Raw genomic sequence first — 57,671 nt, 5'->3', positions numbered from 1 at the left:
CAGGGGTAATTATTGAAACCAATCCTGAAATGTTAGCAGATAATTGTGATGCCTTAGTCTTAGTCACAGACTGGCAACAATTCCTCACTCTTGATTATGGCAAAATGGCTAAAGTAATGCTCAATCCTGTGATTATTGATGGTCGAAATTTCTTAGATCGTTCTAAACTGGAGCAAGCGGGTTTCAATTATGTTGGCATTGGCCGCTAGATTGTTCATAATCTCTAACAAACTCAATCCTTAAGATTACGGTTGTGAGCGTATCTTGTCGAACAAAGGGCGTATGCTATACGCCCCTACAAAAACGAAATTCATCCCACGGTAGGGGCGCAAGCCTTGCGCCCACAATGTAACATATTAAACAAAATTATTGGACTGAAGGAGGAAGGGTTTCAGTCCCCTTCCTTTAGGGTGTATCGTGTCGTCTTGCGATAAACTAGAAAAGTCTCAATATGTATTTAAGAGGACTCCTCTCTATTCATATTCCGGGTAATTTAGATCCAGTCTGCGCTGGTCATGAAGGCAACGCCGCCCCCCTTGTGGTACCACTTAAATTAAAAGTGAGTGCTAATCATTTGTCAAACCTAACTCTAAATAGCTCCTATGAAAAAAGACCTGACGCGTTATCGTAATATTGGCATCTTCGCCCATGTAGATGCGGGCAAGACAACCACCACCGAAAGAATTTTAAAACTAACAGGTAAGATTCATAAAATCGGTGAGGTGCATGAAGGTGCGGCCACAACAGATTTCATGGAACAAGAGCAGGAACGGGGGATCACCATTCAATCTGCTGCCACTAGCTGCTTCTGGAAAGACCACCAATTTAACATTATTGACACACCAGGCCACGTTGATTTTACCATTGAGGTCTATCGTTCTCTCAAGGTTTTAGACGGTGGGATTGGGGTTTTCTGTGGCTCAGGGGGCGTAGAACCCCAATCCGAAACCAACTGGCGTTATGCTAATGATTCTGAGGTAGCTCGGATTATCTATGTCAATAAAATGGATCGCACGGGAGCCGATTTCTTTAGCGTTGTCAAGCAAGTTAAAGATATTCTCGCGGCTAAACCCTTAGTCATGGTGTTGCCTATTGGCCTTGAAACGGAGTTTCGTGGGGTTGTGGACTTGCTTACCCGTAAAGCTTGGATTTGGGATGATTCTGGCGATCCCATGAACTACACAATTCAGGAAGTCCCCGCTGATATGGTGGATGATATGGAGTCCTATCGTGAGCAGTTAATTGAAACGGCGATCGAGCAAGATGACGAGATCATGGAAAAATATCTCGAAGGGGAAGAGCTAGAAATTGAGGAAATTCAGCGATGTATCCGTAAAGGAACCCGCGATCTCGCCTTTTTCCCTACCTATTGCGGTTCATCCTTCAAAAACAAAGGGGTGCAATTGGTACTCGATGCGGTTGTGGATTACTTGCCTAACCCCACAGAGGTTAAACCCCAACCAGAAGTCGATCTCGAAGGCAATGAGACGGGAACATTTGCCATTGTAGACCCAGAAAAACCCTTACGGGCCTTAGCCTTTAAGATCATGGATGATCGCTTTGGGGCCTTAACCTTCACCCGTTTGTATTCAGGAACCATCTCTAAAGGGGATACGATCCTGAACACCGCTACTGGCAAAACTGAGCGGATCAGTCGTTTAGTGGAAATGCACGCTAATTCCCGCGAAGAAATTGAGTCGGCCCAAGCAGGGGACATTATAGCCATTGTTGGCATGAAAAATGTCCAAACTGGTCATACTCTCTGTGATCCCAAGTTTCCCGCAACCCTAGAACCCATGGTCTTTCCTGACCCTGTGATCTCCATGTCGGTCTTTCCCAAGAAGAAAGGGGAAAATGAAAAGATGGGCATGGCTTTAAGTAAAATGGTTCAAGAAGATCCCTCTTTTTATGTAGAAACGGATCAAGAAAGTGGCGAAACCATTATTAAAGGGATGGGAGAATTACACCTAGATATTAAGGTTGACATTCTCAAACGTACCCACGGGGTTGAAGTAGAAGTAGGTAAACCCCAAGTTGCTTACCGTGAATCTATTACCAAAACTATCGCAGATAGTTACGTCCACAAGAAACAATCTGGGGGATCGGGTCAATTTGGTAAGATTGATTATATTGTTGAGCCTGGTGAACTCGGTAGTGGCTTCACCTTCGAGTCTAAGGTGACAGGGGGTAACGTTCCCAGAGAATACTGGCCCGCAGTTCAGAAAGGCTTTCAAGCAAGCATTGATAAGGGTGTTTTAGCTGGATTCCCTTGTGTAGATTTGAAGGTGACATTGACAGATGGGGGTTTTCACCCTGTTGACTCCTCGGCGATCGCCTTTGAAATTGCTGCGAGAGCGGGTTATCGTCAATCGATCCCCAAGGCGGGGCCTCAATTATTAGAACCGATCATGAATGTGGATGTGTTCACCCCTGAAGATTATATGGGGGATGTAATTGGGGATCTTAACCGTCGTCGTGGCATGATTAAGTCTCAGAATTCAACCCCAATGGGGGCGCGGATTAAGGCTGATGTGCCTTTGAGTGAGATGTTTGGCTATATTGGTGATTTACGGACGATGACCTCGGGCCGTGGTCAATTCTCTATGGAATTTTCTCACTACGCCCCTTGTCCTTCTAATGTGGCAGAAGAAGTGATTAAGGAAGCGAAAGAGCGTCAAGCGGCTTCTTAGGCTTGTTTCTGATGATAATTCTTTAAGGATTCCTGGCTGATTATAATTCGGCCAGGAATTTTTGTATACTGTCTAGATTGTTATTTTGATTAGTTATTTGGGCAATCTAAAAGTAGCCATCCTTTCAAAATGGAAATCCTCTGACAATGACTCAATGCTTGACCCCTAATTGTCTTGATTATAATCCTACCAGTCATTTTTTCTGTCAAAAGTGTGGCGCAACCCTTAGATTAGGAGATCGCTATCGTCCCATTAGTTTGATAGGAGAAGGTGCTTTTGGTCGCACATTTAAGGCGGTAGATGAACACCGTCTCAACACTCCTTGTGTCATCAAACAGTTTATTTTTACAGATCCTAATCCTAAAACCCTAGAAAAAGCAGTAGTATTATTCAAGCAAGAGGCACAAAGGCTTTTTGAATTGGGAAAACACCCACAGATTCCTGATTTATTCGCTTATTTTGAACAGGAAGGAAAATCTTATCTCATCCAAGAATTAGTTGATGGGGAAGATTTACTCAAAGTATTACAACAACAAACCTTATCAGAAACAGAAGTTAAACAATTTCTGCTTGATTTGCTCCCTGTATTGCAGTTTATCCACGAAAGAAATGTTATTCATCGAGATATTAAGCCAGATAATATAATTCGTGCTAAAGATGGCAAATTAGTCTTAATTGATTTTGGGGTATCTAAACAAATCAACGCCATAACAACAGTAGGAACAACCACCGGAACCCCTGGATATGCTTCACCGGAGCAAATGCGAGGAATGGTGTATCCTGCGAGTGATTTATATGGGTTAGGGGTAACAGCCATACGCTTATTAACTGGATGTATCCCCCAACAGCGCAATAATTCTCTGATAGACGAAATTTATAATCCCTTAGAGATGAAATGGGTGTGGCGAGACTATTTACAGCAACAGGGCAAAACCGTTAGTCCCACATTGGGCGAAATATTAGACAAATTAATCCAAGAGAAGGTTAAAAACCGATTTCAGTCAGCAGAGGAGGCTTTAAACGCTTTAAAAACAAACTCAATATCCGTAAACATTGGTTATCGATTTCTACAAAACATCTTTACAAAATTACAACAAACAACGGTTATTTCTCCTAATTCTGCTCCCAAGGAAAGCCAAACTGTTCAAAATCCTCTATATCAACCTCCTTCAAAACCTCAACCAACGATTATTGTTGGAAACTCTCCTCAACCAGTAACCACTCAACCTCAACGGAGCAATTTGGGATTTTCTGCCAAAAATTCGGATTATCCCACTCAAACATTTTCCTATGAAACAGTAACAGTTAAGGTCACTGCATCAGGGATAGACTATGAACAAAAACAAGGAAAAGCCAACTATTTCACCGTCCACTTAGGTAATAGCGAAACACTGGACATGGTGGCAATTCCCCCAGGTAAATTTCTGATGGGTGCGCCAGAAAGCGAAGAAGAAAGTAAAAATTATGAACGTCCTCAACATTGGGTTACGCTTCAATCTTTTTATATGAGCAAATTCCCTATAACTCAGGGACAATATCAAGGGATTATGGGGGAAAATCCCTCACGTTTTAACGGACAAAATCAACCTGTTGAACGAGTCTCTTGGGATAATGCAATCAAATTTTGCGAGAAACTTAGTCAGAAGACTAGATTAAAGTTTAGTTTACCCAGTGAATCTCAATGGGAATATGCTTGTCGTGCAGGGACAACGACCCCTTTTTACTATGGAGAAACCATAACAACCGACCTCACTAACTATAATGGCAATTATGTTTATGGCAACGGGTTAAAAGGGGGTTATCGTAAAAAAACAACCGATGTACGAAGTTTTCCCCTTAATGCTTTTGGTTTATATGATATGCACGGGAATGTCTGGGAATGGTGTACAGATACTTGGCATGATGATTATCATAATGCCGTAAATAATGGCAGTGCATGGGTTAACCAAGAAAGTAGTAGATGTGTCATACGCGGAGGTAGCTGGGTCGATAATCCGAAAAATTGTCGTTCAGCAAGTCGAAACTACTTTGAACGGGAAAACTATTCTCACCACATCGGCTTTCGGGTGATCTGTCCCCTGAATATAACTAAAATTAGAACTTGATAGTGTTAGAGCAGGTTAAATATGCTAGATCAACGTGATTATACTCTGATCATCGACAAAAGCGGGAGTATGTCTACAGTAGACCCAGGTAAACAGCGAAGCCGATGGGATTTAATTCAAGAGTCTACCCTAGCCCTCGCTAGAAAGTGTGACTCACTAGACTCTGATGGTATTACTGTTTATGTATTTTCTGGAAAATTTCGCTGTTATGAAAACGTTAATGTTTCTAAAGTAGAGCAAATTTTCAAAGAGAATGAACCTGTAGGCGGTACAAATCTTACCTCTGTCTTGCAAGATGCCCTTAATAAATTTTTTCAGCGTAAACAAAATGGTCAAGCTAAAGCAGGAGAAACTATTTTAGTTGTTACTGATGGAGAACCAGATAATCGTTCCTCAGTAACTGAAATAATCATTGATGCAAGCAAGCGAATTGATGCTGATGAAGAGTTGGGAATTTCTTTTATTCAGATAGGAAATAACCTTGATGCTACCAAGTTTTTAAAGACCCTAGATGATCAACTTATGGATGTAGGAGCAAAATTCGATATTGTCGATACATTAACTTTTGATGAGATGGAAGATTTGACCCTAACGGAAGTGTTACTTAATGCTATTTACGATTAAACTGAATTACTGATATAGCAACCGCCAGGTTGCTTAGGACATCATCAACTATGATTTTAAGGGAATAGAGAACAGAAAAATGTCCTAACAGTCTTGGCGACTGCTATAAGTATCATTGGGTTAGCCACAGCCAGGGTTTAAGGTGTGGAAAAACCCAGGTTAAATGCGTCTAAGCTTAACTGTTAGAAAACCCACCTTCCGCTTTTAGCAAGGTGGGGTTCTTCGATCAACAGTTTTCCACTTGATTGAGTAAGGCGTGTAATTCTTCTCCTTCAAGCACTTCAGTCTTCAATAACTGTTGAGTTATCCTCTCTAATAACTCACGGTTTTGATTGAGAATGTCTAGAGCTTTTTTGTATTCTAAATCAACAATTTGTTTAACTTCTATATCAATAGCCTTAGCGGTTTCCTCACTCACCAGACGGCGCGGGTTAGCTGCTCCACCCCCTAAAAAACTGTTCTGTTGTCGTCTTTCATAAGCTAAGGGGCCCAGTACCTTACTCATACCATAAGCTGTGACCATTCGTTCCGCGATATCCGTGGCCCGTTGTAAATCATCAGAAGCCCCATTAGTCACATTACCAAAGACAATATCTTCCGCGGCCCGTCCCCCTAATAACATAGCAATTTGTTGACGGAATTCGGTTTCACTCATCAAAAAACGGTCTTCGGTGGGCATTTTTAAGGTATAACCCAAGGCAGATAAGCCCCGTGGCACGATGGAAATTTTCGAGACTTTCCCGCCACCAGGCATGACGGCCCCAATCAAAGCATGACCCACTTCATGATAGGCCACGACGGTTTTATCCTGATCGCTGAGGACACGGCTTTTCTTTTCTAACCCCGCGATCACCCGTTCGATCGCCTCTTTAAAATCCGCTTGGATCACAGATTCTCGTTGATTTCTCGCCGCTAATAAAGCCGCTTCATTCACTAAATTAGCTAAATCTGCCCCCGCAAAACCAGGGGTATGAGTGGCAATATCTTTCAGATTAACTTCTTCCCCTAATTGAACTTTGTGGGCATAAATTTCTAAAATCGCCAGTCTTCCCGATAAATCAGGGCGATCAACTAAAACTTGACGATCAAAGCGGCCTGGGCGTAATAGGGCAGGATCTAGGGTTTCTGGGCGGTTGGTGGCTGCTAAAACGATCACGGTGGCATCCCCCACGGCAAACCCGTCCATCTCGGTCAGGAGTTGATTTAAGGTTTGTTCCCGTTCATCGTTACTACCACTTAACCCATTACCCCCACTGCGAGATTTTCCGATCGCATCTAATTCATCAATAAAAATGATACAGGGGGCTTGTTTTTTGGCCTGATCAAATAAATCTCGGACTCTTGCGGCCCCTGTTCCCACAAATAATTCTACAAATTCTGAGGCCGAAATACTAAAAAAGGTAACTCCTGCTTCTCCCGCAACAGCTTTAGCCAGGAGGGTTTTGCCTGTACCTGGGGGGCCGACTAATAACACACCTTTGGGAATTCTCGCCCCAATACGACTGAAACGGTCGGGATTTTTGAGAAATTCGACAATTTCCACCAATTCTGTTTTAGCTTCTTCGGCCCCGGCCACATCAGCAAAAGTAATTCTCGCGTCTTCGCCTTCCACATACATTTTAGCTTTACTCTTACTGAAAGCTAATGATCCCCTGTCTTCATTGCGATAGAGTAGAAATTGCATAGCTAAGACTAGAATAATTGGGGGAACCACCCAGGCTAAGAGGGTACTAACCCAACTATTTTCGGCCGGTGGGGCCGCTTCAAAGATCACCCCTTTTTCTTGCAATAAGGTCGGTAAATTGGGATCATTGAGGGGAATGGTAGCTAAGACTTCCCCTGGATTCATCGCCGTGTTAGATTTATCGGGAACTGAAGGGGTTTGTCCATGAAAGGGGTTACTAGAGTTCTTTGATTCGTCTAGGGAGCTTTCTGGTAACAATAGCAAATCATTGGTAGGAGATGGTAAGGATAATGATTTGAGTTGATAGAGGATCAAACGGTTTCCAATTTTGACTCTGGAGACTTTCCCTTCATCTACTTTTTTCAGGAATTCGCTGTAGGGTTGAATGGGGAGTTCATCAGAAGAACGATTAGTATAGGAATAGATTAAATAAATTAACAGTAGTACACCTGCGCCCATCAATAACAAGCTACTGACTGGGGGAAGACGGAGGAAGCGAGAGTTATTTTTTAGTCCCATCGTTCTTAGTTGCCTCGATTTTTATGACTTAAAATTACGATTAAAAAGGTCATTGTATATAGTTTAACTATTATCTCATAGTATAGCTCCCACAAAATGCTACTCATTGCTTTCTATTTTTGTTTCTAATGTGTCTAAGTTTGAGATTTGTGGTGGATGATTAAGATTCCATTGATCTTATTAACGATGTTCTATCTTCTTGATAACTTGTTGCATTCTTTCTTCACTCCAATCTTCAGGCTCAATAATAGCAATTGGAGGACGATGAGACATTCTATCTACATAAGCATAAAAGGCTTCTTTATCTTCTCTGTTTCCTAAAATATAAGCACGAAGTTCAGCATCAGTCATTAAGGGAAAATTTGGACGGTTCATCGAATTATTCTCCTGCCATTAGGGTCAATTTCTATTTCAATTTCTTCACCTGCTAAAATTATCAAATTGCCATTACGTTCATCAATTCGTACAAGATGAATACTTATATAAAAATTGGTAAGCAACAGTGAATCTTGAAATAAGGCTAAAAGTTGGGCTGACGTCGGCATTTTGATAAAGGTGATTTATCCTTTCCATTTTAGCATATCTGCTTTGCCTTTCATTTATTTTAGAGCCTTGACCAAGTTTTTTCTATGGTTATCAATCATTAAAAAAATGCTATAATGTTAAATCAAGTTATATCAATAAATATCAATTATGAAGTCTTTTGCTATTCGCTTAGAAAAAAATGGAACAATTACTGTTCCTCAAGCTATACAAGATAAACTCAATCTTTGTGAAGGAGATTTATTGAATTTAATAGAAATTGAGGATCTTATTTTGTTAACCTTAAAACAACCCAAAGTCCCTCAATTGTCTGACCAAATTACAAAGATTCGAGAAAAAGCTAATGTTACCCTGAATGATTTATTACAAGGATTAGACGACGAAAGGCAAACAATATACCAAGAAAAACAGTAAAATGAAGACGATTTTTGCTGATTCTAGTATCTTAATTGCTGGCGCGGCATCCAAAACAGGTGAAAGTCGAGCAGTATTGACAATGGCTGAAATTGGCTTATTTAAACTCCTTATTTCAGAACAAATTTTAGAAGAATGTCAGCGAAATCTTCATAAAAAAATTCCCTTAGCACTTCCCATTTTTAATGAACTTATCAGCCAGATAAATCTTAGTTATTTAGAGCAAGTTGAATATCTCAGAATAAAGATTCATGAAAGCGATTTAAAAGAATGGTGGGAAGCAATAAATCAAAATAAATAAGGTGCTATACACTTCGTTATAGCACCCTACAAGATCAGCGATCGCACTTTAAAAAAAATGCTATAATGAGAGCAGTTTATCAATATTAATGGTAAGTAATCATGTCATCTTTAGTCATCTCAGAACATATTGAAATTACTCCTGGTATCTGTGGCGGAAAACCTCGTATTGCTGGACATCGAATCAAAGTGCAAGATATTGTAATTTGGCATGAAAAAATGGGAATGTCACCAGATGAAATTATTTATCACCACCCTAGTATTACCCTAGCAGATGTTTATGCAGCCTTAGCCTATTACCATGACCATCGAGAAGAAATTAGACAACAAATTGAAGCAGGAGAAGCTTTTGCTCAACAATTACAAGGCGATAAACCATCTTTAATTCAAAAAATATTAAAGGGTAAAAATGTCAAATAAAATTAGATTTCATCTGGATGAAAGTGTCAATAATGCCATCGCAAACGGCTTGAGAATGCGAGGAATTGATGTGACAACTTCGCCAGAAGAAGGGCTAATTGGTACATCTGATGAAAGACAATTAGCTTATGCGTTGTCTCAACAACGAGTCATTTTTACCTTTGATGATGATTTTCTTAGTTTGGCTTCTATAGGAATAGAACATTGTGGTATTATTTATACTCACCAACAACGTCAGCCAATTGGAAAAATTATCAGTGATTTAGTCTTAATTTGGGAATGTTTAGAACCTCAATATATGTACAAAAACATTGAGTTTTTGTAGAGAATTAGATACAATAACAAATAAGGCGCGTTACATTTCATTAACGCACCCTACAAGATCAGCGATCGCACTACAAAATCAGCGATCGCACTACAATAGCAGCGATCGCACTACCATTTGTCTATGATTTGATTTGCAAAATCATAAAACTTTTTCCAGTATTTTCTTAGTGTCTCAAGAAATCTCTTGGGGTGATCTGACCCTATGATTCCACCAATAAAATCAAAGACTGACGAGTTTTCATTTAGAAAATCTATCACAGCATCAATAAGCTTTAAAATGGCTTTGGCAAATTTTTTCGCCGCTTCTTTTAATCCTCTCAATGCTTTTTGTATTCTTGTCCAAGAGTTGTCAGCAGTCCAACCACAAGATTTGCAAACTTTAGGATCATCTAATTTTGCACCACATTCTGGACAGTTTTTACCTTTGTTACCATATTCGTCCAGTTTTTTATTTATATCGGCTATTTGCTTCTCAATAGCTTCAAGCTGGCTCTTTTGTGCCGATAAATCCTCTAGTTTCCCCTTACAAGATGGATGCTTTTTTTCCAAATATTCCAAGCATTCGTCTATATATTCTAGGGAGTCTGCCGTTATCTCGATAAAAGCTTCGATAGTCTTTGGTTGTGAAAGCACGGAAATCTGTTGAGTAAGAGTAGCAAAATGCTCTTTTGTATATACTGTAGATACAGAGGGTCTACGCAACAGATCGTCTGTTACTTGCCTTTCCTCCGGTCCAAATTTATATTTACTAGTCATGTTTACCTTCCTTTACTTAGTAATAAATTTAACAATTTCGCTTTCCAAATTACCTACAGCTTTTGCGACGTTACTAGCATCTTCCACAGAAAAACCAGCTTTTTCTACTAGAAATGGTTGAATTACATCAGGAAGAAATTCAACTTTTATATGAAATAGATCAACTAGCTTTGCAAAGTTTTGAGCAGCTTTTATATAGTCTCCTTCATATAAGGCTTCCAGACCCTTTCCTAAAGCTTGTATTTTATCAGTACCCCAAACAACTCCTCCGACAATCAGTGATGACCCAAGTGCAATCCCTGTCACTCCTGCTAAAGTATTAGCAAAGCCTTGTGTGGTGATACTTTTTGCCACTATTGCTCCTGCTTTAGATGCCATTGCCCCTGTACCATGAGCAGCAATCCAATGTCCAATTGAGATCGCACCTTTTACGATAAGTGTTTCAAACAATACAAAAATCATGATAATTTACCTTTTTCTGAATTAGCTAAAATTTCGGACACATCTTCACTTGAGAACTTGTTTTTTAAGTTTCGTGTAAGATTTCTAGCAAAAATAATTTCACAGAGTAAGCTGACAACCAGCACAGCTACCATCTGTTGAACAAGTGGTAACCAAGAGAAAAAGATAATAGAAATTAAAATCTCAAGGCTAAATCTGAGAATTTTAGATGTCTGCAAACGTCTTAAAAACGAGGTTTCTTTCATATTTTGCCAAAAAATAGTGTGATTAGAGCTATAGTTAGTTTTTTATCTGTTTTGCTAAGTCATCTACCATCGTACTAAAGACTTCCAAAAATTGACAACCCCGAAAAACCTGATTTAAACGGTAATTTTTATTACAAAATCTTAAACAAAAAACGGAAAAGATCGGATGAAGTTCAGGTATAATACATAAAACTTTGATACCGTATAGTTTCCATGAGTGTAAATGAAGTGTTACAATTTGTAGATAAGCTGGTTTTTGAACAAACTGGCAAACATTTAGATGATGTTCAAAAGGCTGTAGTTGAGGGAAGTTGGCAAAAAGAAACTTATGATGATATTGCTAGGAAATGTCATGTAACTAAAAATCATGTGGGAGATGTGGGTTATCAGTTATGGCAACTATTATCTGAACAATTGGAAGAAGAAATTAATAAGCGTAATTTTCGTTCTACTATCGAAAGATTACAATTAACCTCATCACCAATTATTATACAAAATAACAATAAAAATAATAATCATAGTTTTAATTGTGGTTCACAAATATTGCCTAAAACAAAATATCAAGAAAACGACCTTAATAATAAAATAATCTATCATGATTTAACCCTCGCTCCTAAAATTATTAATTTTTATAATAGAGAAACTGAACTTACAAACTTATCTAATTGGACATTAAATCAAAATACTCGTTTAATTTCAGTCTTAGGATTATTGGGAATTGGTAAAACAACCTTAGTTAAAAGATTTATTGATCTAAACTTACAACAATTTGAAGTGATTATCTGGAGAAGTCTAAAATTCCCTAATTCTCTAAATTTACTACTTGATGATTTATTGAATATTTGTCAAGAAGATCCTAAAGATAGTATAAATAATAAACTTAGGCAATTATTAGATTTACTCATTGACAAAAAGTGTTTAATTATTCTAGATGACGTTCAAAATATTTTTATTAGTGGTCAACTTTCGGGACAATATCAAACTGAATATAAAGATTATCAAAACTTATTCAAGATGATCACAGAAGTTGAACATCAAAGTCATTTTATTTTAATGAGTCAAGAACAATGTCCAGAAATGCACTGTTTAGATGAAGAATTATATCCCATTAAATGCTTAGAGTTATTAGGAATGGAAAATATTAATATTCTCAAGAATAAAGGATTAAAAGATGAGGATAGATGGTTAGAATTAATAAATTTATATGAAGGTAATCCTTTTTACTTAAAAGATATTGCTATTTTAATCAAGGATGTATTTGATGGAAAAATTTCTGATTTTTTGTCCGAGAATAGCTTAGTTATTACTAAAAATATGCAATCTAATTTCAAGGAATTATTTAATAGATTATCTCCCGTAGAACAACAACTTATTTTAGAATTGAGTAAGTTTGATAATGCTGTATCTAGAGAAGATTTAAAACAAAATATAGATTTATCTTCAACAGATTTTATGAATAGTTTACAATCTTTACAACAACGCTATTTAGTGAAAAAAATCAATGAGGAGAAAATTTTATTTAATTTGTCTCCAGTTTTTAAGGAATATCTGAGAACTTGTTAAGTAGTCGGACAAAATTAAGGTGTAGGGTGGGCTTTGCCCACGAAAGTTTTCAAGCCTTGTCCTGTAAGAATTGTGGGCAAAGCCCACCCTACTCTATAACATCGTTTATTTATGTCCGACTACTTACTAAAATTGATTTATTGCTGACTCTTGATAATTTAGGCACTTAACACATCAAATGTGGTCAATAAACGAGGAGAAGTTTTAGGTAAGGGGAATTCTTCAAGATAGAGTTCAGTCGCTTCTTTAAGGTTTGCTAATGCTTCTTCTATCGTGTCTCCTTGACTGACGGTTCCCACCTCTGGACACTCAGCAACATAGACATCTTCTTCCCAATAGACAATAGCAGTAAAAGTTTTATTCATTGCATCTACGTTGCATAAATCATCAATTATAATTGTATTATAAAATATATGATAGTTTGAGGAGAAAATAAACAGGGTTTTGGTAAATCACATTAAACCACTCTATCCCACTCATAGAATAATTCCTATTGCTGAAACTTCCAATAATATCTAAAGTTGATCCCCACAGACCTGTAAGATTGTTTTAATACTTACCGTTATGTAAATTAGGAATATCTCACACATGACCGTTGCTACCACAATACCAGCATTTTGTCAAGGGATTCAGCATTTTGGTAATAAATTACCCAATTTTGAGCAGTATGCCACAGAAGCAGCCATTAAACCCGGAAATACTGCGATTACTTCTCCTAACGACTCTAACGCCGTCTTTCAAACCTTACTCGCTGCCGACGCATTACGCTACTTAACCCTGCATACTGCCGCCAGCAAAGCATCAGGACACCCTGGCGGTTTTGCCAGTATTGCCGACACTATCGCCGCTTTAGTGATGTTAGGCTACAAAAACATTATTACCGAAGTGGGACACCATGCCCCAGGCTTCTACAGTAATATGTTCTTAGACCGTTCCCTCGAAGATATGGGCATCACCACAGTCCAACAGATGGGCGAACGTTTCCGGGAGATGCACGGGCTTTTAGGACACCTTTCCGGTCAAATACCAGGACTTTTAAACCCGGCTGGCCCTCTCGGACAAGGACAACATTTTGCCATGGCCGGGGCCAAGTTACATCCGGGGGTACTTTTTCCCGTCACCATTGGAGATGGAGGTTTAGGGGAACCTTACATCATGAGTAGTTTTGGTCATTTTAACACCGCTTACCCTGACGCAACCAATTTCTTACCCATTTTAGTGTGGAATGGTTATTCTCAGGAACATCACAGCATGGTATCAACAAAAACCAATGCAGAAATGATTGCATATTGGCAAGGAAATGGCTTCAAAGAAGTTATTTTAGTCAATGCAAAAGACTATGATGATACTAACCAAACGGGAGAATATGTAGACAGTACCCAATTTTCTTTAGCCAAACGTCTCGCCTTTACTCAAGCAATTTTAGAAGCAACAGATAAAGCTGCTAAATCTGCATTAGGAGGCACATTAACTGTTCTTATTGTTAAACAACTTAAAGGGGCCGGAGTTCACAAACGGGGCGCACAATCTCATAATTTATATCCTGGGGATACATTAGAAAAAGACTACATTATTAGTGCCTTAAAAGAACGGGCTTTATCTCCTGAAGCTTGGCAACTTGTACGGACTAATTTTGAACGTTCTGCGGGTGGACCAGCGTCTCATCATGTAGTAACAGAAAAAGTGTTACCCTTACCAGAATTAGGTGAATTACCCTTCACTGAATATGAACTTCATGGGGATAAAAAAGTCGCCACTACTGCCATGGGTGAATTAGTGGTTCATGTGGGTAAAAAAGACCCCAATTTTGTCATCACTAATGCGGATGGTAATGCAGCATCTGGGATTAATAATATCAACATTGGTTTAAAAATTATTCATCCTACGGTTGATGATATTTATTATCAAGGGCCAGGGGGACAAGTTTATGAACCGTTAAGTGAAGATGCTTGTGCAGGTTTAGCTGTAGGTTTAGCATTATTTGGGGCCAGAACTTTATGGTGTTCTTATGAATCTTTTGCTATCAATGGTTTACCTATTTGGCAAACTGTTACTCAAGCAATGACAGAATTACGCCGTCCGACTCCTTCTACTATTACTTTATTTACTGCGGGGGCCTTAGAACAAGGGCGTAATGGTTGGACTCATCAACGGCCAGAAATTGAAAATTATTTCGCTGCAATGATGCGTAATGGGAATATTTTTCCTCTGTTTCCTTGTGATGCAAATAGCATTCAAGCTTGTTATGAATGGGCTTTACAAACGAAGAATAAAGGGATAACAATTACTGCCAGTAAATCACCCTTAGCTGTGCGGACAACTTTAGAACAAACCCGTCAAGGTTTGCAAGATGGGGGCATTATTTTACATGATAGTGAAGGTAAGAAAAAAGTTGTTTTTGCTGTCATTGGAGATATGACTTTAATTCCTGTATTTGATGCAGCTTTGCATTTAGAAGATGAAGGAATAGGGGTCAAAATTGTATCAGTAATTAACCCCCGTCGTTTATATCGTCCTCATGATGTTGCTTGGGAAACTTGCACCGAAAAAGATGGTCATTTTTTAGATGATCAAGGGTTTGAAAAAATGTTTGGTGGTGATGCCTTAATTGGGGTAACGGGTGGCACTTCTGCTATGTTAGAACCCTTAATGTTACGCAGTAATTGTAAACGGGATACTTTCGCTTGGAAGCGGGGAGAAACTGCTGCTAGTGCAGGGGAAATTATGGCCTTTAATGGGTTAACTGCTGAAGCTTTAAGTAAGCGGGCAACCGAGTTAGTAAAGTAGGATTATAATAGTAGGGTGGGCATTGCCCACCTTAATTATGATGTAGAATACAAGAATGACAATACAAAAATCAATAATGTCTAAAAAATGTTCAAGTTGTAAGAGGAGAAAAATTAAATGAGAATTGATCAACTTGACATCGAAAATTTTCGAGGATTTGAAAATATTAACAGCTTTAAGTTATCACCACAATTCACTGTATTTATTGGAGATAATTGTACAGGAAAAACCGCGTTATTAGATGCTTTGGCTGTTGGGATAGGAAGTTTATTTCTCGGTTTTAATGATGTTGACTCTCGGCATATAAGGGATGATGAAGTTCATAGAATAAGTTACATAAAAGGTCAAATACCTACCCTAGAACCCCAATATCCTGTCAAAATTTCTTGTGTAGGGTTAATTGACAATAACTATGCTGATTTATTGACTTATGAGTCACGTACACCTAATCTATTTACTAATACTCCTACTATTTCTTGGACAAGAGAATTAACAAGAAAAGGAGGAAGAACCACGCGAACAGATGCCAGTGATCTGATTGATTTTGCTAAAAAAATACAAAAAAAAGTTGACAAAGGAGAAGATATTATCCTTCCTGTAATTGCTTATTATGGCACAGGAAGACTGTGGCTACAAAAAAGAGAAAGGGTAGTAAAAACTTTGAAACCTGGTTCACGAATGACTGGTTATATTGATTGTTTAGATGCCGCATCTAATCAAAAGCTGATGTTAAGTTGGTTAAAAACAATGGAAATAGCACAAATCCAAAGAAATGAGCCAATGAGAGGTTTAAGAGCAGTAAAAGAAGCTATTGCTAATTGTGTTGATTATTGGAATATTGTCAAATATGATTTATTAGAAGATGATTTAATTATTACCTCAAAAAATGATGAATTTTTGCCTTTTCGTATGTTAAGTGATGGGGTTCGTAATATGTTGGCAATGGTTGCTGATATTGCTTATAGGACAGCAGTTTTAAATCCTCAATTAGAAGATAAAGCAGTGACGGAAACTCCTGGTATTGTTTTAATAGATGAAATTGATTTACATTTACACCCAAAATGGCAACGAAAAGTCGTTGATGATTTAAAAAGAACGTTTCCAAAAATACAATTTATTGCGACAACTCATTCCCCTTTTATTATACAATCTCTTAAAGAAGGAGAATTAATTAACTTAGATAAACCAGAAGAAATAGAAGAATATGAAAATAAAAGTATTGAAGATATTGGCGAAAATGTGATGGGAATTGAAAATATACAAAGAAGTGAAAGGTATCAAAAAATGATGGAAGTTGCAGAAAAATATTATAAGGTTCTCCAAGAAGCTAAAAGTACCAATTCTCAACAAGTCCAGGAATTAAAACAGAAACTAGATAAACTAATTGAACCTTATAGTGATGATGTTGCTTATCATGCTTTTTTAAAGATGGAACGTCAAGCAGCAGGGTTAGGAGATAGTCAAGAATGAGGCCAGTTATTCGAGGAGAAGCAAAAGACGAAAACACAGGTAATAGTATTAATTTTCAAAAGTATGGAGATGCTAAACCTTATCTCTTAGAGAATATAGGAGAATACTGCTCTTATTGTGAAAGAAAAGTCAATAATTTATTAGCTGTAGAACATATTAAACCCAAAGAATATTATCCTGCTCTTGAATTAGTCTGGGACAATTTTCTACTAGCTTGTACTAATTGTAATTCAATCAAAGGCCAAAAAACAATTAATTTATCTGACTATTTTTGGTGTGACCATGATAATACATTTCTGGCATTCACTTATGCCAATGGTTTGATAAAAATCAATGATAATTTAACTGAAACACAGAAAGAAATTTCCCAAAAAACGATTGAATTAACTGGACTTGATAGAGTTCCAGGACATCCCAATTATTCACGGAAAGATCAAAGATGGAAAGAGCGTCAAGATAAATGGGGAAAAGCACAAAGAGCTTATAATAATCTTCAAAAAAATGATATTGAAGAACAACGACAAACCATTATTGATCTTGCTTTAGAAAGTGGATTTTGGTCAATTTGGATGACTGTATTTCGTGATGACAAAGATATGCTTGAAAGATTTATCAAAGCTTTCCCAGGAACTTGTCAAGACTTTTTTGATCAAGATTTTAATGTAGTTCCTCGTCCTGGGGGTGCTTTGTAATTATCATTTATTACCAGCGAGTGAATATATTAATATCGTTAACTTATCAACTTAATGTGTTCTAAAAAAAACCCTAGTCAAAACTAGGGGAAACTTTAATAATTTAAGCCTAGTGACTTAAATGGAGCTTTAATGACCATTCACCTCGGTTTGAACCCTATTTTCAATGGGAATATAAGGGGAATTATGAGAACCGACATAAACTTGAGTGGGACGAAAAATGCGGTTAACAGCTAATTGTTCCTTCCAATGGGCCAACCATCCCGCAACCCTAGCGATCGCAAAAATTGGGGTAAACAAATCACTAGGAATGCCTAATTTGCGGTAAACTAAACCAGAGTAAAAGTCTACATTCGCATAAATACCTTTTTGGCCTAACAATTCTTCCACGACTTTTTCGACTTCTAAGGCAATTTGATAATAATCATCACGGCCTGTCTGTTCAAACAACTGTTCTGCTAAACTTTGTAAGATAGTTGCCCTGGGATCTTTAACCTTATAAACCCGGTGGCCAAATCCCATAATTTTGAGTTTATTCGCCACACAATTTTCGATATAAGGACGAACATTTTCCACCGAACCTATTTCTTCTAACATCTTTAACACTTCTTCATTGGCCCCCCCATGTAATGGGCCGGCCAATGTTCCCACGGCTGAAGCGACAACCGCATAGGGATCAGTTAAAGTAGAAGCAGTCACCATGGCCGAAAACGTAGAGGCATTCATGGTATGTTCTGCATGAAGGGTCAAACACACATCAAAAATCTTTGCCGCTAAGGGGTCGGGTTTTCTCTCTGTCAACATATAGAGAAAGTTAGCCGCATAACCAAGACTATCATTGGGTTGAACTGGATCATTTCCCCTCCGCATCTGATGAAACGCAGCAACCATCGTGGGAATTTTTGCCAACAGACGCACGACAGCTTGTGAAATGTATTCTGGGTTATCTAAGGCCCGACGGGAGTAAAATAGCCCTAAAGCTGCCGCTGAGGTTTGTAAAGCATCCATAGGGTGTCCCGTTTCAGGAAAACACTTCATCATGTCGCGGATACGGTATTTAATACGACGATGATAGAGAATTTCCGTTTCAAAGGCTTCTAATTCGTCTTTTGTTGGTAATTTATCCCAAATCAGTAAATAGGCGCATTCAAGGAAACTGCCTTTTTCCGCTAATTCTTTAATGGGAATGCCACGATATTCTAGGATACCTTCTTGTCCATCGACATAGCTAATACTAGACTTGGCAGCAGGTATATTTTCTAGCCCTGGTATATACTCACATACATTACTCATATTTAGTTCCCTGTAACGCCGCAACTTCACTTTATAGTCTGATTGTTAACCTATCCTAAAATCCGCTTCAATTCTTAAATTCCTCTATATAGTTTAAGATTCGGTCTTATCGTGATTTTACCATAACGGTTGCTGCTTAGGATACCCCAGCTTTTGAACAGTTTGGGATGACACAAAGTGAAGCTGTTGCATTATTTTATCATCAGATAGATGTAATCCTTTCTCAGTTACGACAAAAATAAGAAAAAAGTAATGGCGATAAATGTTTCTGAGATTATTTATATTAATTATTTAAGAATTCTTGTAATGCACTTTTATATTTATTTTTTAGCCGTTTAGAACTTAATCCTGCTTGTTGAATTCTTTTTAATAAGCTTGGTGAACAAGTATCTTTTGGAATTGGGCTATTAGGAGTAACAACTGTGCCTAATTCTTGACCATTCATTTCCCGTGCATATTGATAGTCGATAACAGACTCATGTCTGATAAATCTAGGGACATCTGCACCAGGTTTAAGAATACAAACAGTTTCGGATTTTCTTCGTTTAGTTGTTACATTGACGAACAAATATTTAGTTTCGGATGTTTTGGCAATAGCAATGTATAAATGTTGCTGATTAGGGGGTGTATCTATTAAAAATGCGTCTCCTAAATTAATGGAAATACTAGCCATTTAATGCCTCATCTAAATAATACTCTCGCGCCGCCTCCTGACGAATTTCTTCGATTTCTTCATCCGTTTTTCCAAGATATTTCAAAATTTCTTCAATATTAATAGGACTCCGAGAATCACCAGGATCTCGCCACTCTTTGAGATCATGAGTCCACTCAGCAACAGTAAAAGGATCAAGATGTCCAAATGTTTGATAAACTTCTCTGATTATTTCTTCTTCTTCTTCACAAAGTTCTTCATTACCTGGATCTTTTTTTAAATATACATAATGCTTATCATATCGAGGAGAGATAAACTCAGACCAAATATCCAAGGCATTATCTACAGATTGTCCTTTAATTAAATCATAAACTCCACTCAAAACTGGACCATATTTCATTGAAAAATAATGATCTCCTGTAATGGGTTCTTCTATCTGTTCCAATGCCATACGATCAGCAATATAAAGCATTTTAAGCAAGCCCAAATATTTCATAGGCTTACCATGTAGCTTTAATAACAGTGCTGCGGCTTCAACAGCTTTTTTAGGATGAAACCGAAACTCGATTGACATATTTACCCCGAAGGAACTTTTTCCTTAGTATATTTTTATTATAAACTCTGAATCTCACACTTCAGATAGATATACATAATAATATAAGGTGGACTAAAAAGCCCACCCTAACTAACAATTAAACCTTCTCCCTCAACTTATCTAAAACACTGGGATCAACCACCGTAGATTTATCTCCTACAATATCTTCACCCGCAGCAATTTGACGTAAAAAGCGTCGGACAATTTTACCCGATCGCGTTTTAGGAAGTGCCTCAGCAAATTGGATAGTACCCGGACGGGCGATCGCACCAATTTCAGTCACAACGTGCTGTTTTAACTCCTTCGCTAATTCATCACTAGCACTATAGTTATTTTCTAGGGTAACAAAGGCATAAATATCTTCCCCTTTAATCTCATGGGGAACCCCCACCACCGACGCTTCAGCAACGGCAGGATGGGACACTAAAGCCGATTCTAGCTCCATTGAACCCAAACGATGACCAGATATATTCATGACATCATCAACCCGCCCCATAATCCAAAAATAGCCGTCTTTGTCCCGACGCGCACTATCTCCGGCAAAATAAACGGGTTTACCTTCTACCGAGGTAATGGGTTCCCAATAGGTCTTTTGGAAGCGTTCAGGGTTATTATAAACCGTGCGTAACATACTGGGCCAGGGATGTTTAATCACTAAATATCCCCCTGCATTGTCGGGAACGGCGTTACCATCTTTATCCACTACGTCTGCGATAATGCCAGGGAAGGGACGAGTCGCTGATCCTGGTTTCGTGGTTGTGGCCCCAGGTAAAGGTGTAATCATCACGCCTCCTGTTTCCGTTTGCCACCAAGTATCGACAATGGGGCATTTTCCCCCCCCAATAACGCGGTGATACCACATCCAAGCTTCGGGGTTAATGGGTTCGCCAACGGTTCCTAATAAGCGCAAGGAAGACAGGTTACGGGCATTGGGAATATGTTCTCCCTGTTGAATAAAGCTACGAATAGCTGTGGGGGCAGTATAAAAGACGTTAACGCCGTATTTTTCCACCACATCCCAGAAACAACCAGGGTTTGAGGGACGGGGAACCCCTTCATACATTAAACTGGTGGCCCCATTAGATAAAGGGCCATAAACAATATAACTATGTCCTGTGATCCAACCTACATCAGCCGTACACCAATAAACATCCGTATCTTTGAGATCAAAAATCCATTTTGTGGTCATGTGGGTGTAAAGGTTATAACCACCCGTAGTATGGACAACTCCTTTCGGTTTTCCGGTGCTACCACTGGTATAAAGGATAAATAATGTGTCTTCACTGTCCATTATTTCCGCCGGACAGTCAGCAGAGGCGGTTTTTTGGAGATCGTGCCACCAATAATCTCGTCCTTCTTTCATGGTAACGGGTTCTTTTGTGCGTTCGACCACGATCACTTTTTCTACACTGGAGGCCCCATGTTCTAAAGCTTTATCCACTTCAGATTTTAAGGGAACCACCTTATCTTTGCGAAAACCACCATCAGCAGTGACAACTACCTTCGCTTGAGCATCTTCTAAGCGATCTCTCAATGCTTCTGCACTAAAACCGCCAAAAACCACGCTATGGGGCGCACCTATACGCGCACAGGCTAACATAGCGATCGCAGCTTCGGGGATCATGGGCATATATATTCCCACGCGATCGCCTTTTTTTACCCCCATGTCCTTCAAAACATTGGCAAATTGACAGACTTCTCGATGAAGTTCCCCATAAGTTATAGTACGAGAGTCTCCGGGTTCTCCTTCCCAAATAATGGCCGCTTTGTTCCGTCTCCAAGTAGTAAGATGGCGATCGAGGCAGTTATAGGAAATGTTGAGTTTGCCATTGATAAACCATTGGGCTGTGGGAGGTTGCCAGTTGAGGACTTGATCCCATTTCTGAAACCAATGTAATTCTTGTTCTGCTAATTCTGCCCAAAATGCTTGGGGATCAGTTTTAGCTTTAGCGTAAAGTTGTTCATAGTCTTGAAGACTTTTGATATGTGCATCAGCAGAAAATTCAGGAGAAGGGGGAAACAGTCTTGCTTCTTGTAAAACTGATTCGATGTTCTTTTCTTTGTTAACTTGTTCGGATGGGTTGACCATAGGAAACTGCAAATAAAGGTTTTAACTCAATTTACCTTAAGAGCGATCGGCTGTAATCCTATTGTTTCTAAAGTTAAAGCATAGCACTACTGAAACCTGGTTGTAGGGGTCAACGGCCGTTGACCCCTACTTTTTTCCACTTTTTTCCACTTACCAAGGGAAAGGGAAAGGGCTAAACCCGCGAATATACTTGGTTTTTGGGACTGACATCACCCCCAACTCCCGAATAAGATAGGTATAACAAGAAACAAGAGAGGTCACTGAAATGTTTAACACAACTACCAACAACACCACCGTCGTTCGCAACTACGTCATTCTCGCTGCTACTGTTATGTTTGCTTCTATGGGTTTAACTGATACGTTTCTCTCTCCTACCCGTGCAGGACAACAAAATCGTTTGGATAATTATGGACAGGTTGTTAGTGCTGGACTTGTTTCTTATTCTCAAAAGCTTGGTCGTTAATTTTATTTGGAATATGTGAAGAAAGCAATATTTGAAGACAAGCAATAGTAAGAATAGATAAGTCGTTTTCTCATTTCGGATTTGGTCTGATCACTGGTAATAGTAAGGCTTCTGTACGCCTAGTTACTTAATATTTTTAGTTCATCATCGCAGTCTTTGACTTGGCTATCAAGTTCCATTTTTTGATATAATTCGCGGGCATTATTGAAGGCATTAACTGCTTCTGACTTTTGTTTTAGTTTCTTAAAGGTTAATCCTAAATTAAACCAAGTATCTGCTTTACCTCGAATATCGCCTATTTTTGTTTTGATAGCTAAAGACTTTTGATGGTATTGAATAGCCTGTTGATAGTTTTTCAGTTCATAGTAAACAATGGCCAAATTATTATAAGAATTAGCTTGGTTTTGGAGATCTCCTATGTCTTGAGCAATGGCTAAAGATAGCTGATAGTATTCTATGGCTTTTTGATAGTTTTTGAGTGCTTTATAAATATTGCCTAAATTACCATAGGCATAAGTTTCACCTGGAAGATAACTTATTTTTTGAAAAATAGTTAAAGATTTTTCATGGTATTCTATAGCTTGTGGATAGTTTTTTATTCTATAGTAAATACTTCCTAAATTATTATAAGAATTAGCTTGACTTTGAACATCTTTTATGTTTTCGGCAATACTTAAGGACTTTTGATAATATTCTATAGCTTGTTGATATTGTCCCAACGCCTCATGTATATTTCCTAAGTTATTATAGGCAATAGTTTGATGATGTAAATCTCCTGTTTTTTGCAAAATCATTAAAGATTGTTGATAGTATTCTCTAGCTTTTTGATACTGCCCTAAATATTTATAAGCATTACCTAAATTATTATAGGAACTAGCTTTACCTTGTTTATCTTCTATTTTTATAAGAATTTCTAAAGACTTCTGATGGTGTTCTATTGCTTTGTAATATTGCCCCAAACAATAATAAGCATTCCCCAAATTATTATAGGAATTAGCTTCACCGTTGCAATCATTAATTTCTGTAAAGATAGCTAAAGACTGCTGATAATATTGGATGGCCTGTTGATATTGTCCCAGGGATTTGTAAGCAAGACCTAAATTATGAGAAGAAGATGCTTTTCCTTGTTTATCGCCTATTCTCTCAGCAATTTCTAAAGCTTTATAATAACAGCGTAGCATAGTTTCTTTTTCTTCAGGATAATTGTCAGCTTCTCCCCTTCTTAAACGATTATAATAAATTTCTCCTAAACGATTATAAAGAGTAATTAAATTGGGATCTTTATCACCTCTTTTTTCTTCCGTATTAGCAATTAATTCTTGTAAATCTTCTAAAGACAAAGAATCTGAAAATGTCTCTCTTGAATCATTACTAAACATCAGTTGATTATCTGGTGTAGAAACAGTCATCAAAGAAGGTTCAGGAATAAAGCAAAATACCCCTTTTCGCCAACTCCAAAAGTCAGGAGATTTTTGAGTTAAGTTAACTAAAATTTGATTTGTCACCCACAATACTATCGGATAAGGAAATTCTCTTAATCCTTCCCTTGTCCATTGTAAATAACCAAAGAATTTATCTTGTTGTGACTTTTCTCCTTGATGACTAATAAACAGTAAATCTTCTGCACCTGTTACGGTTAAAACTGCATTTTTTTGACTGTTAATAAAATCTTCTTGTTGAACAATGTTATTAATTGCTGCTTTTAAACTTGGTTCATTTTGATCTAAACGAATATGATAGGAATTAAGGTTAGGTAATAAATCTTTTTCGTAAGCTTTTATAATGCGATCGCGTAAACTTCGATCATCACAAACCGCAATTAATAAGCTTAAGGTTTTCTCACTTGCTTCAATAACACTCAGTAATTTTTGATAAGTGAGGTTATTATCATTATTCAGTTTCAAAGCATTTTCTAACTGCATCTTTAATCAACCTTTATGACTCTAAAAGTAAGCCTCTACGCTGTAATAAATCTATGACAATTGGATGAACGTCATACCATAAATCATCATTAATATATTCCAAAATATAAACATTGTGTAACAATTCGAGGAATTTATCTTGATCGTTGTCGTTACTAATATCAGGATTAAACTTATTATAAATAGTTGTCAAAATCTGATAATCAGTATTAGATAATGGTCGAGCAAGATCATTTCTTAATTCTCTGATTGCTTGCTCAAAAATTGACCGATCAATTTTAATATTTTTTTGATGAGGTTCCATACGAATTAACAATAAACATTCAGAACAACATTGATTCATAATGCGAATTGCTTCTCGTAAAACACCTCCACTTTTTAAGATAATTTCCGTTAAAATATCAGGTTCAATCAGATCAGAAGCGATTCTTTTGCCTATAATTTGTTTAAATACTTCAACAAGTTTCTGGTTGGGTTCTGCATCAGGATTACGGTTTTCTCCTTTGCCAAAAAACTTAGAAACTGGCATTAATTTAACCTGATTATTGCTTTCATCTTGCATAATTGTTCTTAAATTTTTATCCCGCATTGCTGCCATCGGAACTGTATAAATAATCCGAAACTTTGGACGCATTAAAACTTTAATATGATCACTAAAAATCTCTCTAACTACCCCTAAATCTAGTTTGTCAAGATCATCTATAATTACTAAGATTTCCTGTTCAGTTTTATCTCTAATTACTGTAGCAATTAAATCCACTTGATCGATTAATTCAGAGATATTTCGTTGAAATTCTTGTTTAATTTCATTGCGAATGGTAGAATTAGTTTTTAATTGAAGTTTAATCCAACCAAATAAATTAAACTCTGGCCCACCCTCTCGTTTTTTTTCTTCAATATTTGTTCTCGTTTTTGTTGCAAACCATTGATAAAATTTTTCTTTTATTGACTCTTTAATTTTTATATTTTCTTTTTCAGCTTGATCCATCATTTGGACTGCGATCGCAAACAAAATATTAATATGATTAACATCTGACATCTCAATCATATCAGAAATAGAGAAAAAGGTAACAAAATAACGATCTCGAATACGACGACTAAAATCAGCCAATAAAGTTGATTTTCCACAGCCTCGATGTCCTGTAAAAATCACCTTATTATTAATATCAGTACAGTCTTCTACAACTTGTTCTAATTCTGCCCTAACACGGGTTCCATATTCAACCCGAAATTTAGCTAAATCTTCAGGGGTAATAAGAGGTAATAATTGTAAATTCTGATAAGTTATACGAAAAGCTTCTAAAAGATTGTTAGTTGCCATAAATTAATTAATAAGATTTTATTTCTATTTTAACTCATCTTACTGAGATCTTGCACCATTATCCAAAAGTCCAAAAAACCCCGATTTTAAAAGACTTAAACCCTATTGATTTCATTACTATTTGGTAAAAAATCGGGGTTTTAAAGCAAGCCAGAGGGCGCAAGCATTGCGCCCCTACAAGCGGACAAACAACAAAATTATTGACCTGTTTCTGTTGTTTCTTCTTCTACTTTTTCGATATTTCCTGCTTTAATCCAACCTTCTTCTTGACTACCTGCTAAACGAACTTGTTGCCAGTTTCCATCAGCACTGGTTTTCAAAATAATAAGCTCAGAATTGTAGCCAACACCGCCAACTCTTTCCGCTTCTTGGCCAGGTTCAGAGCGTAAGCTTAAACCATCAGACCAAGTAACTTTGGCCCGATAGGCCCCTGTCGGTAATTTTTCTTCTTTTACATCTTCTTTTACCTCTTGTTCTACGACTTCAACCTCCGGTTCTTTTGCTGCCACTTCTTGGGGTTTTTCTGCTGGGGTTTCCATCTTCGCTACAGGTTTAGTTTCAGTTTTAGCTACAGGTTTAGCCTCAGTTTTTTCCGGGGGTTTCTCCTCAGCAAAGGTCGGTTTTTCGGGGTTAGTAGACATTCGATAAAAAGCAACATAAGCTAAAGAAGCGGTTCCCCCCACCAAGAGCGCAACTCCCAGGAAAAACCCTAAAATAAATTGAAAAACACCAGATAAACGATTCATAATGACTTCACTGTGAAAATACAAAACTTAATCTTGAATATTAACGCTTAATTCCCTAGTTTAGCTGACCAGGCAGAGAACTTAAGGGACTATTCCGAGACGCTAAACGGGCCTTTCCTGCTGCCGCCCAATTTTGCAGAAATTCGATTTCTTCTTGAGCAGTTCGGGCCAAGGGAATAATTTGACTTGCCGCCTCTAAAATATCATCGGTGGTAAAGTCACGATTTTGACTAAACCCTAGGTGCATGGCCTCAATTAGCGTTTGTTCAATTTCTGCCCCCGAAAAATCTGGGGTTTCGTAAGCAAGTCGCTTAATCTCGTAATTTTTTAGATTATGGGGGCGCAGTCTAGATAGATGGACGTTAAAAATCGCCTCGCGTTCCTCTTGAGTGGGTAAACCAACAAAGAAAATTTCATCAAACCGCCCTTTGCGTAACATTTCTGGAGGCAAAGCTTTAATATTATTGGCGGTGGCCACCACAAACACGGGAGATTTTTTCTCCGCTAACCAGGTAATAAACGTCCCAAATACCCTGCTTGTTGTTCCTCCGTCGCCTTTTCCATCAACCCCCGCAAACCCTTTGTCAATTTCATCAATCCATAATACACAAGGGGCTAAGGCTTCTGCTAAACTGATCATCTGACGGGTACGAGATTCGGATTCTCCCACTAAACCCCCAAATAATCGCCCCACATCAAGGCGTAATAGGGGTAAGTGCCAATGGTGAGAAATGGCTTTCGCGGTTAAGGATTTTCCGGTTCCTTGAATACCGACTAAAAGTAACCCGCGAGGGTGAGGTAAACCATAGGCCCGGGCCTTCTCACTAAATGCCCCTCCACGCCGCAATAACCAGTCTTTAAGGTTATCTAAGCCCCCAATATCGGAAATTTGTTCAGTGGCAGGGTAAAAGTCCAAAATTTGGGTCTGACGGATGGATTGACGTTTTTCTTCTAAGATAAGTTCTACGTCTTCGGGTTCAATACGTCCATGACTGGCAATACAACGGGTTAAAACGCGGCGAATTCGTTCTAGGGAGAGTCCTTGAGATGCTCTCACTAATTCATCTAATAGGGTATCAGATAAAGATTGGCCGGTGGAACCTAATAAGCGTTGAATTTCGACTTTAATTTCGGTGGTTGTGGGAAGGGGAAAGTCAACAACGGTGAAGACTTCTGTTAATTCTGGGGGAATTTCTACTTGGGGAGAAACAATGATAATATTTTTGGGTTGGGATTTTAAGCTGCGGGCTAAATTTCGCAGTTTACGGGAGATGGAAACGTCTTCTAAGAACCGTTGAAAGTCTCTTAAAATGAAGATTCCCCCAACATTATTAGGCAATTTTTCGACAAATTCCAAGGCCTGGAGGGGGTTACGTCGTCCCACCCCTTCATTATTAGGATTATCTTGATATCCGTCTACAAAATCCCAAATATAAACGGCACGGTTGCTCATTTTTTGGGCGCATTGAATAATGCCAACTTCGACTCTTTCTTCTTCAGTGGTGGGAATATAAATTAGGGGATAACAGGCCCGTAGCAGTAGTTCAAATTCTTCACGAAAGGTCATCATTATTAAAATAGCTCATTATAAGTAAAAGTAAAATACCATATTTATTGATTTTGTCTCAACTCATTAAACCACAATTAGAATTATTTTAAGTAGTCACATTGATTTAAAAATCACAAAAACCCGATTTTTAAAGACAGCAAACCAAGCATGACTTCGTTACTGTTTGGTAAAAAATCGGGTTTTTCAAGCTAAGTGCAAAATCTCAGTAAAGATTGTTTAACAATTACTCATTATTTTGTTAAAATGAGCTATAATGAGGAGGTAGTCATCAAGAAAAAATGCCTAATCTATCAGAGGAATCTGCCCGAAAAAAAGCCACTCCATTAAACTGTTTAGTGGGGTCAGCAATTTCCGGATCACTAGGATATGCACTCTATTCCCTAACAGCTTCTATCATCCATACTTTTGCCGCAAAACCTTTAACCTCATCTAATCCTCTTGTGGTTAGAATTGGTTCATTAGTCAGAACTTTAGTGATGGGAGTTGCTTCTTTAGGAACCTTTATTTTTTTCTTTGTTGCTTTTGGGTTGATCTTATTAGCCATCCAATTATTGTTACAAAAAGATGAATCATCATCTCCCCCAAAAAATTCTTAAATCTAGTAAGATTAATAGGTATATACAGGCTAAAGCCTTATCCTAGAAAAGCGAAGGCTGTCTACACAGCCTTTTAAGTCTATCCCTTAACTTTACTTTTAGGGGGGTTTGGCGGTACTTTTTTTAATTGATAAGTCACCTGTTTTTCTTCTCCTAGTTTACCTAACCGTTTAGCTTTTTGTTGATTAAACCCGACTAAAATGAGACCAGCATTACTGGTTTTAATTGTAATATTTTGAGCAGCTTCCCATGTTTTTTGACTGTCTTTTGGAAGCACCCCATCAAACTTAGTTTTACCATCAACCACAACTTTTAGGCTACATTCCCCCGTTAGATGAACTTTAACCATGATCGGTTTTTTCACAGGTTTGGGAGTAGATGGTTTAACCGCAGCAGGAGTCATCTTTTCATCAATGTTACCCTCTAAAACCGTCCGTTTTAGGGTATTAGAAATACTTTGGACAGAAAGAATAACAATCAAAATATAAATAAAATACAAATGAATTGGCCGTAATTGTAAGATAGGTAAGCCAATGGGAAGACGAGAAGACTTTGAAGAATTTACTTTGACATCAATGGGGTAACTATCCGCTAATTCTTGACCATTTAAGCCTAAAAAATTAGCAAACTTTTTAATAAATCCCCTAGTATAAATCCCCTCTGGTAGATCTTCCACTTTGCCCTTTTCAATAGCTGTTAATAACCCAACTGAAATACGGGTTTCTGTCGAAATTACCTCAAGGGTTAACTGTTGTTTTTGTCGAGCTTGATATAATTGTCTGCCAATATCTTCTAAGATTTCCTGTTGGACTTGTTTAGGATCAAAAGACGGCTTTTTCCGTCGTGGTAATTTAGATAATAACCAAAATAAAAGCTTTATATGGACAGGTTTAGATTTAATCGGCGTTTCTGGTAGAGGTTTTTCCTGCTCTTCTTCCGACTCATGACTCGTTTGATGACCATGTAACTTAATCCTATCCCATAGCTGCTGCCACCGACTGGCTTCTTCAGCAGCAGAAAAAGAAGACTCGAATTCAACCGAGTGATTTGACTCGTGATGATGAGAGTTCAGCGGTGGTTGTTTCCTAGACATATCTATTGAATCAGCTTCCCTTCTATTTCAGTGGTGAGATTGGCACAATGCTTGAGAAAACGAATCTCTGACGGAGTAAGCAAGCGATAATGACCGCTGGGTAAGCTAGTTCCATTAGAAGCATGGAGAGAGAGGGAACCGATAGCACTCCGATGGAGTCTAAGAACATGGAAGCCAAGATGTTGAACAATACGGCGAATTTGGCGGTTTTTTCCTTCGGTAAGAATCACTTTTAAACGAGTATGTTGATGACAACGGGCCATAACCTCCACCTGAGCAGGTAAGGTTTTTTTGCCCATTAGCATAACACCTCTGCGCCATTGTTGTAATATTTCTTCAGAAGGATGGCCTGACACCAATACCTCATAGGTTTTCGGTAAATGATAACGGGGATGGGTCAATCTTAAAGTTAATTCGCCATCATTGGTCAAAAGAAGGGCCCCAGTGGAGTTAAAATCGAGTCTACCCACGGGATGAATACCCGTTTCCTGACGTAACGCTTCTGGTAGCAAATCAAGCACAATGGGACGATGTTGAGGATCATCACAGGTGGAAACAACCCCGACAGGTTTGTTAATCAGAATGTACAGGAATTCTGGCCGTTGAGTCGGTTGAATCAGTTTCCCATCAACTTCTAGGCGATCGCCTGTAGGATCTGCTTTATCCCCCAAGGAAACCACCTGGCCATTTAGTTTTACCCGTCCCGCTAAAATTAGGTCTTCAGCGTGACGACGGGAGGCAATGCCCCACTGGGATAGGATTTTTTGGACTCGTTGTGCCATAATCGACGGACTCAGGGTTTAAGTTGAGGAAAGGATTACGAAGGACATTCTTAAGATTAACGCTACTTTTGAAATTTTCCACTACACTGATTATGTATAAATATTGCAAGAATGGCTCATTTTTGTAGTGATTTTTGTTGTGAGGAGCTTGGTAGCATGAGTCAGGTTATTAGTAAAGTGCTTTCCCCCGCTATGAAATTCTGGTTAAAGTCACAAGTTGACCAGGTTGAGACGTTACAGATCCAAATTCAAGGCAGCGATCGCCAGATTTTGGGGGGTTATGTTCCTGGGGTTATGCTCAATACCAGTCGTGCTATTTATCAAGGGTTACATTTGGGACAGGTTCAACTGACTGGGGAAAATATTCGCATTAATATTGGTCAAGTTTTGAAGGGTAAACCCTTACAATTACTGGAAGCAATTCGAGTGTCAGGAGAAGTCCATTTAACCTCAGAAAATTTACAAGCATCTCTCCCTTCTACCTTATTGGGAGAAGGGTTTCGAGAATTATTAGCAACCTTATTAGAACATCAGGGAATGGCTGATCCTGCTCATATTTTAGACAATTATGAGATTACTTGGCAGGGGGCTGATTTAGACCAATCTTGTTTTATTTTACAAGGAATTTTAAGCAAAAATCAAACAGAAATCCCCTTAAAGATTAAGGCTAATTTATCCTTAATTCCTCCTCAAACTTTACAATTATCATCGATTTCAATTGAAGGAATTCCAGGCTTATCAGGAGATTGTCTGGAAGAATTACAGGTAGATTTAGGCTCAGATGTGGCGATTAATGCTTTTATTGTACAAGCAGATAAGTTAGTTTGTCAGGGAGAATTATTAATTCGTCCTTAGTCCTTTTTACTTTTAATTTAATTGATCTTTTATGACCTATTGTTTGGGAATTGTTAATCGTTTTGGCATCGTTATGGGGGCTGACTCTCGAACTAATGCGGGGGTTGATTATATTTCAGCTTATCGTAAGTTATTTGATTTTTCTGTCCCAGGTGAACGAGTTATTTTAATTAGTACATCGGGCAATTTATCCATGAGTCAAGGGGTAATTACTCAGTTAAAACGAGAGATTAACAATCATGAAGAAACTAATCTTTACACCCTTTCTACTATGTCTGATATTGCCCATTATATCGGCTGTAAAACTCGTCAATTACAAGACCGCGATCGCCCTTGGTTAGAGCGAGAAAATATCGATTATCATTGTAGTTTTTTATTGGGGGGACAAATTCAAGGGGAAGAACCCCAATTATATTTAATTTATCCTCAAGGTAATTTTATTCAGGCAACCAAAGAAACCCAATTTTTGCAAATAGGAGAAACCAAATATGGTAAACCTATTTTAGATCGAACCATTAAAGATGACACCCCCTTAGATGCTTTGGCAAAATGCGCCTTATTATCCATTGATTCTACGATGAAATCTAATATTTCTGTGGGGCCACCGATTAATTTAGTGATGTATGAAACCAATAGTTTCGTGATACGTCATAAACTACAATTACGGTTAGGTGATCCCTATTTAGCTAAGATGCGTAAATTATGGGAAGATCATGTAAGACAGGCCTTTGATTCCATGCCTAATCTTGAATGGGAACCCGAAGAAAGTCAGTGGAATGAGGATATTTTGATTGATTAAATTATTAGTATTTAGATTTGAGATGTAAACAGTAACACAGCCTTCTAGACTCTTAAAATGTTCACATCTCAGTACAGATTAACTTTTGCTATCATCTTCAGGAAAGCGAATAATATCATCATCCCCTAAATATTCTCCATTTTGTACCTCAATCATCACCAAAGGAATCACCCCAGGATTTTCTAATCGATGACGGGTATTCATGGGAACATAGGTGGATTCTTTTTGCTTGAGAAGATGTTCTTGTCCATCAAAAATCACCCTAGCTGTTCCTGAAACAACAATCCAATGTTCACTACGATGATAGTGCATTTGGGTACTAATATGCTGCCCTGGCTTCACCTCAATACGGTTGATGCGATAACGGGGCCCTTCTTCTAACATTGTGACCGTTCCCCAAGGAGGAGTACGAATGAACTCACTGGGATGAGAATCTTTTTCCTTGCTCATATTTGTACCTTTCCTGCACTCCCCCTTATTTTACTCATAATTTGGTTGACATAGAGGTAAAATAACTGTAAAGATTGTCCCGATTCCCATTTGACTTTCTACAAAAATTTGACCTTCATGAGCTTCAACACATTTTTGCACAATAGCTAATCCTAATCCTGTCCCTGGAATATTATCAACATTATCAGCGCGATAAAATGGTTCAAATAGATGTTGTTTCGCTTCTTCTGAAATGCCAATTCCTTCATCTTTGATGCGAAAGATAACCGATGTTTCTTGAGCAATAACATCAAAATAAATATTACCGCCTTGGGGAGAATATTTAATCCCATTATTAAGAAGATTTGTGAGAATATGCCAAAGTAATTTTCCGTCCCACAGTCCCTCGTTTAAACATCCTTGAGTATTAAAAATAATCTGATGATTTTTTTCCCTAGAAAGATGGAGAGAATCAATGAGTCTTTGACAAAATTCTTTTAGATCAAATTGATCAAAATGGGCTTTTAATTTTCCAGCATCAGCTTTACCCAATAATAACACTTCACTTAATAGATGATCCATATCCTTAATAGCAGTGCGAATCATTTGAAAATAATAGGCTTGTTGCTCTAGGGTTAATTGATCTCGATTGTCTTCTAATAATCCTGATGATAATAAAATGGTATTCAGTGGATTACGAAAATCATGGGAAAGCATAGAAACAAATTCAGATTTTAATTGATTTAATTCTTGAGCTTTTAATAATTGGGCTGTTCTTTCTTCCACCCGCTTTTCTAATACTTGATTCGCTTTTCGTAAGGCTTCAGCCATTTGTTTTCTTTCAATAGCATAACAAATAGACTGCACTAAAATATCTAAGGTAATCTGTCGCTTAAGCAAATAATCTTGGGCCCCTCGTCGCACCGCTTCTAAGGCAAGTTTTTCATCATTAATATTAGTTAAAACTATAATGGGTAAATCAGGAACTTTTTCAATAATAGGGGCCAAAGAATCTAATCCTTGACTATCAGGTAAGGTTAAATCGAGTAAAATAATCGCAAATTCTTCCCTCTCAAGTCTGCTTAATGCTTCTTGTAGCCGTTTTGTATGAACGAGATGAAAGTCTAGTCTAGTGGCCCCTTTGAGGAATTCCTGTAACAACCTAGCTTCTGCTAAATTATCCTCAATTAACAAGACGTTGATCAAACTGGTTAAAACCATAATAATCCGGCTGCCCTTTCCACTTTTAGCCTAGCGCGATCGCCTCTCCTTAATTCTACTATTTTTTGCATTTTACTGCCAAAAACTCAGATCTTGAACCAACACCGAAAAGCTAAAAAAATCAGATTTTTAAACAGTGAAACCCTGATTCTTTCCTTGAAATTTAGGCAAAAAATCGGATTTTTGGTTCAGGTGCAAGATCTGCCCAAAAAAGAGAGACGCGATCGCTCGCGCCTCTCTTACCTAAAAATCAGTCAATACCCTAATTAACCACCGACTTTAACCACAGGTTCAAAGCTAGGAACAACTAACTCTTTATCCTGTTTGGTAAGCTTGTTGTACAAGCGTTCGGTATTAGGGAAATTGGCAGCAGGAAGGGTGGGGAAACGACGATAAGGAACGGTATCTTCTCCGAATAATTGGAGATATTCCATACTATTTACCATCGCCCCAATAAAGCCCCGAATGCCTTGAGTTGCCAGAATTTGATTGTATTTTTGAATCTCTTTCTGAGTCAAAGGCGCACGGCCTAAGAAATGTTTAGTCCCTAGTTCAATGACTTTAGTATTGGGATAAGGGGCGTAGAACTCCTTGATATAGAGATCAGAGTAACCTAACCCTTCAATGAACTCCTTAACAGTAATTTCGGCATTGCCAAGCTTACTTTCAAGGGCGGTAAATTCCGATTGGATAATATAGGGATTGAGATCACGCTCAAAAATCTGACGGTAAGCAGCGCGAACAGCATTTTGCAGAGCCACTTTATCTGTTGTGGTCAACAGTTTAAAGATCTTGGTTTGCTGACGTTGTGCGCTCACTCCTTGATTAACACGGAATTGAATATCTGGTTCCGTGCGGTTTGAGGAAACTTGACCCAACTCGATAAAGCGAGGGGTGACTTCCTTATCAACCCGTTTACCGATATCTTCCCGTAATGAACCAGGACGAGTCATCCGTGCCTGAATTCCCGCAGGAGTCACATACCGTTCATAAGGAACCGTATCTTCCCCAAAGGCTTCAGTATATTCATTACTGTCGATCATGGCATCAACAAGAGCATAGAAACCCTTCTTAGAAGCCAAATCAAAATAAGAATTCATTTCCTGACGACCATAGGTAGGACGGCCCAACAGACGACGGTGAATGTATTCGATCGCCTTAACCACATAGAAAGGAGTCCAGTAGGTTTTGAGGAACAGTTCAGACTTAGCTAAGGTTTTGATAAACTCTCGTAGGGTTATATCCCCATTTTCGAGCTTAATTTCCGCCACACTTAACCGTTGTCCTTCGTAGACATCCCGACCAAAGACTTGACGATAAGCCGCGCGAATCACCGCTTGAGTAGAGCTTTCCCCATATTTAATGCTGGCCCCATTGCTACTACCAGGGAGTTCATTATTTAAGCGGAAAACCTTGGGCCCCAAGGAACCAGGAAATTCGCCCCGGGCCGCAGGATTGCTATTTTGGTTATTAATACCAGGGCCGCGGTGAATGAGAATCCGTTTGGTATCCTTATTAAAGGGAGCAGGACTATTACTGGGATTACGGGTTTCTTTCGGGAAAATTGCCCCAAATTGAATTTCTAGGGGATCATTACCTGAACCGTAAACGTGCTGATCAGGTAAGGGATGATCATAGTTAGCAAAGGTGGTGATAAATTGAGGAACCTTACGGAAGGGCGCACTGTAGTTAAACAGATCTTGCTGCATTCCCCAATTACGGCATTCTTGGGCTTCTTGACCTAAACCGCGAATGTAAGGAACCGTTTCTTCTCCAAAGTAATCCGCATATTCTTGAGAGTCAACCAGCGCATTTACTAAGGCAACTAAACCACCCTGAGAGACGATAGAGAAGTAGGTTTGGACTTCTTCACGGGAACTGGGGCCACGACCCAAAATATGACGGAAGGCTAATTCTAGGGCCCGACTATTGATGAAGGGTTCAAAGAATTGTTTGCGGTATAAGGGAGACTGACAGGCGCGACGGACAAACTCTTTCATCGAGATGTCGTTATTTCTTAGCTGAGATTCTAGATAAGAAAGGGATTGACTGTAAGCTTTGGTGATATCCCGTTCAAACAGTTGACGATAAGCTGCTCTGATGATTTCGCCTTTTTCTGATTCGGATAAGCCAGGCTTCATCACGAATTTTTGGCGGGTTGTGGCAGCATTAAAGTAACTTTGGGGTAATTCTAACCCTTGTTGATCACTGGAAGGACGCTGACGTACCTTAGTGGCAGGAGTCGGGGCCTTGAATTCGGTGATTAATACGTCAAAGTATTCTGTAACAATGGCTTGTGCTTCTGCATCTTGCCGGAAATAATCTGTTGCTGCGGCTCGCATTTCTTGGAGGGCCACTAAGGTGGCATCCGTAGAACAAGCTCTTTCAATGATTTCCCGCAGGCCACGGGTATTGACAATGATGATGCTGGGATTGCCGGCCACTATGGCATAGGTGACATAGCGTAAGAACCAAGATAAATCCCGCAAGGACTTTTGCATATTGCTAGGGCCGTAGCGGGAAATATTAATCGGGCGAAACCCTGGGGGAATGGGGCCAGTGGAGGTGAAAATTGAGCGCAAACCCGCGAAAATTCCACCACCACCGCCACCACTTTCAACGTAGGTTTCGGCTCCAGGTTGAGGGGCCATGGCCGTACCGGCCATGGCCATTTCTTTTGCAACTGGGGGTTTTTCTAGATACGCCATGGGCGATCCCCCGGTGAAGATGCGGTTAGCTGCCCGCGAGACGATTAAATCGGAATTGCTGGTAAGGGTTTGGGCGATCTCTAAACGCTTACTCCCTGATTGGAAATATGCAACTAACTCACTGAGTTCAGTTTTGCCTAAAAAGCGATCCTGTTGCTCCGCTTGACTAATTGCTGATACAGGAACGGTCTGATACAGTTGGGGTCTTGCTAACGAGCTTCCGCCACTTGCCTTTACACTCATTGGATTTCAACTATCTCCCATGAAAAATTGCTAATCTACTCCATAATGGAGTGCAGATGTCCGCAACATCTTGATTAAAACCAGATGTTTGTTAAAAAGTTAATCAGCATCTAGATTAAACTGTTTCGTGCTTTCTGAGGGCGTTTGTTACGAATTGTATCCTTTTAATCTTAACCAGACTTTATCTTGACAAATTTGTATTTATATGATATGCGGAAAGATAAAGATAGCAATTAATAAACCTCATCATGGGAACCAATATCAACTAAATTACCTGTTAATTTGTTGGATTTTAAAGAAGTAGTAAAAGGATCTTTTTCTAAGATATCTAAAATCTCTAATACTTTACTGCTACCCTAAAGACAATGTAATTTGTTTAAGGAGTTTAACTATGTTTAGTTTGGCAAAACTTATCAATTTTCGTAGGTGGGTAAAGCCTAGCTTATTAATCGGTGGCAGTATCTTTTCTATCTTGATCAATCAATCAGCTCAGGCTACTACTTTCACTTTCAACAACAGTCAATATTCCCTCACAAATTTTGATACATGGACGGGGGCACAGGCACAAGCACAAGCAATAGGTGGTAATTTAGTAACCGTTAACGATTTAGCAGAGCATCAATTTTTGCTTAATACCTTCGGAACCTCTGAATCTTTATGGATTGGATTCACCGATCAAGATGAAGAAGGTGTATTTAAGTGGATTAGTGGAGAATCTGTAACATTTACTAACTGGGTTCTAGCTGAGCCTACTGATTCCGGCAATGGAGAAGACTATACTGCAATGAATCAACATTTACCAGGAGGCTGGAATGATATCGATGGGCAAGAATCCTTCAGGGGAGTTATTGAAGTTAAATCTGTACCTGAACCTGAACCCCTGACCATGTTAGGTGCAGCAACTGCCATCGGATTTGGTGCTAATTTTAAACGCAAACTTGCCAAGAATAGTAAGAAAAAATAAATTGGTAGAGGCATAATATATTATGCCCCTATGATATATTGATAATAAAAATAGTCCTCTGGTTGTTTCTAGGGGATTTTTTAAATATTTTAATGTTATCACTAGGGGTAATTGATTAATAGCATTGATAGATAAAACTAAAACAGGTCTAACTCCGGCTTGTTCTTTACCCTGAATGGGGTTAAGATTAACAAAATACATTTGACCTCTTTCAATCGTCATTTTCGGTTAATCCATCCATTTCTGTTATCATAAATTCTTGATTAATCGCATTAGTTACTTCTAAAATATCAGGATCATTAGCCATCATTTTTAATTGTTCTTCATCCATTAATTCAGTCTCAATGGTTATTGTTACCTTAGTATTCGGTTTAAGATTACAAGTTTCCATTGGGTAAAAAGCCTCTCCATTGAAAACAGCCGTAATTTTTTGACTTATCATTTTTCTTCACAAACAAGATAAATTAGTTGGCCTCTGTCCTCTACTAAATATTTTAATCTAATGTTAACATAGTTCATAGATTATAATTGAGGTAAGCTGCCATTTATCAATGGACAATTGACAATTGACAATTGGTTAATTTGGTTTAAAACCTCCTCTTTTAAGGGGAGAAATTAAAAAATTTTTCCTTATTTTCAATCCTCTACCTTTTAGGTAGAGGTAATTGTCAATTGTCCATTGTTCATTGTCAATTGTTGAATGTTCCCTCAGATGGAGGTTGGTACTTTTTATGAAACCCGATTTTAGCACAATGAGTAAAACAGACCTCAAAGCCTATGTTTTAACCCATAGAGATGACATGGAAGCTATTCGTCACCTATTTAGTCGTCGTCAGTCCGATGAAGATACCAAACATTATCCACCCCTTGCCAAAGATGGACTTCCTATCGAAGAAAATATTAATATTATGAAAACAGCGATTCAAGAACGTCTCAAAGAAACAATGAAATCGAATGACGCAACTTGATTCAGACAAGACCTTCGTATATGGATTAATTATTCAAAACGAAGGTAAAAATGTCTAGTTGTTATAATTATCGTTATAAATCTATTTTTTTTGATGAATATCAGGGCCAAAACTAATCTCAGAAGACTGATAACTAGGGGGTTCTACATGAATAATAACCCGCACCGGATTAAACTGTTCTTCTAATAGCATTTCTACTGTTTCTGTAATTTTATGAGCAGTTTCCACATCATCAGCTTCTACAACTAAGTGCATTTCCATAAAAACTTGTCGCCCTACAACACCCCGTGAAGCTATATTATGACAGTTAACAACACCAGGAACCTCCATTACTATCTCATAAATAGTTTCTGGAGGAACGGCCATTTCATCTACTAACCAAGGTAAATTAGATCGCACTACTTCCCAACCACTGGTAAAGACTAAAATAGCCACAGGAAAAGCTAAAATTACATCTAATTGTTGCAATTGTGGTAAGTTTAAATTTTCAGCTTGCCAAATACCAATTAATCCAGCTAATACCATAATTGTCACCCAAATATCACTCATGGTATGGTAAGCGTCAGCGATTAAAATGGGACTATTTACCTGCAACCCGACACGACGTTCATAAAATGCGACAAAAATATTAATTCCTAATACAATTAATAAAATCCATAATTGTCCCCCCGATATTTTAACCGGATCTCCTCCATGCCAAATTTTTTCTACTGCCCCTCGTATAATTTCAAAGCAAGCAATCACTAAAAAGGCCGCAATACCTAACGCTGCTATGCCTTCATATTTTTGATGTCCATAGGGATGATGGCGATCGGGAATGGGGGAGGAAAAATGACTGGCTACCAACCCTAACACATTATTTGCACTGTCGGTGACGCTATGGAGTGCGTCTGCTTGTAAACTTAAAGAACCTGTCATCACGCCCACAACCGCTTTTAACCCCATCACAAGAAGATTGAGAAATAGGGTAATTAGCAAGACTTGGCGGACTTTAGAACGATTATCTTGTAACACAATATTAAAATTGAATGAAATGTTGAGGCCAATGATTGCGATAATAAGGATATCTTAGTCTTATTGTAGTCCTTAAATTTAATTCAATCATGGCCCAACTTACCCTTAATTTAGTACAAGGATCGATTACGTTTAATTTTTCAACCGACTCGGCAAAAGCCCTTAAACTGGAAATTGATCAGTTAATGCAATGCCTAAAAACTGTGGCAGCGAATGCGGCCAGTGGGGGAAGGCCTCAACCCCAAAAATCCATGGAATATCGACAAGCAGGAGAGGTATTTTTAGAGGTTTTTTGTAATCCTAATATTTATCCTAGTCCCTTTGCCGCTAAAGTATTGTTAACGGTTAGAGATGAAAGAATTCGCTTAACCACAGAAGCAGAATTAACCCGTTTGATTGAAGATTTAGGACAATATTTAGAACAAGTTGCTTAAGTTTGTTCCATCATCCAACTAATACATTGTTGCATTTGTTGTTTCATAGTTTCTTGATCACTATGATAACGATGACCATGGCCAGGTAAGATCCATTCAAAGGAATAATTGGCCAATTTTTTCATGGAAATAATCTGTTCTGACCAATTATACCAACAAAAACGATGGAAACCATAGAGATGATTTAAAGAAGATGACCAAGCTAAATGATCGCCAGTAAAAAGATATTTTTGTTGGTAAAGTAGAACTGTATGGCCTTTGGTATGGCCAGGAACAGGAATAATAAGAAGATCAGGGGATAATTCTAGGGTTTCATTCCCTGATAATTGGATTTCTACCCCTTGAGTTTTTTCGTTAATATCATCAACATGAAGGATTCTTTCACAACCAAAATGTTGAGCAAATTTTTCATGATCTGCTACATCATCTTTATGGGTTAAATATAGATAATGAATGCCTCCCATCGCTTCAATTTGTTTTACTAAAGGAGGTGAAAACCGAGGAGAATCAATTAAAATATTGCCTTCTTCTCGTTGAATGAAGTAACTAGCAGCAGCAAAAGATTTTTCTGCATGATAGCCACAATGATAAACATTTTTATCAATTAATATGGGAAAAGTTTGCTGAATTTGTTTAATATTATCTGGCTTTTCTACGGTTCCAATGGAAGCAGTGGGACAAGAAAGAAGGGCTTGAAATGCTTCTAATTCTTCGTTTTTATTTGTGGGTTGATGATAAACGGCTGATTGATTATTATCTCGATGAAATACTTCAGGGGCCATCCAACGACAGGTATCACAATCGATGCAGGTATTATCAACATAAAAGTTGCCGTTGATATTTTCTGAACGACGTTTTTGTAATGTAGCCATGATTTTAACTGTAAAATGTTCAATTTATCTTTAGTATAACAAGCGAAGATCAATTTTGTTTTTGCGAGGGGTAATTCATGAATTACCCCGACAGATTCAGATATTTAGATTAGAATAGAAAAGGAAGTCTAAGACTAAATTATTATGCTAATCCAATCACCCCAAACGACTAAAATTGATTCTCTTGAAGATTATCGAAAATTACAGGAAACCTCAGAATTTAAACATGAATATCATAATGGAGAAATTATCGCAATGACTGGTGGCACACTTAATCATAATGCAATCATTATAAACCTGATTTTTTGCTTAAAATTAGCTTTGGGTAAAACAGATAATTACATTTATTCTAGTGATCTAAGATTATGGATTCCTCAATATAGTCGAGGGGTTTATCCTGATATTATGGTTATTTCAGGACAACCTATTTTTAATGAAAATCGAACGGATGAAATTATAAATCCTTGTCTAATTTTTGAGGTATTATCTCCATCAACTTCTAGTTATGATAGGGGAGATAAATTTTTATATTATCGCTCAATTCCTCAATTTAAAGAATATATTTTAATCAGTCAATCTGATTATTTAATTGAACATTATACGAAAATAAATGACCATCAATGGTTATTACAAGATTATCAAGATCAAGAGGGAATAATTCACTTAAATTCGGTAAATATTGATTTAAAAATTTCTGATGTCTATGACAATCTTAAGATATAAAATCATTAATTTGTACCCCAAAAATACGACAGAAGATAACTTGTAGGGGTCAACGGCCGTTGACCCCTATTCTCTAATGATTTACTGTTAAAAACTCAGTTTCATCAATAGTATCAACAACATTATCTTTAGATTTTGGTTGATATTGACTAGCAATTAAAGCTACTAAAAACCACCATAATGTATTAACTTGGGGACGATACCAAACAGTATCAAACATCCCTTGGGCCAATAATCCGGCCATGGCAGCGATCGCAGCAATTATCCAAAAAGCATGAGGGTTATTTGTATCCCTTAATCGTTGGATTTGTTGTACTCCTTGATTAACAGTTACTACAATTAACCAAACAAAGATACTTAACCCAATAAACCCAGTTTCAACAGCAGTTTCTAAGAGGACAGAATAAGAACTTAAAGCACTATATTTAGGACTCATATAGAGGGGATAAATCTTATTAAAAGCACTGTTTCCTGGGCCAATACCAATTAAAGGGCGATCGCGGATCATTTCTATTACGGCCATCCACACATTCATGCGGAAATTATTACTACTATCTTGTCGTCCGGCAAAAATACTCATCACCCTCCCTCTTAAGGGATCAACTGATATAATTGCTACGAAAAGTAAGCCGCCTAAACTCCCAAATACAACAGGTAATAACCACTTACGCCAAAAGGGAGAAAGATTGTTTTTAAACCAGACAAAAAACAATAAGAAAAAAGCGACAAATAAAGCCATTATGGCAATCCAACCGCCCCGACTACCTGTAAAATAAAGACAAGCAATATTTACCATTACCATCGTAGCAGCTAATACTTTAGGTAATAATCCTTTCCAGACGAAAAGAGCAGAAATACTAAAAGCAATGGCTGGTAAAATATAGGAAGATAGTAAATTAGGATTTTCTAAATAACTATAAACCCTGGTTGCATTGGCAAATTCAGAGGTAGGATCATTCCAGGTTGCTAATTGTTCTACTCCAAAAATTTGCTGTCTCACCCCATAGGAACTGACCAATAAACCGATGCCTAAAATGACGCTAATTAACCAATTAGTTAGACGAGGCGATCGCAAAATTCGAGCCGAGAAAGCAAAAAATATCAAATACAATGTCAATTTAATAAACCCGGCAAAAGCTGCTGCTTTAACCGGAGAAAAAGCCACAGCTACCGCAGAAATTCCCCAATAGACGAACACTAAGAGATGAATGGGGGTTAGTCCTGGTTTTTGGGTATCAGAGACAGTTAACAGTACCCAATAAGCGGTAATAGCGGCTAACCAGACTCCGATTAACCCTGTGGTGACAAAGGGGCTAAAAAGAAAGACAATACTTAACAATAGCGCACCAATGGCCTCTCCCCATTGTAGAAGAAAGCTGCCCTGTCGCCATTGACTGAATAACCCAACGATACGATAGACATAACTAGCATTTAGCCAGGTTTTCGCGGAAAAGTAAGAGAGGGTAATTTGATCCCAAGTTGAATTCATGAACCATTACCAAAGATGATTAGTTATTAGTTATCGGTGATCGGGTTTCGTTTTGTCAACCGATTATCACGAAAATGCCCTTAAGTGGCGTTGTAATAGGGGTTGATAAGAATTGATGCTTTTTTGTTCCCTGGGTTATCATGATAGATAGTCTTTTTTTGCTTGATTAACCTGAATTATGATAAATTTAATTATAAAAGGTTTAAAAACAATACTTGCTAAATTCTGACATGAGCAAACCAATATTTATTGTAGCAATTTTGTTTATTTCATCGACCCTAACTTTAAGTGTTCATCGTCCATCATTTTCGGCTGAAACTTGCACGCCTTTAGTAGCTGTTGGTGGGGAACCAGGGCAAACTATTGTACAAAAAACTGTATCTGCGCCTAGTATTCCTGTTGGAATTGCTAGTTTAAAAAGAGATAACTGGAATACGGATTTTGCTGTTGATAGTAATGTTAAATACAAGAGATTTGTCGCTACTTTAATACCAGAAAGTAGCGGAACTTATTCAATTAAAATGTATCTCAAATACAATCAAGGAACGGCAGATGAAGTTTATAACAACAAGCCTAATCTTTCTTCTGGTAAATCTTTAACCATGTCAGGAAATTCCCGTAATAATGAACAACCTTATCAGATAAACTTGTTTGTAGGTGATGCCGAATCTATTGCTAAATCCTATAGTATTTCAGTTAAAGGTTGTCGATAATTCTCATTGTTTAAGGGAACAGGCTTCGACAGTGAGATCATGGCGAAGCCTCATGAGTCCAAGAAATGCTATAGTTTAGATACTTAAGGAGGAGAAAAAATCATGAAGATTTCATTAAATAACCATCAAATAGAAGATTTAAGAAAATTCTTTCAAGAGGTTGATAAAGATAATAATGGGAAAATTGACCCACAAGAATTAAGAGAATTATTAGAAACGATTTGGGGAAAAGAAACGGATATCGATATCACATCAGCAGTTCAATCAACCTTTAATAAATGTGACCTTAATCATGATGGTTTTATTACTTTTGATGAGTTTGTTTCTTTAGCTAATTAAGCTTCTGATGTTTTTACTTTACTCTTTTTACTGGCAAGAATTCCTTTAACTATCTTAGGAATTTCTCCAGGACTTTGAACAATTTTGACCTTAGCTTTTTTTAACGCAGCAATGGTTTTATTTTCCGTTGTTTCTGCTTTCATTTTATAGGACAATTGGCTGGCGATAATACTGGTAGCGTCCCCAAAATTCCGTTCAAAAGGCGCATAAATTCCAGGAATATAAGCAATAACAGGTTTTTCAATCCCTGACTCGATATATTCTGCGGCCAAAACTTCCCCACTACTATTAGGTTGTCCCAATAACACGATAATCTCCGTCGTCTCATCTTCCTCCATGATCTGTAACCATTGCTCAAAATCTGAGCCAATAATCCCATCACTCCCTAAACTAACGGCTAAAGACTGACCGAAACCGGCCTGGGTTAATTCCCTGGCCACCTCATCAATAACGCGATCGCAGCGACTAATTAGCCCAACGGGGCCAACGCAATAAAAATCCGGTTCCATGATCCCCAACCAAAACTGATCAGGAACTAATAAACCCCCACTGCCCGATCCCAAAACAAACGTATTATTTGCTTGAGCTTGAGCTAATAACTTAACCATATCCAGTGGTGGAACCCCAGCAGTGATAATGACTAGCTGTTTAATACCAGCGGCGATCGCCTCTAAACCAGCATCCAAGACTTGATAGGGAGGGGTAAAAATCAAGCTGATCTCAATTTCCCCTAACTGTTTCACCGCTTCTTCCACCAAAGTAAAGACAGGAATACTGTCAATTTCTGGGGTTTCTCCTTCTAAACTAATCCCTGCTACTATATTTGTCCCTTGGCCCTTCATACGAATGGCATAATCTGCTCCTAGAACGTCCGTAATGCCTTGAATTAAAATTTTACTATCTGCTTGCCATTTCATAAGGTATTTTCGTCTGGGTTAGTGCTGTGACATCCTCCCACGCACGACCTAATCTTCGTGCGGGGAACCTCCCTAACTCACGATAGGGCATTCCTGGTTATTCCCGTTTACACGAGGTTTCGCCACTTATCTAGAACACATTGGTACAAGCGATGAGTACATCTCCCACTGTTGGTTCCCCGACAGAACGACTAATCAGGCGTTTTCGTTTCCCAGAGTCCCTGGGTAGTTTGTCTGATTTCTACAATTTTTTTTCGTATTTCCCAAGTTCGGTCGGCCCCGTCTTGCGACTGTCTTTCACTCTCATCTTGGATGGATACATTCCAACTTCGGCTCAATTGGTGGTTTTTACCTTACGGCCACTTCTACCTTATCACAAAAACCCTGCCCTGGCTTTCATCCCTCGATTTTCGTTCCGAATAGCGGGGATTTCTCCCTCCCGAACTCGTTAATCATGCTTTAGAACCTGCCAAAGTAGCCGTTTTTTCAACCGCGCTTTTGAGATCTTCGAGCCAATAAATCGGTAAAACCGCCACTGTCTCTTGTATTTTCTCCAAATTTCCCCCGATCAACCGTATCACTAATTGAAAGGGTTGTACTTTGGTTGGCGTGGGTTTTCCCCGTTTCCGAGGCACATTTGTGCCAGTGGGCCGAGGTAAACGATCTTCAGTATTTTGTTGATTGACAAAGGGTTGACAATAGTCAGCGATGACTTGGGCCGCCATTTCGGAGGTTGAACCATTTCCCAAAATATTAATCAAAACGACTTGTAATTCTGGCAATTTCAGCATCTTTTCTAAAGCAATATCGAGTTGTTTCGCGAAAGATGTGGTGCTGCCCTTTTCTTCAATGACAAAGGCGCAAGCGGGTTGACTTTTTTGATGTACCAACAGATCCCAAGTCGTTAAGGTTAGTCCCCAACTATTACAAATAATCCCCACATTGCCCTCACCCTGAGAAGTTCCCACCCACCGAGGTTTTTGGGAAGGGGTTTGCCCCATCATTTGAACAGGGGAGAGGTTAGACTTATGTTCGCCGTTAGGGGTTGCTAAACAGAGCAAATCTAGATGACGAGATAAGGCGGTATCGTTGACCGTAATTTTCCCATCGAGGGCCATCACCTCTCCGGCCGCACTGACGGCCAGGGGATTAATTTCAACTAAATCCAGGTCTTTTTCGATGAATAGTTGATACATCTTTTCAACTATCGCACTAATACCATGAATTAAGCGACCTTTCAAGCCCATTTTGGTCGCTAACCGACGGGCATAAAAGGGAGAAAAGCCCTGATCTAACACGACTTTGTGCATATGGCTGAGCAGAGTTTCCACATCAATTCCGCCCCTAGCCGATCCCAATAAAACCGGACACTGTAGCTGATAATCTAACAGAATTGAGAGAAAGAATTCTTCTTGAGCATCATAACGCGCTTCTGCGAGGATTACTTCTGGATATTCCCCAAGAATGGGCAAACTAAAAATAGCTTGAGCGGCGGCTACTGCATCAATGGTATTTTGGACAAAGCGAATGCCTCCGGCCCTCCCCCTTCCCCCGGAATGGACTTGAGATTTTAATACCACAGGATAGGGAATATGGAGGTGTTTGAGTTCACTAAGATTGGCAATGGGTTGAGAGGGCAAAATCGGGATGCCCACCTGATGAAACAGTTCTTTAGCCTGATATTCCAGTAAATCCATATTTGATGTTTTGTCCTTGGCGGGAGTTAACGAACTCCTTTGAGTGTGTCCACTTTATCGGTAAAGAGTTCTGAGAAAAGACTCAGCACAGTGCGATCTTCCCGAATTTTAATGTTAACACTGACGGACATTCCTGATTGGAGAAGAATCTCTCGATCGCCGCTTCTGAGAACTTGTTCATTGAGTTTAATTTTAGCAGGGAATCGATAGAAACGATGAATTTCATCGGGTTCTAAGGCATCTGAACCAATAGAAAGAACTTCTCCTTTAATATCCCCAAATTCGCTAAAAGGAAAAGAATCAATCCGCACATCAGCTTTCTGGCCGACCTGCACAAAACCAATATCTTCATTAGTAATATCCACCTCAGCCACCAGGCTATCATCGGGGACAATTTTTAGTAAGGGTTCCGTTTGGTTTGGGGAAGGAACATAACCAGGTGCTGCGTTTAAATCAAACACAATTCCACTAACCGGGGCTTTAATCGCTTGATATTTTAATGTTACTTTGGCCCGACTAATTTGACTGCCTAATTCAGCGATGCGTTTGTCATTTTCTACCACCACTTTATTTAATTGACTGTCAATTTCCGCAATTCTTTCTTGGTTATCTGACATCTTATCTCGGACATCTTTCTCACTCAATGTTACCGTGTTGGTTAATCTGGCTTTAGCTTGATTGATCGCTAATTCAAAGCGTCTTTCTTCTTCTGTAAAACGTTCAATCTCTTTGGTTCGATCTTGGACTTGTTGCCGTTGTCGATCATATTCAATGGTGCCATTAGCAATTTGTTCTGTTAATCGTTGTTTTCGTTCCGTAATAGTTTGTCGTTGTCTTTCAACTTGGAGTCGGGCCACTCCCCCTTCTTCTTGTAAGGGTTCAATATCGGCGAGAATTTTTTCGTCAATGGCTAAGGCTTTTTGAGCATCTGCTAATGCTTCTTTATTTCGTTGTCCAATTGCGTCGAGAACTTTGCGGTCATCGTTTAATTGTTTTTTGGCATCAGCTAACTGCGCTTGAGTTTGTCTGAGTTGTTTTTCTAATTGTTCCATCTCTAATTGGGCTGCAGATTCACGGGAAGAGGCTTCCCCTAGGGCCGCTTGCAGTCTGGCCCGTTGATCAGGGCTTAAGTTGGCCCCTGGAACGTTGTTCCCTAATTGAATTTGATAAAGTCGAGTTTCTGCCATCAAAGCTGTACGGTTACGGGCCAAGGCGGCGACTTCTACGGGTAATTTGAGTTTAATAATCTCTCGTTCTACTTGTAGGGGATCTAGAGATTGATCCATTAAGGTACGATAAAATCTGTTTTCTTGTTCGAGGGACTGTCTGACTTTTTGTAAGGAAACTAAGTCAGCAGTGCTGGCTTCTGAATCTAAAGTAACAATAATGTCTCCTGCCTTGACATGATCTCCATCTTTGACAAAAACTTCTTCGACAACGCCATTAACAGGAGCCTGAATTTCTTTAACAGTTGCTTGAGGTTTGAGTTGTCCTTTAGCGGCGATCACTTGTTCAATTCTGGCGATCGAAGCCCAAAGAAGACTGGCCGTTGTTACCCCAATAATCGTCCAAACCACTCCCCGTGACCAACTGGGAGATTGACGCAGGATCACTGCTTGTTCAGAGTTGATGGAGGCTAACAAATTTTGACCGAGGGGATCATCATTAAATTTCTGGGTAGTGGTGAGGGTAGAATTTGACCCATTTTGGTTGGACTGGGTGAGATTCTTCTCTGTCTCTTTATTTCCGTTGGCTTGACTCATAATATTTTGGGAAATCTTACAATTACTGATTTGCTTCTTGTTGTTGATAGAGGTAATAATATCGACCTTTCATGGCCATTAATTCTTCATGGGTTCCTTGTTCAACCACTGACCCTGAATCCATCATAACAATTACATCGGCACTTCTAATGGTACCTAAACGGTGAGTAATAAAGAAGACCGTGCGATCGTTAAAGGCTTTCAAGAGGTTTAAACAAACTTGTTGTTCAGTGGCATAGTCTAAGGCACTGGTAGCCTCGTCTAAGACGAGAATCCGAGGATTTTGCAGAACGGAACGAGCGATCGCAATCCGTTGTTTCTGTCCCCCAGAAAGGGCTGATCCTCTTTCCCCTACTTTTGAATTGTACCCTTGAGGTAGACCCATGATAAACTCATGAGCCGCAGCTACTTGGGCCGCTCCGATAATTTCCTCAGTGGTGGCATCAGGGTTGGTTAGAGCAATGTTCTCCTGAACTGTGCCATCAAATAATAGGGTTTCTTGGGGAACAACTCCCACCTGACGACGTAGGGAATATAGTTCCACTTTAGCAATATCATAACCATCAATCAAAATTCGCCCAGATTCTGGTTCATATAACCGCGAAATTAATTTAGTGAGGGTACTTTTTCCGGCACCACTTCCCCCCACAACAGCAATAAAGGTTCCGGCAGGAAAATCAATGTTAATGTTCTGTAGTTGTAGGGGCCCATGTTGTTTAAAGCGGAAACAGATATTTTCGTATTTAACATCTCCCTGAACCGCAGGCATGGGAATGTTTTGGCGATCGCGTTCTGCTTCTTGGGGGGTATCGACAATATCCGCTAACCGTTCTAAGGAGAGGGCAGTTTCTTGGAAGTTTTGCCAGAGTTGAGTTAACCGTAAAATGGGAGAGGTAACATAACTAGAAATAATCCGAAAGGCGATTAATTGTCCTAAACTCAGTTCTCCTTCTAACACTAAATAAGCCCCCACCCATAACACTAATAACCCGGACAGTTTATTGAGGAAGCTACTGATAGAACTGGCTAAGGTAGAAGTAATAACTGTATTAAACCCTGCGGAGACATAACGGGAATATTTATCTTGCCATTGCCACCGCGATCGCAGTTCAATATTCTGAGCTTTAACGGTTTGTATCCCTGACATTACCTCGACTAAATAGGATTGGGTTTGGGCGTTGCGTTCCGCTTTTATCCTGAGTTGACGGCGAATTGTGGGGGAAAAGACTAAGGTCATGGCCACAAAAATCGGGACAATAGCCAGGGCCACTAAGGTCAAAATCGGGCTATAAAAGATCATCACCGCAATATAAACTACGGAAAAAACCGCATCTAAGACCACCGTTAAGGCGGTTCCGGTGAGAAACTGACGAATATTTTCTAATTCATTCACCCTAGTCGAAATTTCCCCGACTGGTCGCTTTTCAAAATACCGTAAGGGTAAACGTAATAAGTGATCGATAATTTCTGATCCCAAACTCATATCAATGCGGTTGGTCGTATCCACAAACAAATAAGTTCGTAATGTGGTTAAAACCGCTTCAAAAACCGCAATAATTAGGAGAAAGAACCCTAAGACTTGTAATGTATCCGCACTGTTTTGTACAATAACCTTATCAATGATCACCTGAATCATTAAGGGATTAGCTAACCCGAATAGCTGCACAAAGAAGGATGCGATAAAAACTTCAATTAATACCCGACGATATTGTTTTAAGGCTGGAATAAACCAATGTAAGCCAAACCTTTCTTGGGGGGTTTCTTTTGTCATTTGAAGTAACAATACTTCCCCACTCTTTCCCCAGGTATCTAAAAAGTCCTTGGGACGACGACGAACGATGCCAATTTCCGGCACCGCCACGATGACTTCTTTCTCACTGACATCGTACAAAATCGCTAAACTATTTTGCCAGTTAATTAAGGCCGGAGTTTTTAATTGCGTAAAGGAGGAAGCCGGAATCTTAATTAATTGGGCATTGAGTCCCATTAATTCCGTAATGGCACCACAAAGGGGCAATGATAAACTCCCCGTCCGTTGTAATTGTTCAACCAAAATGCGACGAATCACATCCCGACGGTAGGGCATCCCAAAATATTGACTGAGCATTTGAAAACAAGCCGAGCCAATGTCTACAAGGGTTTTTCCCTTAATAAAAGGATAATTGTTTCTTTTTCGTCCTTCTTGGGATGATTTGGGTAGGGGAGATTGCCCCACCAGTTCAGCATCCGCATAGGGGATATCTTTTGCCACTGATGAGGAGACTAAACCTGATTTATCAGCCGCTTGGGGGTGGTGATCTGTCGTCTGGGGTGAGGAAGTTGGAGACAATGGGGGAGGAAAGCCTACTAAACGCACGGGCTGATTTCCCGTAATTTTTGTCTTAAGATTAGTGATGTTGGTTAAACTGCTGCCCACGGGAAAATTTTCCATTTCCCCACCACCACTGACTAACCAAATTTTGCCATTTTGTGGGGGAAGATTTTGGGCGGATAAGGGTTGGTCTAGGGGGAGATAATAAACCTGAGTATCTTCTAAGACTTCTTGGGCCAAAGATTTGAGATCTCCTTCTCCTTGGGCCTGTTGTTCCAGGTAAACCCCTAATAAGTCAAAGATTTCTACCAAACTACATTGGTCTTTAAAGGTCGCTTTGAGGGCGGGATATTTTTCGATTAAGGCCTGAAAATCTTCTTGAGAAATGGTTAAACCGACGGATTCTGTGGAGGCGATCGCGGTTTCACAGGGAACCCCCCGCACCCAATTAACCGAACCCATGATCGACCCTGGTTTGAGTAATTCTAGGGTACTGGGCATTTGGGTTCGAGGATCATACCCTAAAAGTCGCGCTTGTCCTTCTATGAGAATGGTCAGGTGAGAAGATACTTTCCCTCGCATGAGAATCACTTGACCCATGCGATAACGCCAGATCTGACATTTTTGGGCTAAATCTGCAATTGCTGAGTCTGGGAGTTGCTCAAAGGAGGCTAAATGACGAAGAAAGTCTTGTATCTCAGTGGTTGTATGAGTCATAGTTAAGTTGGCATTTTGGGAGTTTGGAAGTTTGGGAGTTTGGGAGTTTGGAAGTGATAGAGATTGATTTTCCTGATCCCTCCTACACTTTCCCCTCTCCCCACACTTCTTTTTAGGCTTGTGTTATTTCAACGGCTTCTATTATGGGGGAGAAAGTAACATTTTGTTGAGTTTGGGCTAACAACCATCCTTGAAATAATTCATTGATCAGTCTTTGTCTGGTGGCTTCATCTAGTTGGGCTGACACATATTTTTCTAAGCGTAGAATAATCCACCACTCTCCGACTCGCGTTGGGGGTGATAATTGTCCGGGGCGACTAGCAGAGAGGATTTGAGCTATTCTTTCGTGAGGAACATTCAGTTCCACCGGGCCAATTAGTCCTCCTGTTTGGGCTTCTGAGCCTTCGGAATATTGTCTGGCCAGTTCGGCAAAACTATTTTCTCCTTCTTGAATCCGAAAATAAAGTTCTTGGGCAATGCCTGCTTCTTTCGTCCGAATCAGGGAATAAACCACCCGATCCAGTTGCCCTTTACATTTGACAAAGTAGGTATCTAATTTGTCGCTCCAGGTGAGTTGTTTAAATTTCTCAATTTTTAAGTCCCGAACACTTACCACTTCTAATTGTTGAGGGGTCATGCCATGATACTCTAACCAAGCTTTTAACTGAGCTTCGTTGGTCAGTTGGTTCTTTTGATAAAACTGTTGTTGAGCTAGGGCTGTTTCTTCTGGAGTACAGGTGATGTCGGCGATCGCTTGATCGATGATAATTTCTTTGGCCAATTGGGGCAATAGTCGATACTCTGCCAATAAGGGATATAAATCCTCGTCTGAGATCTCTTGATCGCCAATTTGCAAGACAATACTCATTTTTTTCCCGTTCTTCTGTGGGTGACAATCTCAGTTTTTTTACCGAGAGAGACAGTCAACAATCAATGTTGGCTATCAGGGGTTAGGATTTCTGGACAGACAAAATCAAATGACTTCAAGGTTATCTAGTAGAATTTACCCCATAGTCAATCTTAAACGAAAAAAGTCACTTGTATTGATGTAAAATCAAACGGTTTCCCCCAGGATCATAACCATAAATTTCTCTCCCATGGGACGCTGTATTGATGTTTCCAGGAGGAGAATAACCCATCTCCGTCAACAAAGCGATCGCGGTTTCTAAATTTTCAACTTCTAAACACAAACTCAACCCACTCCCTAATGAGTTACTAAACTCCTGTTGATGACTTGGTTGGGGCTGAAAAATACCCAACCTTAACCCTGAAATCTGAAATTCTGCATAACGGCCTGGTTGATAAGGGTGAGGGGTTTGGGATAAAAGTTGATGATAAAATTGCACCACCTGTTCAAAGTTTGTGGCGGCTAAGGTGACAAAGGCGTTACTATAAGCCAATCCCATTATTCTAAAAGGGTTAAAATTTCTACACCCGTTTCTGTGACGGCAATGGTATGTTCAAACTGTGCCGATAATTTACCATCTTTGGTAATAGCCGTCCAACCATCATCTAGAATAATACCTTCCCAGGTTCCTTCATTGATCATCGGTTCAATAGTAAACACCATACCTGGCCGTAACCTTTTACCTTTTCCTCTTGTACCATAATGAGGAACTTGGGGGGCCGTATGAAAAACATTACTAATACCATGGCCCACAAAATCCCGCACCACTGAAAAGCCTTGAGGTTCCGCACATTCTTGGATAGCAGCCCCAATATCTCCAATTTTGCCCCCAGGTTTAACGCTTTCAATGGCTTGCATTAAACATTTTTCTGTCACTTCTACTAATTTTTTAGCGAGAGGGGAAGGGGTTCCTACGATAAAAGTTTTGGAAGTATCACCATAATAACCATCTAAAATTGGGGTGACATCAATGTTAATAATATCCCCCTCTTGAAGAATTTGTTTCTCGTTAGGAATGCCATGACAAATGACATGATTAATGCTAGTGCAAATAGATTTAGGAAAGCCATGATAGCCTAGAGGTGCGCTTTTTGCCCCATGAGCTTGTGTCCATCTTTCCGCCTCATCATTAAGTTCTAAGGTACTTACCCCAGGTTTTACCATGGGGGCCAAATGTTCCAGTAACTGCGCTGCTAAACGTCCGGCCCGACGCATTTTTTCAATTTCTCGCTTAGATAATAGGGTGATGGTTTCTCCCATGGGTTTTGTCTGAGAATGTTTAAATATAAAGTTTCTACTATGATAACAAAATTTGGTTCTCAATTAACATCAATTCTGGTTATAAGATTAAATATTCTCTTTAGAACTCCAATGGGTTCTCCTTGATTGTTTTTTACATAAGATTCATCTTCAAAATAAATTAAATGATATTTTCCTGTGAAGAGATTTAAAATATTATTAATCCGATAAAATACTTTATTTCTTTGAAATCTAGTTCTAATTGTGTCATTGCTTAAATGAGATTTTTTAAATAGTTTCAGTGGAATTTTAGTACAAAACCAATCAAATTCTGCCCAGTAATCAATCCAATAATGAGTATCAAGTTGATTAGTTGAATTTAATTCAATCAAATTTGCAAGACATTTTGAAACAATATTTTCAATTAACTTGGATTCTTTTTTTGACAAGAAAACTAAATTATTCCCAAAAGAAATAAATTTGACAGGTTTCGGACAAGACAGTAAAGTATGTCCCAAAGATTCCGCCCCAATTACCACCCCAAAACTATGAGCAATGATAATTATTTCATCATAATCCTGATTGCTTAAAATAGGATTTAAAATACTTAAAACTCGATTTCGCACACTAATTCTGAGAGGATTTGATTTAAGATATTCCTTGGTAAAGTGAGAAAGTTCTAAACCTAAATTAATTGGCTCAGAGATAGAAAAAGAAAATAACCAGGCAATCACTAAACCCCAAGCAAACCACTGTATATTAATCCAAGTAGATTTCAAACACCACAAATATAAACTATTGATAAAATCTAAAATATTGTCAGAGATAATTGATAAAAAAGCTACCGAGGTTTGTCCTGTAAAATTAATTAATATTATTATTAATAATAAAGTATTAGCTATGATCCATATTATTAAAATAATCAATGACAATAAAGAGTAAATAACCAAGAGAGGTGAATTGCGAAAAGTTGACCAAATACGAGAAAAAGTCCAATAACCTAATAACCATATACTTAAGAATAATTTTTGTAAATTATTAGAACTGATTTTTGGGATATCTTCTGTCCAATCAACTTCATAAATATCAAGAATACAAGTAGTTAACTCGACTTGCTTGATCTGAAGATTATCCTGAGTTAATTCTCGGTAAGCTTGAAAAAATTTGTATTTTCTTTGTATTTTATCTAATAAAAAGTTAGACAAACCATGATATTTAAACCCAGGGATAAAAATAACTGCTTTTTTGAGTTTAACTGCGGGTTGCCTAGCATCAATAATAATCATCATGACCTATAAATAATGCTAAATTAAAGTGTTAACAATTTTCTAAGTAGCAGAATTACTTTCAAGTTTATAGAATCTTAGCAGCGTTTTGGGAAAATCGATATTACAATTAAGTTACAGTAGGCTAATTTCTGCAAACTCACCCCAACCACACCCTCTATGACCGACGTTCCTGTTTCTCGCATTCGTAACTTCTCCATCATCGCCCATATCGATCACGGTAAGTCCACCTTAGCTGATCGGATGTTGCAAGTGACTAACACTGTCGCACAACGACAGATGAAAGAGCAATTCCTCGATAATATGGATTTGGAACGGGAACGGGGGATTACCATCAAACTCCAAGCCGCACGGATGAATTATACAGCCAAAGATGGTGAAAAATACGTCCTCAACCTCATTGATACCCCTGGCCACGTTGACTTTTCCTATGAAGTCTCCCGTTCTTTGGCAGCTTGTGAAGGGGCCTTATTAGTGGTAGATTCCTCCCAAGGGGTAGAAGCGCAAACCCTGGCCAATGTTTATCTTGCCTTAGAAAATAACTTAGAAATTATTCCAGTTTTAAATAAAATTGACTTACCAGGATCTGAACCCGAAAGGGTGGCCAATGAAATAGAAGAAGTCGTGGGTCTAGATTGCAGTAATATCATTAAAGCCTCTGCTAAAGCAGGAATTGGGGTGGATGAGATTTTAGAATCTATCGTTCATCTGGTTCCTCCTCCCCAGGATACGGTGAATGAACCCCTAAGAGCTTTAATTTTTGATAGTTATTATGATGCCTATCGGGGGGTTATTGTTTATTTTCGGGTCATGGATGGTCGGGTGAAAAAAGGCGATCGCGTCCGTTTAATGGCCTCTGAGAAAGAATACGTAATTGATGAATTAGGGGTTCTCTCCCCTAACCAAATTCAAGTAGATGAACTCCACGCCGGAGAGGTAGGCTATTTCGCGGCTGCGATCAAAGCCGTAGAAGATGCCAGGGTGGGCGATACCATTACCTTATCGCAAAAACCGTCAAAAGAACCCTTACCAGGCTACACAGAAGCAAAACCCATGGTCTTCTGTGGGTTATTTCCCACTGATGCAGATCAATATGGAGACTTGAAAGAAGCCCTAGAAAAGCTAAAACTTAACGATGCTGCCCTTTCCTATGAACCCGAAACTTCGAGTGCTATGGGGTTTGGTTTCCGTTGTGGGTTCTTGGGTTTACTGCACATGGAAATTGTCCAAGAGCGTTTGGAAAGGGAATATGACCTCGATTTAATTACCACGGCCCCCTCTGTTGTTTATCGAGTTACCACCATTGATGGGGAAGTATTTGAAATTGAAAATCCCAGTTTGCTACCCCCTCCCCAAAAACAGGAAAAGGTGGAAGAACCCTATGTTCAGGTGGAGATGATCACTCCAGAGGCCTATGTGGGGACTTTGATGGAATTGTGTCAAGGTCGGCGCGGTATATTCAAGGATATGCGCTACTTTACCCTATCCAGAACCGCCGTAATTTATGAGTTACCTTTAGCAGAAGTGGTGACAGACTTTTTTGATCAATTAAAGTCAAGAACCAGGGGTTATGCCAGTATGGAATATCATTTGATTGGCTATCGAGAAAATCCCTTAGTTAAATTAGAGATTCTGGTTAATGGTGATAGTGTGGATGCTTTGGCCATGATTGTTCATCGGGATAAGGCCTATTATGTAGGTCGTGCTTTGACAGAAAAGCTCAAAGAATTGATTCCTCGTCATCAATTTAAAGTTCCCATTCAAGCGGCCATTGGTGCCAAAATTATTGCTAGTGAACATATTCCCGCCTTACGAAAAGATGTCTTGGCCAAATGTTATGGTGGGGACATTTCCCGTAAGAAGAAACTGCTGCAAAAACAAGCCAAAGGGAAAAAACGCATGAAAGCGATCGGTACTGTAGATGTTCCTCAAGAAGCTTTTATGGCTGTCCTAAAATTAGACCAACAATAAGTATTATTACTTAATATTTTTCAAGAATTGTAACTAGAGACATTGCATGAAACGTCTCTAGATTTTTTTGCCATAATAAAAACTATACCGAGTTTAGAGACTTATTTTGATGTGAAAGTCTTGGTTGATGAGGAATGGCAGCCCGCCTTGACCCAATAATAAAAGTTAAGCCTTATTAATAATTAATTTTCTTGAGAGATCGCGCCGACATTCGGTTTATCATAATAATATCAAGATAGAAAGACCTTTCCATCTGAGGTTTAATTTTTAACTAACAATGTCCAATGAGATCTGTCATGTTTTGCTGATAGAAGATATAGCGTTTCTCGGATTCATGAGGTACAGTAACAGCGATCGCCAAACTCAAAC

General features: G+C 38.8%; 56 protein-coding genes and 1 pseudogene (1 of these 57 running past the window's edge). 23 read left to right on the top strand and 34 right to left on the bottom strand.

Annotated elements, in window-relative coordinates; genetic code table 11:
• From VB691_RS08635 to VB691_RS08620, 4 genes are all read left to right on the top strand, one after another.
• A protein-coding gene (locus tag VB691_RS08635) for a UDP-glucose/GDP-mannose dehydrogenase family protein (protein ID WP_323291083.1) crosses the window boundary here: on the top strand, window positions 1–209 show its 3' end. 1,141 nt of this gene lie to the left of the window's left edge; only the last 209 of its 1,350 coding nucleotides appear in the window; its start codon lies off the left edge, out of view; it ends in the stop codon at window positions 207–209.
• A gap of 393 nt (window positions 210–602) precedes the next feature.
• Complete coding sequence (gene fusA / locus VB691_RS08630; RefSeq protein WP_323291082.1) at window positions 603–2,690, top strand: elongation factor G; 2,088 nt, start codon at window positions 603–605, stop codon at window positions 2,688–2,690.
• A 146-nt stretch (window positions 2,691–2,836) separates the two neighbouring features.
• A complete protein-coding gene (locus tag VB691_RS08625) occupies window positions 2,837–4,795 on the top strand; it encodes a bifunctional serine/threonine-protein kinase/formylglycine-generating enzyme family protein (RefSeq protein ID WP_323291081.1) in 1,959 nt (652 codons plus the stop codon).
• 21 nt (window positions 4,796–4,816) lie between these two features.
• The gene (locus VB691_RS08620) at window positions 4,817–5,419 is read left to right on the top strand and encodes a VWA domain-containing protein (RefSeq protein ID WP_323291080.1); all 603 of its coding nucleotides are present in this window, start codon (window positions 4,817–4,819) and stop codon (window positions 5,417–5,419) included.
• Window positions 5,420–5,645: 226 nt separating this feature from the next.
• On the opposite strand, the gene ftsH is transcribed toward VB691_RS08620, so the two are convergent.
• The 3 genes from ftsH to VB691_RS08605 form a co-directional block, all read right to left on the bottom strand.
• A complete protein-coding gene (gene ftsH, locus VB691_RS08615) occupies window positions 5,646–7,622 on the bottom strand; it encodes an ATP-dependent zinc metalloprotease FtsH (protein WP_323291079.1) in 1,977 nt (658 codons plus the stop codon).
• Between the two features lie 180 nt (window positions 7,623–7,802).
• Window positions 7,803–7,997 carry a DUF6887 family protein gene (locus VB691_RS08610; RefSeq protein ID WP_323291078.1) on the bottom strand — a complete coding sequence of 65 codons (195 nt, stop codon included), beginning with the start codon at window positions 7,995–7,997 and terminating at the stop codon, window positions 7,803–7,805.
• Window positions 7,994–8,167: a DUF6888 family protein gene (locus VB691_RS08605; protein WP_323291077.1), complete on the bottom strand. Its 174-nt coding sequence runs from the start codon at window positions 8,165–8,167 to the stop codon at window positions 7,994–7,996. The genes VB691_RS08610 and VB691_RS08605 overlap by 4 nt, the downstream gene beginning before the upstream one ends.
• A 148-nt stretch (window positions 8,168–8,315) precedes the next feature.
• Between VB691_RS08605 and VB691_RS08600 the strand changes: the two genes are divergently transcribed.
• The 4 genes from VB691_RS08600 (at window position 8,316) to VB691_RS08585 (ending at window position 9,624) form a co-directional block, all read left to right on the top strand.
• Entirely contained in the window at window positions 8,316–8,579 is a 264-nt protein-coding gene (locus VB691_RS08600; RefSeq protein ID WP_323291076.1) for an AbrB/MazE/SpoVT family DNA-binding domain-containing protein, read from the top strand.
• Between the two features lies 1 nt (window position 8,580).
• The gene (locus VB691_RS08595; protein ID WP_323291075.1) at window positions 8,581–8,880 is read left to right on the top strand and encodes a hypothetical protein; all 300 of its coding nucleotides are present in this window, start codon (window positions 8,581–8,583) and stop codon (window positions 8,878–8,880) included.
• Window positions 8,881–8,981: 101 nt separating this feature from the next.
• A complete protein-coding gene (locus VB691_RS08590; RefSeq protein WP_323291074.1) occupies window positions 8,982–9,299 on the top strand; it encodes a DUF433 domain-containing protein in 318 nt (105 codons plus the stop codon).
• On the top strand, window positions 9,289–9,624 hold the full coding sequence (locus tag VB691_RS08585) for a DUF5615 family PIN-like protein (RefSeq protein ID WP_323291073.1): 336 nt from the start codon (window positions 9,289–9,291) through the stop codon (window positions 9,622–9,624). The genes VB691_RS08590 and VB691_RS08585 overlap by 11 nt, the downstream gene beginning before the upstream one ends.
• Window positions 9,625–9,734: 110 nt before the next feature.
• Here VB691_RS08585 and VB691_RS08580 read toward each other — a convergent pair whose 3' ends face one another.
• The 3 genes from VB691_RS08580 to VB691_RS08570 are packed head-to-tail and all read right to left on the bottom strand — an operon-like array spanning window position 9,735 to window position 11,089.
• Entirely contained in the window at window positions 9,735–10,382 is a 648-nt protein-coding gene (locus VB691_RS08580; RefSeq protein WP_323291072.1) for a hypothetical protein, read from the bottom strand.
• Window positions 10,383–10,394: 12 nt separating this feature from the next.
• Window positions 10,395–10,844, bottom strand: coding sequence for a hypothetical protein (locus tag VB691_RS08575; RefSeq protein WP_323291071.1), 450 nt, complete (start codon window positions 10,842–10,844; stop codon window positions 10,395–10,397).
• On the bottom strand, window positions 10,841–11,089 hold the full coding sequence (locus VB691_RS08570) for a hypothetical protein (protein WP_323291070.1): 249 nt from the start codon (window positions 11,087–11,089) through the stop codon (window positions 10,841–10,843). The genes VB691_RS08575 and VB691_RS08570 overlap by 4 nt, the downstream gene beginning before the upstream one ends.
• A 213-nt stretch (window positions 11,090–11,302) precedes the next feature.
• On the opposite strand from VB691_RS08570, the gene VB691_RS08565 reads away from it, so the two are divergent.
• Window positions 11,303–12,652: an ATP-binding protein gene (locus VB691_RS08565; protein WP_323291069.1), complete on the top strand. Its 1,350-nt coding sequence runs from the start codon at window positions 11,303–11,305 to the stop codon at window positions 12,650–12,652.
• 158 nt (window positions 12,653–12,810) lie between these two features.
• Here VB691_RS08565 and VB691_RS08560 read toward each other — a convergent pair whose 3' ends face one another.
• Entirely contained in the window at window positions 12,811–13,017 is a 207-nt protein-coding gene (locus VB691_RS08560; protein WP_323291068.1) for a type II toxin-antitoxin system HicB family antitoxin, read from the bottom strand.
• A gap of 223 nt (window positions 13,018–13,240) precedes the next feature.
• Between VB691_RS08560 and VB691_RS08555 the strand changes: the two genes are divergently transcribed.
• From VB691_RS08555 to VB691_RS08545, 3 genes are all read left to right on the top strand, one after another.
• On the top strand, window positions 13,241–15,439 hold the full coding sequence (locus VB691_RS08555; protein ID WP_323291067.1) for a phosphoketolase: 2,199 nt from the start codon (window positions 13,241–13,243) through the stop codon (window positions 15,437–15,439).
• 117 nt (window positions 15,440–15,556) lie between these two features.
• Window positions 15,557–16,909: an AAA family ATPase gene (locus VB691_RS08550; protein ID WP_323291066.1), complete on the top strand. Its 1,353-nt coding sequence runs from the start codon at window positions 15,557–15,559 to the stop codon at window positions 16,907–16,909.
• Complete coding sequence (locus tag VB691_RS08545) at window positions 16,906–17,601, top strand: HNH endonuclease (RefSeq protein ID WP_323291065.1); 696 nt, start codon at window positions 16,906–16,908, stop codon at window positions 17,599–17,601. Before VB691_RS08550 ends, VB691_RS08545 begins: the two co-directional genes overlap by 4 nt.
• Before the next feature lie 129 nt (window positions 17,602–17,730).
• Here the strand turns inward: VB691_RS08545 and VB691_RS08540 are convergent, their stop codons facing one another.
• The 4 genes from VB691_RS08540 to acs all read right to left on the bottom strand — a co-directional run bounded on the left by VB691_RS08540 (window position 17,731) and on the right by acs (window position 22,230).
• Complete coding sequence (locus tag VB691_RS08540) at window positions 17,731–18,894, bottom strand: citrate synthase (protein ID WP_323291064.1); 1,164 nt, start codon at window positions 18,892–18,894, stop codon at window positions 17,731–17,733.
• A 283-nt stretch (window positions 18,895–19,177) separates the two neighbouring features.
• Entirely contained in the window at window positions 19,178–19,567 is a 390-nt protein-coding gene (locus tag VB691_RS08535) for a hypothetical protein (RefSeq protein ID WP_323291063.1), read from the bottom strand.
• Complete coding sequence (locus VB691_RS08530) at window positions 19,560–20,120, bottom strand: Panacea domain-containing protein (protein ID WP_323291062.1); 561 nt, start codon at window positions 20,118–20,120, stop codon at window positions 19,560–19,562. Before VB691_RS08530 ends, VB691_RS08535 begins: the two co-directional genes overlap by 8 nt.
• Before the next feature lie 118 nt (window positions 20,121–20,238).
• Window positions 20,239–22,230, bottom strand: a complete 1,992-nt coding sequence (gene acs, locus VB691_RS08525) for an acetate--CoA ligase (RefSeq protein ID WP_323291061.1) — start codon at window positions 22,228–22,230, stop codon at window positions 20,239–20,241.
• Window positions 22,231–22,495: 265 nt separating this feature from the next.
• On the opposite strand from acs, the gene VB691_RS08520 reads away from it, so the two are divergent.
• Window positions 22,496–22,693, top strand: coding sequence for a hypothetical protein (locus VB691_RS08520; protein ID WP_323291060.1), 198 nt, complete (start codon window positions 22,496–22,498; stop codon window positions 22,691–22,693).
• Between the two features lie 119 nt (window positions 22,694–22,812).
• Here the strand turns inward: VB691_RS08520 and VB691_RS08515 are convergent, their stop codons facing one another.
• From VB691_RS08515 to VB691_RS08500, 4 genes are all read right to left on the bottom strand, one after another.
• Window positions 22,813–24,615, bottom strand: a complete 1,803-nt coding sequence (locus tag VB691_RS08515; protein WP_323291059.1) for a tetratricopeptide repeat protein — start codon at window positions 24,613–24,615, stop codon at window positions 22,813–22,815.
• Between the two features lie 13 nt (window positions 24,616–24,628).
• Window positions 24,629–25,936, bottom strand: coding sequence for a P-loop NTPase fold protein (locus VB691_RS08510; protein WP_323291058.1), 1,308 nt, complete (start codon window positions 25,934–25,936; stop codon window positions 24,629–24,631).
• Between the two features lie 197 nt (window positions 25,937–26,133).
• Entirely contained in the window at window positions 26,134–26,682 is a 549-nt protein-coding gene (locus tag VB691_RS08505) for an SH3 domain-containing protein (protein WP_323291057.1), read from the bottom strand.
• 55 nt (window positions 26,683–26,737) lie between these two features.
• Window positions 26,738–28,249 carry an AAA family ATPase gene (locus tag VB691_RS08500; RefSeq protein ID WP_323291241.1) on the bottom strand — a complete coding sequence of 504 codons (1,512 nt, stop codon included), beginning with the start codon at window positions 28,247–28,249 and terminating at the stop codon, window positions 26,738–26,740.
• A gap of 281 nt (window positions 28,250–28,530) precedes the next feature.
• On the opposite strand from VB691_RS08500, the gene VB691_RS08495 reads away from it, so the two are divergent.
• On the top strand, window positions 28,531–28,848 hold the full coding sequence (locus VB691_RS08495; RefSeq protein ID WP_323291056.1) for a DUF3082 domain-containing protein: 318 nt from the start codon (window positions 28,531–28,533) through the stop codon (window positions 28,846–28,848).
• A 79-nt stretch (window positions 28,849–28,927) separates the two neighbouring features.
• Here VB691_RS08495 and VB691_RS08490 read toward each other — a convergent pair whose 3' ends face one another.
• Both VB691_RS08490 and VB691_RS08485 read right to left on the bottom strand, forming a co-directional pair.
• Window positions 28,928–29,941 carry a helix-turn-helix domain-containing protein gene (locus tag VB691_RS08490; protein WP_323291055.1) on the bottom strand — a complete coding sequence of 338 codons (1,014 nt, stop codon included), beginning with the start codon at window positions 29,939–29,941 and terminating at the stop codon, window positions 28,928–28,930.
• A 2-nt stretch (window positions 29,942–29,943) separates the two neighbouring features.
• Window positions 29,944–30,723 carry a pseudouridine synthase gene (locus tag VB691_RS08485; RefSeq protein WP_323291054.1) on the bottom strand — a complete coding sequence of 260 codons (780 nt, stop codon included), beginning with the start codon at window positions 30,721–30,723 and terminating at the stop codon, window positions 29,944–29,946.
• 156 nt (window positions 30,724–30,879) lie between these two features.
• Here VB691_RS08485 and VB691_RS08480 point away from each other — a divergent pair, with 156 nt between their 5' ends.
• Window positions 30,880–31,578: a DUF2993 domain-containing protein gene (locus tag VB691_RS08480; protein ID WP_323291053.1), complete on the top strand. Its 699-nt coding sequence runs from the start codon at window positions 30,880–30,882 to the stop codon at window positions 31,576–31,578.
• A gap of 31 nt (window positions 31,579–31,609) precedes the next feature.
• Window positions 31,610–32,377: a proteasome-type protease gene (locus VB691_RS08475; protein ID WP_323291052.1), complete on the top strand. Its 768-nt coding sequence runs from the start codon at window positions 31,610–31,612 to the stop codon at window positions 32,375–32,377.
• A 78-nt stretch (window positions 32,378–32,455) separates the two neighbouring features.
• Here the strand turns inward: VB691_RS08475 and VB691_RS08470 are convergent, their stop codons facing one another.
• From VB691_RS08470 to VB691_RS25820, 4 genes and pseudogenes are all read right to left on the bottom strand, one after another.
• The gene (locus VB691_RS08470) at window positions 32,456–32,827 is read right to left on the bottom strand and encodes a phosphomannose isomerase type II C-terminal cupin domain (RefSeq protein ID WP_323291051.1); all 372 of its coding nucleotides are present in this window, start codon (window positions 32,825–32,827) and stop codon (window positions 32,456–32,458) included.
• Between the two features lie 30 nt (window positions 32,828–32,857).
• Window positions 32,858–34,027, bottom strand: a complete 1,170-nt coding sequence (locus VB691_RS08465) for a hybrid sensor histidine kinase/response regulator (protein WP_323291050.1) — start codon at window positions 34,025–34,027, stop codon at window positions 32,858–32,860.
• Between the two features lie 266 nt (window positions 34,028–34,293).
• The gene (locus VB691_RS08460; protein WP_323291049.1) at window positions 34,294–36,978 is read right to left on the bottom strand and encodes a phycobilisome rod-core linker polypeptide; all 2,685 of its coding nucleotides are present in this window, start codon (window positions 36,976–36,978) and stop codon (window positions 34,294–34,296) included.
• A 233-nt stretch (window positions 36,979–37,211) separates the two neighbouring features.
• Window positions 37,212–37,325: pseudogene (locus VB691_RS25820) on the bottom strand (type II toxin-antitoxin system mRNA interferase toxin, RelE/StbE family); the annotation flags it as partial.
• 44 nt (window positions 37,326–37,369) lie between these two features.
• Between VB691_RS25820 and VB691_RS08455 the strand changes: the two are divergent.
• Window positions 37,370–37,942, top strand: a complete 573-nt coding sequence (locus tag VB691_RS08455; RefSeq protein ID WP_323291048.1) for a PEP-CTERM sorting domain-containing protein — start codon at window positions 37,370–37,372, stop codon at window positions 37,940–37,942.
• Here the strand turns inward: VB691_RS08455 and VB691_RS08450 are convergent.
• Both VB691_RS08450 and VB691_RS08445 read right to left on the bottom strand, forming a co-directional pair.
• The gene (locus VB691_RS08450) at window positions 37,868–38,143 is read right to left on the bottom strand and encodes a type II toxin-antitoxin system PemK/MazF family toxin (RefSeq protein ID WP_323291240.1); all 276 of its coding nucleotides are present in this window, start codon (window positions 38,141–38,143) and stop codon (window positions 37,868–37,870) included. The two genes, VB691_RS08455 and VB691_RS08450, sit on opposite strands and share 75 nt — an antisense overlap.
• A gap of 10 nt (window positions 38,144–38,153) precedes the next feature.
• Window positions 38,154–38,384, bottom strand: a complete 231-nt coding sequence (locus VB691_RS08445; protein WP_323291047.1) for an antitoxin AF2212-like protein — start codon at window positions 38,382–38,384, stop codon at window positions 38,154–38,156.
• A 289-nt stretch (window positions 38,385–38,673) separates the two neighbouring features.
• On the opposite strand from VB691_RS08445, the gene VB691_RS08440 reads away from it, so the two are divergent.
• Window positions 38,674–38,910: a DUF6887 family protein gene (locus VB691_RS08440; protein WP_416244878.1), complete on the top strand. Its 237-nt coding sequence runs from the start codon at window positions 38,674–38,676 to the stop codon at window positions 38,908–38,910.
• An 81-nt stretch (window positions 38,911–38,991) separates the two neighbouring features.
• Here VB691_RS08440 and VB691_RS08435 read toward each other — a convergent pair whose 3' ends face one another.
• A complete protein-coding gene (locus VB691_RS08435) occupies window positions 38,992–39,924 on the bottom strand; it encodes a cation diffusion facilitator family transporter (RefSeq protein ID WP_323291045.1) in 933 nt (310 codons plus the stop codon).
• A gap of 89 nt (window positions 39,925–40,013) precedes the next feature.
• Here VB691_RS08435 and VB691_RS08430 point away from each other — a divergent pair, with 89 nt between their 5' ends.
• Window positions 40,014–40,358, top strand: coding sequence for a hypothetical protein (locus VB691_RS08430; RefSeq protein ID WP_323291044.1), 345 nt, complete (start codon window positions 40,014–40,016; stop codon window positions 40,356–40,358).
• On the opposite strand, the gene VB691_RS08425 is transcribed toward VB691_RS08430, so the two are convergent.
• Window positions 40,355–41,230, bottom strand: a complete 876-nt coding sequence (locus VB691_RS08425; protein WP_323291043.1) for an MBL fold metallo-hydrolase — start codon at window positions 41,228–41,230, stop codon at window positions 40,355–40,357. The two genes, VB691_RS08430 and VB691_RS08425, sit on opposite strands and share 4 nt — an antisense overlap.
• A 144-nt stretch (window positions 41,231–41,374) precedes the next feature.
• On the opposite strand from VB691_RS08425, the gene VB691_RS08420 reads away from it, so the two are divergent.
• The gene (locus VB691_RS08420; RefSeq protein WP_323291042.1) at window positions 41,375–41,953 is read left to right on the top strand and encodes a Uma2 family endonuclease; all 579 of its coding nucleotides are present in this window, start codon (window positions 41,375–41,377) and stop codon (window positions 41,951–41,953) included.
• 73 nt (window positions 41,954–42,026) lie between these two features.
• On the opposite strand, the gene VB691_RS08415 is transcribed toward VB691_RS08420, so the two are convergent.
• Window positions 42,027–43,442, bottom strand: coding sequence for an IctB family putative bicarbonate transporter (locus VB691_RS08415; RefSeq protein WP_323291041.1), 1,416 nt, complete (start codon window positions 43,440–43,442; stop codon window positions 42,027–42,029).
• 230 nt (window positions 43,443–43,672) lie between these two features.
• On the opposite strand from VB691_RS08415, the gene VB691_RS08410 reads away from it, so the two are divergent.
• Window positions 43,673–44,155, top strand: coding sequence for a hypothetical protein (locus tag VB691_RS08410; protein ID WP_323291040.1), 483 nt, complete (start codon window positions 43,673–43,675; stop codon window positions 44,153–44,155).
• 102 nt (window positions 44,156–44,257) lie between these two features.
• Window positions 44,258–44,494 carry an EF-hand domain-containing protein gene (locus VB691_RS08405; protein ID WP_323291039.1) on the top strand — a complete coding sequence of 79 codons (237 nt, stop codon included), beginning with the start codon at window positions 44,258–44,260 and terminating at the stop codon, window positions 44,492–44,494.
• Here the strand turns inward: VB691_RS08405 and VB691_RS08400 are convergent.
• The 8 genes from VB691_RS08400 to VB691_RS08365 form a co-directional block, all read right to left on the bottom strand.
• On the bottom strand, window positions 44,491–45,411 hold the full coding sequence (locus VB691_RS08400) for a CoA-binding protein (RefSeq protein ID WP_323291038.1): 921 nt from the start codon (window positions 45,409–45,411) through the stop codon (window positions 44,491–44,493). The genes VB691_RS08405 and VB691_RS08400 overlap by 4 nt on opposite strands.
• Before the next feature lie 452 nt (window positions 45,412–45,863).
• Window positions 45,864–47,108 carry an ATP-grasp domain-containing protein gene (locus VB691_RS08395; protein ID WP_323291037.1) on the bottom strand — a complete coding sequence of 415 codons (1,245 nt, stop codon included), beginning with the start codon at window positions 47,106–47,108 and terminating at the stop codon, window positions 45,864–45,866.
• 26 nt (window positions 47,109–47,134) lie between these two features.
• The gene (locus VB691_RS08390; RefSeq protein ID WP_323291036.1) at window positions 47,135–48,871 is read right to left on the bottom strand and encodes an HlyD family efflux transporter periplasmic adaptor subunit; all 1,737 of its coding nucleotides are present in this window, start codon (window positions 48,869–48,871) and stop codon (window positions 47,135–47,137) included.
• Window positions 48,872–48,893: 22 nt separating this feature from the next.
• Window positions 48,894–51,899: a peptidase domain-containing ABC transporter gene (locus VB691_RS08385; protein ID WP_323291035.1), complete on the bottom strand. Its 3,006-nt coding sequence runs from the start codon at window positions 51,897–51,899 to the stop codon at window positions 48,894–48,896.
• A gap of 112 nt (window positions 51,900–52,011) precedes the next feature.
• A complete protein-coding gene (locus tag VB691_RS08380; protein WP_323291034.1) occupies window positions 52,012–52,767 on the bottom strand; it encodes a peptidylprolyl isomerase in 756 nt (251 codons plus the stop codon).
• Window positions 52,768–52,933: 166 nt separating this feature from the next.
• The gene (locus VB691_RS08375; RefSeq protein WP_323291033.1) at window positions 52,934–53,305 is read right to left on the bottom strand and encodes a VOC family protein; all 372 of its coding nucleotides are present in this window, start codon (window positions 53,303–53,305) and stop codon (window positions 52,934–52,936) included.
• Window positions 53,305–54,066: a type I methionyl aminopeptidase gene (gene map, locus VB691_RS08370; protein ID WP_323291032.1), complete on the bottom strand. Its 762-nt coding sequence runs from the start codon at window positions 54,064–54,066 to the stop codon at window positions 53,305–53,307. Before map ends, VB691_RS08375 begins: the two co-directional genes overlap by 1 nt.
• Window positions 54,067–54,125: 59 nt before the next feature.
• Entirely contained in the window at window positions 54,126–55,334 is a 1,209-nt protein-coding gene (locus VB691_RS08365; protein WP_323291031.1) for a hypothetical protein, read from the bottom strand.
• Between the two features lie 156 nt (window positions 55,335–55,490).
• Between VB691_RS08365 and lepA the strand changes: the two genes are divergently transcribed.
• On the top strand, window positions 55,491–57,302 hold the full coding sequence (lepA, locus tag VB691_RS08360) for a translation elongation factor 4 (protein ID WP_323291030.1): 1,812 nt from the start codon (window positions 55,491–55,493) through the stop codon (window positions 57,300–57,302).
• Window positions 57,303–57,671 lie beyond the last annotated feature (369 nt).

This window comes from Crocosphaera sp. XPORK-15E, from assembly GCF_034931425.1.
Classification (GTDB): Bacteria; Cyanobacteriota; Cyanobacteriia; order Cyanobacteriales; family Microcystaceae; genus UHCC-0190.
Note: the sequence above shows the minus strand (reverse complement) of the source record. Positions and strands in the feature narration are given on the sequence as shown.

Coding starts and splice junctions, on each gene's coding strand:
- lepA (WP_323291030.1), top strand. CDS start 55,491: ATGACCGACGTTCCTGTTTCTCGCATTCGTAACTTCTCCATCATCGCC.
- VB691_RS08560 (WP_323291068.1), bottom strand. CDS start 13,017: ATGAATAAAACTTTTACTGCTATTGTCTATTGGGAAGAAGATGTCTAT.
- VB691_RS08485 (WP_323291054.1), bottom strand. CDS start 30,723: ATGGCACAACGAGTCCAAAAAATCCTATCCCAGTGGGGCATTGCCTCC.
- VB691_RS08545 (WP_323291065.1), top strand. CDS start 16,906: ATGAGGCCAGTTATTCGAGGAGAAGCAAAAGACGAAAACACAGGTAAT.
- VB691_RS08530 (WP_323291062.1), bottom strand. CDS start 20,120: ATGTCAATCGAGTTTCGGTTTCATCCTAAAAAAGCTGTTGAAGCCGCA.
- VB691_RS08395 (WP_323291037.1), bottom strand. CDS start 47,108: ATGGATTTACTGGAATATCAGGCTAAAGAACTGTTTCATCAGGTGGGC.
- VB691_RS08380 (WP_323291034.1), bottom strand. CDS start 52,767: ATGAGTATTGTCTTGCAAATTGGCGATCAAGAGATCTCAGACGAGGAT.
- VB691_RS08430 (WP_323291044.1), top strand. CDS start 40,014: ATGGCCCAACTTACCCTTAATTTAGTACAAGGATCGATTACGTTTAAT.
- VB691_RS08575 (WP_323291071.1), bottom strand. CDS start 10,844: ATGATTTTTGTATTGTTTGAAACACTTATCGTAAAAGGTGCGATCTCA.
- acs (WP_323291061.1), bottom strand. CDS start 22,230: ATGGTCAACCCATCCGAACAAGTTAACAAAGAAAAGAACATCGAATCA.
- VB691_RS08535 (WP_323291063.1), bottom strand. CDS start 19,567: ATGGCTAGTATTTCCATTAATTTAGGAGACGCATTTTTAATAGATACA.
- VB691_RS08490 (WP_323291055.1), bottom strand. CDS start 29,941: ATGTCTAGGAAACAACCACCGCTGAACTCTCATCATCACGAGTCAAAT.
- VB691_RS08415 (WP_323291041.1), bottom strand. CDS start 43,442: ATGAATTCAACTTGGGATCAAATTACCCTCTCTTACTTTTCCGCGAAA.
- VB691_RS08440 (WP_416244878.1), top strand. CDS start 38,674: ATGAAACCCGATTTTAGCACAATGAGTAAAACAGACCTCAAAGCCTAT.
- VB691_RS08520 (WP_323291060.1), top strand. CDS start 22,496: ATGTTTAACACAACTACCAACAACACCACCGTCGTTCGCAACTACGTC.
- VB691_RS08455 (WP_323291048.1), top strand. CDS start 37,370: ATGTTTAGTTTGGCAAAACTTATCAATTTTCGTAGGTGGGTAAAGCCT.
- VB691_RS08500 (WP_323291241.1), bottom strand. CDS start 28,249: ATGACCTTTCGTGAAGAATTTGAACTACTGCTACGGGCCTGTTATCCC.
- VB691_RS08620 (WP_323291080.1), top strand. CDS start 4,817: ATGCTAGATCAACGTGATTATACTCTGATCATCGACAAAAGCGGGAGT.
- VB691_RS08505 (WP_323291057.1), bottom strand. CDS start 26,682: ATGAATCGTTTATCTGGTGTTTTTCAATTTATTTTAGGGTTTTTCCTG.
- VB691_RS08450 (WP_323291240.1), bottom strand. CDS start 38,143: ATGTATTTTGTTAATCTTAACCCCATTCAGGGTAAAGAACAAGCCGGA.
- ftsH (WP_323291079.1), bottom strand. CDS start 7,622: ATGGGACTAAAAAATAACTCTCGCTTCCTCCGTCTTCCCCCAGTCAGT.
- VB691_RS08540 (WP_323291064.1), bottom strand. CDS start 18,894: ATGAGTAATGTATGTGAGTATATACCAGGGCTAGAAAATATACCTGCT.
- map (WP_323291032.1), bottom strand. CDS start 54,066: ATGGGAGAAACCATCACCCTATTATCTAAGCGAGAAATTGAAAAAATG.
- VB691_RS08515 (WP_323291059.1), bottom strand. CDS start 24,615: ATGCAGTTAGAAAATGCTTTGAAACTGAATAATGATAATAACCTCACT.
- VB691_RS08390 (WP_323291036.1), bottom strand. CDS start 48,871: ATGAGTCAAGCCAACGGAAATAAAGAGACAGAGAAGAATCTCACCCAG.
- VB691_RS08425 (WP_323291043.1), bottom strand. CDS start 41,230: ATGGCTACATTACAAAAACGTCGTTCAGAAAATATCAACGGCAACTTT.
- VB691_RS08480 (WP_323291053.1), top strand. CDS start 30,880: ATGAGTCAGGTTATTAGTAAAGTGCTTTCCCCCGCTATGAAATTCTGG.
- VB691_RS08470 (WP_323291051.1), bottom strand. CDS start 32,827: ATGAGCAAGGAAAAAGATTCTCATCCCAGTGAGTTCATTCGTACTCCT.
- VB691_RS08410 (WP_323291040.1), top strand. CDS start 43,673: ATGAGCAAACCAATATTTATTGTAGCAATTTTGTTTATTTCATCGACC.
- VB691_RS08405 (WP_323291039.1), top strand. CDS start 44,258: ATGAAGATTTCATTAAATAACCATCAAATAGAAGATTTAAGAAAATTC.
- VB691_RS08495 (WP_323291056.1), top strand. CDS start 28,531: ATGCCTAATCTATCAGAGGAATCTGCCCGAAAAAAAGCCACTCCATTA.
- VB691_RS08580 (WP_323291072.1), bottom strand. CDS start 10,382: ATGACTAGTAAATATAAATTTGGACCGGAGGAAAGGCAAGTAACAGAC.
- fusA (WP_323291082.1), top strand. CDS start 603: ATGAAAAAAGACCTGACGCGTTATCGTAATATTGGCATCTTCGCCCAT.
- VB691_RS08555 (WP_323291067.1), top strand. CDS start 13,241: ATGACCGTTGCTACCACAATACCAGCATTTTGTCAAGGGATTCAGCAT.
- VB691_RS08550 (WP_323291066.1), top strand. CDS start 15,557: ATGAGAATTGATCAACTTGACATCGAAAATTTTCGAGGATTTGAAAAT.
- VB691_RS08420 (WP_323291042.1), top strand. CDS start 41,375: ATGCTAATCCAATCACCCCAAACGACTAAAATTGATTCTCTTGAAGAT.
- VB691_RS08570 (WP_323291070.1), bottom strand. CDS start 11,089: ATGAAAGAAACCTCGTTTTTAAGACGTTTGCAGACATCTAAAATTCTC.
- VB691_RS08385 (WP_323291035.1), bottom strand. CDS start 51,899: ATGACTCATACAACCACTGAGATACAAGACTTTCTTCGTCATTTAGCC.
- VB691_RS08445 (WP_323291047.1), bottom strand. CDS start 38,384: ATGATAAGTCAAAAAATTACGGCTGTTTTCAATGGAGAGGCTTTTTAC.
- VB691_RS08585 (WP_323291073.1), top strand. CDS start 9,289: ATGTCAAATAAAATTAGATTTCATCTGGATGAAAGTGTCAATAATGCC.
- VB691_RS08460 (WP_323291049.1), bottom strand. CDS start 36,978: ATGAGTGTAAAGGCAAGTGGCGGAAGCTCGTTAGCAAGACCCCAACTG.
- VB691_RS08625 (WP_323291081.1), top strand. CDS start 2,837: ATGACTCAATGCTTGACCCCTAATTGTCTTGATTATAATCCTACCAGT.
- VB691_RS08465 (WP_323291050.1), bottom strand. CDS start 34,027: ATGGTTTTAACCAGTTTGATCAACGTCTTGTTAATTGAGGATAATTTA.
- VB691_RS08590 (WP_323291074.1), top strand. CDS start 8,982: ATGTCATCTTTAGTCATCTCAGAACATATTGAAATTACTCCTGGTATC.
- VB691_RS08605 (WP_323291077.1), bottom strand. CDS start 8,167: ATGCCGACGTCAGCCCAACTTTTAGCCTTATTTCAAGATTCACTGTTG.
- VB691_RS08610 (WP_323291078.1), bottom strand. CDS start 7,997: ATGAACCGTCCAAATTTTCCCTTAATGACTGATGCTGAACTTCGTGCT.
- VB691_RS08600 (WP_323291076.1), top strand. CDS start 8,316: ATGAAGTCTTTTGCTATTCGCTTAGAAAAAAATGGAACAATTACTGTT.
- VB691_RS08365 (WP_323291031.1), bottom strand. CDS start 55,334: ATGATGATTATTATTGATGCTAGGCAACCCGCAGTTAAACTCAAAAAA.
- VB691_RS08475 (WP_323291052.1), top strand. CDS start 31,610: ATGACCTATTGTTTGGGAATTGTTAATCGTTTTGGCATCGTTATGGGG.
- VB691_RS08375 (WP_323291033.1), bottom strand. CDS start 53,305: ATGGGATTGGCTTATAGTAACGCCTTTGTCACCTTAGCCGCCACAAAC.
- VB691_RS08565 (WP_323291069.1), top strand. CDS start 11,303: ATGAGTGTAAATGAAGTGTTACAATTTGTAGATAAGCTGGTTTTTGAA.
- VB691_RS08595 (WP_323291075.1), top strand. CDS start 8,581: ATGAAGACGATTTTTGCTGATTCTAGTATCTTAATTGCTGGCGCGGCA.
- VB691_RS08510 (WP_323291058.1), bottom strand. CDS start 25,936: ATGGCAACTAACAATCTTTTAGAAGCTTTTCGTATAACTTATCAGAAT.
- VB691_RS08400 (WP_323291038.1), bottom strand. CDS start 45,411: ATGAAATGGCAAGCAGATAGTAAAATTTTAATTCAAGGCATTACGGAC.